Source organism: Paenibacillus nanensis (genome assembly GCF_003583765.1).
Taxonomy (GTDB): Bacteria; Bacillota; Bacilli; order Paenibacillales; family Paenibacillaceae; genus Pristimantibacillus; species Pristimantibacillus nanensis.
In genome coordinates this window covers 57,672-114,972 of the sequence record NZ_QXQA01000003.1, presented here as the reverse complement: position 1 = coordinate 114,972, position 57,301 = coordinate 57,672, and the positions used below count along the sequence as shown (strand labels likewise).

Annotated in this window: 55 protein-coding genes (1 of these 55 running past the window's edge); 11 read left to right on the top strand and 44 right to left on the bottom strand. The window is 53.6% G+C overall.

All coding sequences use genetic code 11. The features are described 5' to 3' along the window. Positions 1 to 947 carry the final stretch of a copper amine oxidase N-terminal domain-containing protein gene (locus D3P08_RS06775; RefSeq protein WP_119598698.1) on the top strand. It extends 1,360 nt beyond the left edge of the window, so the window shows 947 of its 2,307 coding nt (coding positions 1,361-2,307); its start codon lies off the left edge, out of view; it ends in the stop codon at positions 945 to 947. Positions 948 to 1,020: 73 nt separating this feature from the next. Here D3P08_RS06775 and D3P08_RS06770 read toward each other — a convergent pair whose 3' ends face one another. From D3P08_RS06770 to D3P08_RS06720, 6 genes are all read right to left on the bottom strand, one after another. Beyond that, complete coding sequence (locus D3P08_RS06770) at positions 1,021 to 1,890, bottom strand: AraC family transcriptional regulator (protein ID WP_119598697.1); 870 nt, start codon at positions 1,888 to 1,890, stop codon at positions 1,021 to 1,023. A gap of 126 nt (positions 1,891 to 2,016) precedes the next feature. Next, positions 2,017 to 3,003 (bottom strand): iron-hydroxamate ABC transporter substrate-binding protein, encoded by a 987-nt coding sequence (locus D3P08_RS06765; protein WP_119598696.1) that lies wholly within the window; start codon positions 3,001 to 3,003, stop codon positions 2,017 to 2,019. Positions 3,004 to 3,198: 195 nt separating this feature from the next. Beyond that, the gene (locus D3P08_RS27230) at positions 3,199 to 5,478 is read right to left on the bottom strand and encodes an FkbM family methyltransferase (RefSeq protein WP_162848389.1); all 2,280 of its coding nucleotides are present in this window, start codon (positions 5,476 to 5,478) and stop codon (positions 3,199 to 3,201) included. Then, positions 5,465 to 6,547, bottom strand: coding sequence for a glycosyltransferase family 2 protein (locus tag D3P08_RS06755; protein WP_119598695.1), 1,083 nt, complete (start codon positions 6,545 to 6,547; stop codon positions 5,465 to 5,467). The genes D3P08_RS27230 and D3P08_RS06755 overlap by 14 nt, the downstream gene beginning before the upstream one ends. Before the next feature lie 34 nt (positions 6,548 to 6,581). Beyond that, positions 6,582 to 11,777 carry a collagen-like domain-containing protein gene (locus tag D3P08_RS27075; RefSeq protein WP_206098926.1) on the bottom strand — a complete coding sequence of 1,732 codons (5,196 nt, stop codon included), beginning with the start codon at positions 11,775 to 11,777 and terminating at the stop codon, positions 6,582 to 6,584. 391 nt (positions 11,778 to 12,168) lie between these two features. Then, entirely contained in the window at positions 12,169 to 12,768 is a 600-nt protein-coding gene (locus D3P08_RS06720; RefSeq protein WP_162848388.1) for a CPBP family intramembrane glutamic endopeptidase, read from the bottom strand. 352 nt (positions 12,769 to 13,120) lie between these two features. Between D3P08_RS06720 and D3P08_RS06715 the strand changes: the two genes are divergently transcribed. Further along, positions 13,121 to 13,360, top strand: coding sequence for a hypothetical protein (locus tag D3P08_RS06715; protein WP_147381780.1), 240 nt, complete (start codon positions 13,121 to 13,123; stop codon positions 13,358 to 13,360). A gap of 51 nt (positions 13,361 to 13,411) precedes the next feature. Then, positions 13,412 to 13,675: a hypothetical protein gene (locus D3P08_RS06710; RefSeq protein WP_119598690.1), complete on the top strand. Its 264-nt coding sequence runs from the start codon at positions 13,412 to 13,414 to the stop codon at positions 13,673 to 13,675. A gap of 130 nt (positions 13,676 to 13,805) precedes the next feature. Here the strand turns inward: D3P08_RS06710 and D3P08_RS27225 are convergent, their stop codons facing one another. From D3P08_RS27225 to D3P08_RS06690, 5 genes are read right to left on the bottom strand one after another with little or no spacing between them, the layout of a single operon-like run. Beyond that, positions 13,806 to 13,970 (bottom strand): hypothetical protein, encoded by a 165-nt coding sequence (locus D3P08_RS27225; protein WP_162848387.1) that lies wholly within the window; start codon positions 13,968 to 13,970, stop codon positions 13,806 to 13,808. A 3-nt stretch (positions 13,971 to 13,973) separates the two neighbouring features. After that, a complete protein-coding gene (locus D3P08_RS06705; protein ID WP_119598689.1) occupies positions 13,974 to 14,564 on the bottom strand; it encodes a chorismate pyruvate-lyase family protein in 591 nt (196 codons plus the stop codon). After that, a complete protein-coding gene (locus tag D3P08_RS06700; RefSeq protein WP_119598688.1) occupies positions 14,557 to 15,396 on the bottom strand; it encodes a bifunctional 3-deoxy-7-phosphoheptulonate synthase/chorismate mutase in 840 nt (279 codons plus the stop codon). Before D3P08_RS06700 ends, D3P08_RS06705 begins: the two co-directional genes overlap by 8 nt. Next, positions 15,393 to 16,646: a phenylacetate--CoA ligase family protein gene (locus D3P08_RS06695; protein ID WP_119598687.1), complete on the bottom strand. Its 1,254-nt coding sequence runs from the start codon at positions 16,644 to 16,646 to the stop codon at positions 15,393 to 15,395. The genes D3P08_RS06700 and D3P08_RS06695 overlap by 4 nt, the downstream gene beginning before the upstream one ends. Before the next feature lie 26 nt (positions 16,647 to 16,672). Beyond that, complete coding sequence (locus D3P08_RS06690; protein ID WP_119598686.1) at positions 16,673 to 18,016, bottom strand: phenylacetate--CoA ligase family protein; 1,344 nt, start codon at positions 18,014 to 18,016, stop codon at positions 16,673 to 16,675. A gap of 204 nt (positions 18,017 to 18,220) precedes the next feature. Between D3P08_RS06690 and D3P08_RS06685 the strand changes: the two genes are divergently transcribed. From D3P08_RS06685 to D3P08_RS06675, 3 genes are read left to right on the top strand one after another with little or no spacing between them, the layout of a single operon-like run. Then, complete coding sequence (locus tag D3P08_RS06685) at positions 18,221 to 18,733, top strand: hypothetical protein (protein WP_119598685.1); 513 nt, start codon at positions 18,221 to 18,223, stop codon at positions 18,731 to 18,733. A 29-nt stretch (positions 18,734 to 18,762) separates the two neighbouring features. Continuing rightward, on the top strand, positions 18,763 to 19,638 hold the full coding sequence (locus D3P08_RS06680) for a hypothetical protein (protein ID WP_119598684.1): 876 nt from the start codon (positions 18,763 to 18,765) through the stop codon (positions 19,636 to 19,638). Positions 19,639 to 19,688: 50 nt separating this feature from the next. Beyond that, complete coding sequence (locus D3P08_RS06675) at positions 19,689 to 19,910, top strand: hypothetical protein (protein ID WP_119598683.1); 222 nt, start codon at positions 19,689 to 19,691, stop codon at positions 19,908 to 19,910. 92 nt (positions 19,911 to 20,002) lie between these two features. On the opposite strand, the gene D3P08_RS06670 is transcribed toward D3P08_RS06675, so the two are convergent. From D3P08_RS06670 to D3P08_RS06640, 7 genes are all read right to left on the bottom strand, one after another. Continuing rightward, complete coding sequence (locus tag D3P08_RS06670; RefSeq protein ID WP_119598970.1) at positions 20,003 to 21,325, bottom strand: MATE family efflux transporter; 1,323 nt, start codon at positions 21,323 to 21,325, stop codon at positions 20,003 to 20,005. Positions 21,326 to 21,421: 96 nt separating this feature from the next. Then, positions 21,422 to 22,948: an AMP-binding protein gene (locus D3P08_RS06665; protein ID WP_119598682.1), complete on the bottom strand. Its 1,527-nt coding sequence runs from the start codon at positions 22,946 to 22,948 to the stop codon at positions 21,422 to 21,424. Then, positions 22,945 to 23,805 (bottom strand): SDR family NAD(P)-dependent oxidoreductase, encoded by an 861-nt coding sequence (locus tag D3P08_RS06660; RefSeq protein ID WP_119598681.1) that lies wholly within the window; start codon positions 23,803 to 23,805, stop codon positions 22,945 to 22,947. The genes D3P08_RS06665 and D3P08_RS06660 overlap by 4 nt, the downstream gene beginning before the upstream one ends. Before the next feature lie 118 nt (positions 23,806 to 23,923). Beyond that, complete coding sequence (locus tag D3P08_RS06655; RefSeq protein WP_162848386.1) at positions 23,924 to 24,520, bottom strand: Gmad2 immunoglobulin-like domain-containing protein; 597 nt, start codon at positions 24,518 to 24,520, stop codon at positions 23,924 to 23,926. Positions 24,521 to 24,596: 76 nt separating this feature from the next. Continuing rightward, a complete protein-coding gene (locus D3P08_RS06650) occupies positions 24,597 to 25,856 on the bottom strand; it encodes an FAD-binding protein (RefSeq protein WP_119598679.1) in 1,260 nt (419 codons plus the stop codon). 141 nt (positions 25,857 to 25,997) lie between these two features. Beyond that, on the bottom strand, positions 25,998 to 26,681 hold the full coding sequence (locus D3P08_RS06645; protein ID WP_119598678.1) for an LrgB family protein: 684 nt from the start codon (positions 26,679 to 26,681) through the stop codon (positions 25,998 to 26,000). After that, complete coding sequence (locus D3P08_RS06640; protein ID WP_119598677.1) at positions 26,678 to 27,049, bottom strand: CidA/LrgA family holin-like protein; 372 nt, start codon at positions 27,047 to 27,049, stop codon at positions 26,678 to 26,680. The genes D3P08_RS06645 and D3P08_RS06640 overlap by 4 nt, the downstream gene beginning before the upstream one ends. Before the next feature lie 104 nt (positions 27,050 to 27,153). Between D3P08_RS06640 and cidR the strand changes: the two genes are divergently transcribed. Continuing rightward, entirely contained in the window at positions 27,154 to 28,044 is an 891-nt protein-coding gene (gene cidR / locus D3P08_RS06635; protein ID WP_119598676.1) for a cidABC operon transcriptional activator CidR, read from the top strand. A gap of 60 nt (positions 28,045 to 28,104) precedes the next feature. Here the strand turns inward: cidR and D3P08_RS06630 are convergent, their stop codons facing one another. The 7 genes from D3P08_RS06630 to D3P08_RS06600 form a co-directional block, all read right to left on the bottom strand. Further along, a complete protein-coding gene (locus D3P08_RS06630) occupies positions 28,105 to 28,920 on the bottom strand; it encodes an ABC transporter permease (RefSeq protein WP_119598675.1) in 816 nt (271 codons plus the stop codon). Continuing rightward, positions 28,917 to 29,918, bottom strand: coding sequence for an ATP-binding cassette domain-containing protein (locus tag D3P08_RS06625; RefSeq protein WP_119598969.1), 1,002 nt, complete (start codon positions 29,916 to 29,918; stop codon positions 28,917 to 28,919). Before D3P08_RS06625 ends, D3P08_RS06630 begins: the two co-directional genes overlap by 4 nt. 169 nt (positions 29,919 to 30,087) lie before the next feature. Next, positions 30,088 to 30,621 (bottom strand): PadR family transcriptional regulator, encoded by a 534-nt coding sequence (locus D3P08_RS06620; RefSeq protein WP_420819019.1) that lies wholly within the window; start codon positions 30,619 to 30,621, stop codon positions 30,088 to 30,090. Between the two features lie 15 nt (positions 30,622 to 30,636). After that, a complete protein-coding gene (locus D3P08_RS06615) occupies positions 30,637 to 31,794 on the bottom strand; it encodes a YhgE/Pip domain-containing protein (RefSeq protein ID WP_119598674.1) in 1,158 nt (385 codons plus the stop codon). 215 nt (positions 31,795 to 32,009) lie between these two features. Continuing rightward, the gene (gene ahpF / locus D3P08_RS06610) at positions 32,010 to 33,539 is read right to left on the bottom strand and encodes an alkyl hydroperoxide reductase subunit F (protein WP_119598673.1); all 1,530 of its coding nucleotides are present in this window, start codon (positions 33,537 to 33,539) and stop codon (positions 32,010 to 32,012) included. Between the two features lie 14 nt (positions 33,540 to 33,553). Then, positions 33,554 to 34,117 (bottom strand): alkyl hydroperoxide reductase subunit C, encoded by a 564-nt coding sequence (gene ahpC, locus D3P08_RS06605; RefSeq protein WP_119598672.1) that lies wholly within the window; start codon positions 34,115 to 34,117, stop codon positions 33,554 to 33,556. A gap of 293 nt (positions 34,118 to 34,410) precedes the next feature. Next, the gene (locus D3P08_RS06600) at positions 34,411 to 35,583 is read right to left on the bottom strand and encodes an MFS transporter (RefSeq protein ID WP_119598671.1); all 1,173 of its coding nucleotides are present in this window, start codon (positions 35,581 to 35,583) and stop codon (positions 34,411 to 34,413) included. A gap of 125 nt (positions 35,584 to 35,708) precedes the next feature. Between D3P08_RS06600 and D3P08_RS06595 the strand changes: the two genes are divergently transcribed. After that, positions 35,709 to 36,038, top strand: coding sequence for a winged helix-turn-helix transcriptional regulator (locus D3P08_RS06595; RefSeq protein WP_119598670.1), 330 nt, complete (start codon positions 35,709 to 35,711; stop codon positions 36,036 to 36,038). A gap of 53 nt (positions 36,039 to 36,091) precedes the next feature. Here the strand turns inward: D3P08_RS06595 and D3P08_RS06590 are convergent, their stop codons facing one another. The 9 genes from D3P08_RS06590 to D3P08_RS06550 all read right to left on the bottom strand — a co-directional run bounded on the left by D3P08_RS06590 (position 36,092) and on the right by D3P08_RS06550 (position 43,904). Further along, the gene (locus tag D3P08_RS06590; protein WP_119598669.1) at positions 36,092 to 36,457 is read right to left on the bottom strand and encodes a GIY-YIG nuclease family protein; all 366 of its coding nucleotides are present in this window, start codon (positions 36,455 to 36,457) and stop codon (positions 36,092 to 36,094) included. 2 nt (positions 36,458 to 36,459) lie between these two features. Further along, positions 36,460 to 36,939, bottom strand: coding sequence for a DUF6530 family protein (locus tag D3P08_RS06585; protein WP_119598668.1), 480 nt, complete (start codon positions 36,937 to 36,939; stop codon positions 36,460 to 36,462). Between the two features lie 290 nt (positions 36,940 to 37,229). Then, entirely contained in the window at positions 37,230 to 37,838 is a 609-nt protein-coding gene (locus D3P08_RS06580; protein ID WP_119598667.1) for a YcnI family copper-binding membrane protein, read from the bottom strand. A 21-nt stretch (positions 37,839 to 37,859) separates the two neighbouring features. Beyond that, positions 37,860 to 39,371 carry a copper resistance CopC/CopD family protein gene (locus D3P08_RS06575; protein ID WP_162848385.1) on the bottom strand — a complete coding sequence of 504 codons (1,512 nt, stop codon included), beginning with the start codon at positions 39,369 to 39,371 and terminating at the stop codon, positions 37,860 to 37,862. 137 nt (positions 39,372 to 39,508) lie between these two features. Beyond that, positions 39,509 to 40,177, bottom strand: a complete 669-nt coding sequence (locus D3P08_RS06570; protein ID WP_119598665.1) for a response regulator — start codon at positions 40,175 to 40,177, stop codon at positions 39,509 to 39,511. Beyond that, a complete protein-coding gene (locus D3P08_RS06565; RefSeq protein ID WP_119598664.1) occupies positions 40,146 to 40,973 on the bottom strand; it encodes a sensor histidine kinase in 828 nt (275 codons plus the stop codon). The genes D3P08_RS06570 and D3P08_RS06565 overlap by 32 nt, the downstream gene beginning before the upstream one ends. Positions 40,974 to 41,081: 108 nt before the next feature. Next, a complete protein-coding gene (locus D3P08_RS06560) occupies positions 41,082 to 41,414 on the bottom strand; it encodes an L-rhamnose mutarotase (protein WP_119598663.1) in 333 nt (110 codons plus the stop codon). Between the two features lie 66 nt (positions 41,415 to 41,480). Beyond that, complete coding sequence (locus D3P08_RS06555; protein ID WP_119598662.1) at positions 41,481 to 42,581, bottom strand: rhamnogalacturonan acetylesterase; 1,101 nt, start codon at positions 42,579 to 42,581, stop codon at positions 41,481 to 41,483. 39 nt (positions 42,582 to 42,620) lie between these two features. Then, positions 42,621 to 43,904, bottom strand: coding sequence for a Gfo/Idh/MocA family protein (locus tag D3P08_RS06550; RefSeq protein WP_119598661.1), 1,284 nt, complete (start codon positions 43,902 to 43,904; stop codon positions 42,621 to 42,623). A 140-nt stretch (positions 43,905 to 44,044) separates the two neighbouring features. Between D3P08_RS06550 and D3P08_RS06545 the strand changes: the two genes are divergently transcribed. Both D3P08_RS06545 and D3P08_RS06540 read left to right on the top strand, forming a co-directional pair. Further along, positions 44,045 to 44,851 carry a helix-turn-helix domain-containing protein gene (locus D3P08_RS06545; RefSeq protein ID WP_119598660.1) on the top strand — a complete coding sequence of 269 codons (807 nt, stop codon included), beginning with the start codon at positions 44,045 to 44,047 and terminating at the stop codon, positions 44,849 to 44,851. A 106-nt stretch (positions 44,852 to 44,957) separates the two neighbouring features. Next, positions 44,958 to 46,004, top strand: a complete 1,047-nt coding sequence (locus D3P08_RS06540; RefSeq protein ID WP_119598659.1) for a serine hydrolase domain-containing protein — start codon at positions 44,958 to 44,960, stop codon at positions 46,002 to 46,004. A 49-nt stretch (positions 46,005 to 46,053) separates the two neighbouring features. Here D3P08_RS06540 and D3P08_RS06535 read toward each other — a convergent pair whose 3' ends face one another. Beyond that, positions 46,054 to 46,713 (bottom strand): DUF4386 domain-containing protein, encoded by a 660-nt coding sequence (locus tag D3P08_RS06535; protein ID WP_119598658.1) that lies wholly within the window; start codon positions 46,711 to 46,713, stop codon positions 46,054 to 46,056. 93 nt (positions 46,714 to 46,806) lie between these two features. After that, complete coding sequence (locus tag D3P08_RS06530) at positions 46,807 to 49,566, bottom strand: winged helix-turn-helix domain-containing protein (protein ID WP_119598657.1); 2,760 nt, start codon at positions 49,564 to 49,566, stop codon at positions 46,807 to 46,809. Positions 49,567 to 49,753: 187 nt separating this feature from the next. Here D3P08_RS06530 and D3P08_RS06525 point away from each other — a divergent pair, with 187 nt between their 5' ends. Next, on the top strand, positions 49,754 to 50,119 hold the full coding sequence (locus D3P08_RS06525; protein ID WP_119598656.1) for a MerR family transcriptional regulator: 366 nt from the start codon (positions 49,754 to 49,756) through the stop codon (positions 50,117 to 50,119). Here the strand turns inward: D3P08_RS06525 and D3P08_RS06520 are convergent. The 8 genes from D3P08_RS06520 to D3P08_RS06490 all read right to left on the bottom strand — a co-directional run bounded on the left by D3P08_RS06520 (position 50,114) and on the right by D3P08_RS06490 (position 57,109). After that, on the bottom strand, positions 50,114 to 50,428 hold the full coding sequence (locus D3P08_RS06520) for a thioredoxin family protein (RefSeq protein WP_119598655.1): 315 nt from the start codon (positions 50,426 to 50,428) through the stop codon (positions 50,114 to 50,116). The genes D3P08_RS06525 and D3P08_RS06520 overlap by 6 nt on opposite strands. 126 nt (positions 50,429 to 50,554) lie before the next feature. Then, complete coding sequence (locus D3P08_RS06515; protein WP_119598654.1) at positions 50,555 to 50,836, bottom strand: hypothetical protein; 282 nt, start codon at positions 50,834 to 50,836, stop codon at positions 50,555 to 50,557. Then, positions 50,719 to 50,976, bottom strand: coding sequence for a DUF6171 family protein (locus D3P08_RS28055; RefSeq protein ID WP_420819018.1), 258 nt, complete (start codon positions 50,974 to 50,976; stop codon positions 50,719 to 50,721). Before D3P08_RS28055 ends, D3P08_RS06515 begins: the two co-directional genes overlap by 118 nt. Further along, entirely contained in the window at positions 50,976 to 52,493 is a 1,518-nt protein-coding gene (locus D3P08_RS06510) for an arabinan endo-1,5-alpha-L-arabinosidase AbnB (protein ID WP_119598653.1), read from the bottom strand. The genes D3P08_RS28055 and D3P08_RS06510 overlap by 1 nt, the downstream gene beginning before the upstream one ends. Further along, positions 52,493 to 53,986: an alpha-N-arabinofuranosidase gene (locus D3P08_RS06505; RefSeq protein ID WP_119598652.1), complete on the bottom strand. Its 1,494-nt coding sequence runs from the start codon at positions 53,984 to 53,986 to the stop codon at positions 52,493 to 52,495. The genes D3P08_RS06510 and D3P08_RS06505 overlap by 1 nt, the downstream gene beginning before the upstream one ends. 27 nt (positions 53,987 to 54,013) lie before the next feature. Beyond that, positions 54,014 to 54,805, bottom strand: coding sequence for a carbohydrate ABC transporter permease (locus D3P08_RS06500; RefSeq protein ID WP_119598967.1), 792 nt, complete (start codon positions 54,803 to 54,805; stop codon positions 54,014 to 54,016). A 109-nt stretch (positions 54,806 to 54,914) separates the two neighbouring features. Beyond that, positions 54,915 to 55,787 carry a carbohydrate ABC transporter permease gene (locus tag D3P08_RS06495; protein ID WP_119598651.1) on the bottom strand — a complete coding sequence of 291 codons (873 nt, stop codon included), beginning with the start codon at positions 55,785 to 55,787 and terminating at the stop codon, positions 54,915 to 54,917. Between the two features lie 83 nt (positions 55,788 to 55,870). Beyond that, positions 55,871 to 57,109 (bottom strand): extracellular solute-binding protein, encoded by a 1,239-nt coding sequence (locus D3P08_RS06490; RefSeq protein ID WP_119598650.1) that lies wholly within the window; start codon positions 57,107 to 57,109, stop codon positions 55,871 to 55,873. Between the last annotated feature and the right edge of the window lie 192 nt (positions 57,110 to 57,301).

Genomic DNA, 57,301 nt, shown 5'->3' with positions numbered 1-57,301 from the left:
CGGGGAAATTTTTTGTCGCGTCCTCTCAAGTTGACGGCGTCTATACCTCCAAAGATGCCGTAAATTGGACGAAGGTAGAGAGCGTTAGCAAAGACACTTATTGGCTTACTTCCTCGGTTTGGGACGGCAAACGGCTGCTCGGCGCAGTCCGCGTTCACGATTTTTCGGATGGCGTCGGATCAACCAAAATTATGCAAACGACAAACGGCACGACCTGGTCGACGGTGCAGACGATCGAAATCGATCAAGCGTTAATCGCTTGGAACGGGAAGCAATATATCGCGGTCGACCAATACCGTGCCAATGAAGTATATGTATCCAAGGACGGCATGAAGTGGACGAAAAGTAAAACGAACTTAGGAGAAAACGATAATTTTGAATTTATCACTTCGTTCGACGGCTATTTCGTTGCCCTCAATGATTCCATGAAAGAAATAAACGGTGAATATGTAAACTATGATGCTTATTATGTGTCGCAAGACGGCATCGCTTGGCGGGAGGTTCGGATTCCGCAAGCCGACTTGGCCGTAAGCGGTTCGAAAATCATGAAGGACGGCGTCAAAGCGTACGGCAAATACATCTTCGTTGGCTATAACGGTCTGATCATGAGAGCAAGCGAGCTGCAGTTCCAGGACCCGATCCGCATCTTGATTAACGGAGAAGAGCTGAAGCTCTCTTCTGAGCTGGGCAAGCCTTATATCGCAGACGGGACTTCCTATGTTCCATTAAAAGCGATCGGAGAAGCGCTTGGATACGAAGTGACTTGGAACACGGACAAGAAAGAAGTTACGCTCGAACGGGACGGGGAGCTCACCTATTTCTCGAATGGCGTCGTGCTCAAAAACGGCCGTTCCTATGTCAAGCTGAGAGCGCTGACGGAGTTTCTCGGCTATACGGTCGATTTCGTCAAGGCAAACGGCGTATCCACCATCACGATTGATAAGTAGAACCGGTTAAAATAGGAAATAGCATGCGATCCCATTTTCGGAATCGCATGCTATTTTTTTTAGGCATCCTCCGTTATTGCTTCTTCACGACCGGAATCCAAATTTCGCTGCGGTAATGAGGCAGCGTTGTATCCTTCGATTCATTCCACAGCAGCTCCGGCCCCTCTGCCGCTTCATAGGCCGATGATGGAAACCACTCGGCATAAATGCGTCCCCATACGTCTTGCAGCGTCTCCGGGAACGGCCCGACCGCTTCGAACAAGGCCCAAGTGAGAGCCGGCACCTCGAGCGCGTCCATGCCTTCAGGCGTTTCCTTCGTCGTCGCCGCTCCGATGTAATGATCCAATTGGCCTTTTTCCTCCATCCGCCCTTCGGAGAAATTCGCAGATGCGCTGATCATCCCCTGCGGTTCGATATTCGATAATCCTTTCAGCGTCGCGATCCTCTCTTCATTCAAGCTTGCCCACATCTCAGCAATCTCCGGATTGACGCCTTCAAATTGAATGCTCACCCTCTTCATCATGCCGACAATCCGGAACGGTCCCTTCTCTACGATTCGATAGTTCATGCCGATTCCTCCCTTAACCGTTAATTGAAAGGTCATGCGGGGATAGGATATCAGCGTCTGTCCCTTCGACCGCGCTTCCGAAGGCGTAATGCCATGCATGGTCTGGAACGCTCTGGTGAAGGCGTCGGCCGATTGGTAGCCGTATTTGACCGCGACATCAATTACCCTTATGTTATCGCGCTGCAGCTCGAACGCGGCGAGCGTCAACCGTCTGCGCCGGATATATTCCGATAATGGAATGCCGGATAACATGGAAAACATCCGTTTGAAATGGTATTCCGAGCTTAATGCGATCCGGGCCGCCTCTTCTATGGCGATATCATCCGTCAAATGGTTTTCAATATACGCAAGCGCGCGATTCCAATGCTCTAGCATCCTATCGCCACCTCCTTTCAACCTTACGATATCACGGCTCATACGTTGGAATCCGACTTTCGGTGCCCGATTCTGCATGGTAACGAAAAACACGCCAAAGGCGGCGTGTTTTTTTCGAGGTCATTCTTATGGCATTGCCAAAAATTCTTTTTTGAAAATATCGAGCAAATATTCAAGCGTTGTCGGATCGCTGTAGCTGATCGATTCCGTATCCAGCTCGATGACGCGGTTGTTTTTGACGGCAGGAATGTTTTTCCACGTCTCGGATTCCAGGAATGCGTTGTTCGAGCCGTTTACCCGGCTTAACACGATATAATCGCCCGCATAATCCGCGATCACTTCATTCGAAAGCGTGTAATACCCGGGACCAAGCGCGTCCTGCTTCACCTTTTCGTTCATGCCGAGGCCCATGGCTTGATACAGCACCTCTGTGCCGCGGGCCCAGTTATTGCCGAACACATAGAAATCCTTCGTATCGTATTCGAAGACGGATACCGTAGCATTTTCGCCGATTTTCGCTTTGATTTCTTCGCCAGCCGCTTTCGCGCGAGCTGTAAAGTCGTCAATCCAAGCCTGCGCTTCCGCTTCTTTGTTCAGTACTTTACCGATCTCCAGCTGCTGCGCCAAATAATCCAGCTTACCCCAAGTATAAACGATTGTTGGTGCGATTTCCCCTATTTTATCAAGGTTCTGCATATGGGAGCCCGCAATGATCAGATCAGGTTCAAGCTCGATCAGCTTCTCCAAATCCGCTTCCGACACCGTTTCGATTCCCTCTAGCTTTTCTGTAAACAGAGGATTTTTTTTCGTCCACTCATCTACGCCGACTAGCGTGCCGCCAAGGGAAATTACATTCGGCGCGTTCGTCAAAGCGATAATACGCTGCGGATTTGCAGGGATATCAATTGGACCGTTCTCGGACTGATAAGTAATCGTTCCCGAATTGGCTGCGTTACCTGCTCCTCCATCGTTACCGTTCGAATTGCCTGCGTTCGTCGCCTGATTGGACGGGCTGGCGCTAGGCGTTTCGTTCTGCACATTCGCGGCGTTGTTGCCGCAAGCGCTTATCACGAGCACAAGCAGAAGAAGAATAGAAGTAAATGCTTTTTTCATGTTCGTTGCCCCTTTTCGTCTTTCGTAAAAAAATGGTGTTACATATGAAAATGATTATCACTATCATAGCCATTCCTAACTATAATGATTTCATGAAATCTTGTCAATAAGCGATTGGCAAAAATAAAGAGCGTTCCGCAAAAAAATAAGGCCGTCTGCTTCGAGACAGCCCCTCATCCGGGATACGTGATGAAATTAGTCTTCGGACCGACCCCATTCAAGCAGGTCCTCATCCGGTAAGGCGATATAATCCTGCTCGAAATCCGGAGGATCCTCTTCTTCCAGCCGCCTCAGCTCCCCGGTCCACGCTTGAAGCTTGTAAATCATGTAGCCGGGAAGAAGCGCCATCATTTCTTCGAGCGGCCGCGTGCCGTAAGCATGGTATTCGAACGCCACAAGCGGTCTCGACCGGCGTACGGTCTCAGCGGCCCCGCGCAGCACTTCAAATTCGATGCCTTGCGTATCGATCTTGATTGCCCGTACCCGGTTCTTTTGGTCGTCGCTCAACGCTTCGTCCAATGTTAAGGCGGCGACTCGAGCCGCGGTAAACGCGTTGTCAACGGTTGAGACAGACTGCATGGACCCTGAAAGACCGCGGTTATATGCGTTCATCGACTGCAGACGAAAATCGATGTCGCCCGACACATCGGCGACCGCGCACTCATAGGCGGTTAGATTCGTAAATCCGTTCAGCTCCGCGTTTTCTTTCAATTGAAGATGAAGCTCCGGGTGAGGCTCGAAGCTTACGCAATGCACCGATTCTCCTATGCTGGCTATGTATAACGAGTGAAAGCCGATATTGGCCCCAATATCCGCAAACACTCCTCCATTTTTCATACGACGGGCAATCAGGCGGGCTAATCCGGTCTCCCACCCGCCTCGTTCCCGAATGGTCTCTTCAATGAAGCCGGGAAGCCTTAACGACATTCGAAAGCGGGAGCCGTTCGCGCCTTCGAGCTCCACTTCCTCGAAATGATCCGCTTCCGGACCTCGAGCCGTGACCAGCGGCTCCAGAAACGATCTGTTATAAATAACATGAGGATCGTCCGGCTTTAGCGCGCGCGCCGCTTCATTATGGCGGTAGGCCGCCTCCACATCTCCCAGCCGATAGCAGCAAACGCATAACTGCACATGCGGAAGCCAGGTCCAGCAAGCTTCGATGTAAAACGCGCCCTTTTCCGCAGGAGGCTCGAGCTGCGTCGCGAGACGATACCAATAGGCGGCTTTGGCGTAATCCTCCATTCTCATATAGAGATAGCCGAGCCTGCAGCAAAATTCGGCGCGCGGCGCGGCATATTCGAAGGATCGGAATACATAGGACTTCTCCTTCTCCGGCTCTTCCCGGAGCCGCCACAGCTCGGCCGCTTCATCGCACGCCGCAAGCTTTTGTCCAACCGTCGATTTTTCATCCCGCATAATGGCTTCACATAGACGAATGACCAATTGGTCGCTAACAATCTCTTGCTGCATCTTCTCATTCTTAGTTGCTATGTTCGTATCAATCAACCTTCGGTACAGCTCCACGTAACGGCGGGTCATCTCCTCATGGGTAAACATTCTGAGCGCGTAATTCCTCAAGTCGCGGCTTTCCGGAAAAAGTCCTAAAGCCAGCTTCTCCTTCATCTCCTCGACATCTCGGCAAATAAGCTCGGGAAAGCCGCTCATCACCTCCGGAACGGCGCCGTTCGCAAGCGCAAGAACCGGTGTCCCGCTGGCCATCGCCTCTACCATGACAAGCCCGAACGCTTCCTCGCAGCAGGTCGGAAACAGCATGCACCGCGCTTCCTTCAGCAACCGCCTTTTATCCGCTCCTCCCACCTCTCCTGCATATTCCAGCCTCGGATTGCGGCGAAGCGCCGGCTCGATTTCGGAGCGGAAATAATCCATGCTGAATACGGGACCCGCCAGCACAAGTCTCTGTCCTGTTTCTTCCGCGATGCGCAGCGCATGGTGAACTCCCTTATGCGGGCTAATGACTCCCATAAACAGCAAATAATCGGATTTCTCCTCCGAGAAGTCAAAGTCTTCCGGGTCAATGCCGTTGTAAATATAATGCCCCGAGCCCCCCCCTGCCGCACGCCGCGAGCTCTCACTCAAATAGACGGGGTTCGCGACGCCGTTGTTAACGGTCGCATGCAGCGTGCAGACAGTCGGGATCGGGAGCTCTAATCTGCCAATAACGGAGGAATGCGTATGGTCGTGAATAATATCGACGTCTTGTGGCAAAGTGCGGACCACCTTGTCTCGAATCATCCCCGGGTTCCCCCCGCTGTGGGTATATGTCACAAGCTCAGCGGAGGTTACGCTGCCTTCGGGGGCGTAAAGGATGACACGATGCCCAAGTCTGACAAGCTGCTCTGTGAGGGTATGCACGACCCGCTCGATGCCGCCGTAGGCAAGAGGAGGGATCGGGTAATAGTCCGGCGCCACCTGAACGATTGTCAGTCGTTCCAGCGTCCCGTCATAACGCTTCATTGCGAAGCACTCCTTCCAAATAACGCCGGTTGTGCAGCACATGCGGATCATCCGGCCGATAGCGCCCGGCCATCTCATTATGGTAATAGGCTTTGCCAAAGTCCCCTATTCTGCAATAGCAGACGCACAGCTGCAAATGGGGCACCCATGTCCAATACGCGTCCTGCAGGAATCCCCAGCAGTCCTTCGGCTTCTCCAGCCTGGTCGCAAGCCGGTACCAGAAGGACGCTTCCTCCGGCCTGTCTCTTTCCATAAAAAAATGACCGAGCCTGCAGCAGCATTCCGCTCTTGGCTCACCGTAATCAAACGTTTTCCATAGCATCGCAATTTGCTTCTCAGGCTGCCGCATGCGCGAATAAATGTCCGCCAGCTTTAGGCAAGCGGAAATAACGTCCTCCGACCAGCCTTGTCCGGTAGCGAGAAATTGTTCATACTTATCCGCCGCCTTTTCGTCCATCCCATGGTCTAACAGCTCGTTGGCGTAATAATACAGATCGCGGGGGGAGAAGAGCTCTCCCCGCCGCATTCTGTTTTCGAAAATGGTTAAATTTCTTGCCGACTGCACATGCGTTCTGCGATGCGTCACAACGATATCGCTGCTCAGGATCGACCCGCTCACGGCCAAATACTCATGCACGGGCCCATGCCACCGGAAGCCTCTCGCGCGCTTTACCAGCCGGTTGCGGCGAAGGCTCAGCGTCACGTTGCCGAATTCGTCGAACGCGTAATGATAAATCATCGAGACGGCGTCTACGGTATCCTTGATTTCTTTCTTTAACCGGAGCAGCTTCTCCCGGTCCTCATCCAGCAGGACGTCGTCGGCGTCCAGCCATAATATATAATCGGTCTGCGCCTGATCGAAACAAAAGTTGCGTGCTGCCGCAAAGTCGTCGGACCAGCGGTAATCGTAGATCCGGTCCGTATAGTTCGCCGCAATCTCTTTGGTGCCGTCGGTCGAGCCCGTATCGGCAATGACGATTTCGTCGACCGCTTCGCGCACCGAATCGAGGCAGCGGCCTAAGGTCGATTGTTCATTTTTGACAATTAGACATAAACTGATGCTTATCATCTTCATACGCTCCCATCTCGGCCGCTGCCAAAAGCTATGCAAACAATAGCGTGTTCAATGCCCGCGTTTCCACACTTAGGGAAGTAATGCTGTCTGCCGTAATGACCGCTACCCGAATCTGATACGTATGCGAGCCGGCGGGAGGAGCGTCAACAAATGTAGCCGACTCGATATACCGCTGGTTCCCGCTGCCCCCCAAAAAGTTCTGTTCCGTTCGATATTCAGCCAGCAGCGTCGCGGTTCGATAAATTCTAATTCTATAATCCAGACGCGGATTGCCGGCGGCAATGATCGCGTTCGCTTGGAGGGAAGTGTCGATTTTAACCCGGTTACCCGCGGAAGCCGTTACTCCCACGCTCAGTACTGTCGTTTCCGTTCCCGTGAGCGGAATATTTTGCGGAACCGCGGTTTGAGCGAACTGTAAAGAAGGGGCAGGGCCAGTCGCCCCTGTAGGGCCGGTAACTCCCGTCGGGCCGGTCGCGCCTGTGACGCCGATGGGGCCAGTCGGACCTGTCGGTCCCTGCACGCCAGTCGGCCCCTGCACGCCTGTTGCTCCAGCCGGGCCTGTCGGACCGACCGCACCTTGCGGACCCGTTGGGCCGGTTGCTCCCGTCGGGCCTACAGCTCCAGCTGCTCCTGTCGGCCCAGCCGCTCCCGCTGGTCCCGCCGGCCCCGTCGGACCGGTGTCACCCGTCGGGCCCGTCGATCCCTGCGGACCCGCTTGACCTTGAACGCCTTGAGGTCCGGTTGGGCCGGTTACGCCTTGCGGACCTTGCGGGCCAGTCGGGCCGATCGGCCCGGTCGCGCCGGTCGGCCCTTGGGCGCCGGTTGGGCCGGCGGGACCGGTCGGACCTGCCGCGCCCTCCGGGCCTGTAACCCCTTGCTCGCCGGTCGGGCCTTGCGCCCCCGTCACTCCTTGCGGCCCCGTCGGACCTGTCGCGCCTGCCGGTCCGGTCGCGCCGGTTGGACCGGTTGCGCCAGTATCGCCGGCAGGCCCGGTTGGGCCGGCCGGCCCCTGAGGGCCGAGCGGACCGGTAGCGCCCGGTTCGCCTTGCGGACCGGTCGGGCCTTGATCGCCGGCCGGACCTTGCGCCCCTTGAGGCCCGGTCGGGCCGGTTACGCCTTGCGGGCCTTGCGGTCCGGCGGGACCGATACCGCCGGCAGGCCCCGTGGCGCCGGTCGGTCCTTCCGGTCCTTGCGCGCCAGTCGCTCCGATTGGACCTGTCGCTCCTGTGGGACCGGCAACACCTTGCGGACCGACGGGGCCGGTCGGACCGATCGGGCCATCCGCTCCTGCCGCTCCCGTTGCGCCGGTCGGGCCGGCAGGGCCTGTCGGGCCAATCGGGCCATCGGCACCCGTCGCGCCGGCAGCGCCTTGCGGTCCCGCCGGGCCCGTCGGGCCAACTTCTCCCTGAGGTCCGGTTGGGCCCTGCACGCCGGTCGGCCCTTGCGTGCCTTGCGGTCCGGTTGGGCCCGTGGCTCCTGCAGGACCCTGCGGACCAAGCGCTCCTGTTGGGCCAGGCATGCCCGTCGGACCGGTCGGGCCCGTCGCGCCTGCGGCTCCTGTTGGGCCGGTCTCCCCCGTCGGACCGGTTGGGCCGGTCTCGCCGGCAGGACCGGTTGGACCCGTCGGACCCGTCGGTCCTCCAGCTGGACCAGCAGGACCGGTCGGCCCCTCCGGACCGGTAGGTCCTGTCGGACCCGGCGGGCCTCCAGCTGGCCCCGTCGGGCCTTGCGGTCCTGTCGGCCCAGCCTCCCCTTGCGGACCGGTCGGACCAACCGGACCGGTCACGCCGAACCCGGTTGGACCCGTTGGGCCTGTCGGGCCGATCCCTCCTTGCGCGCCCGTCGCGCCGATCGGTCCCGTCGGGCCCGTGACGCCGGCCGGGCCTTGCGGTCCGGTGGGGCCCGCTGCGCCCGTCGCCCCGGCTTCGCCCTGCGGCCCTTGCGGACCGACCGGCCCTGTTGCTCCGAATGGGCCGGTTGGGCCCGTCGCGCCTTGTTCCCCGGTCGGGCCTTGAACGCCCTGGAAGCCGATTGGACCTTGCTCGCCAGCGGGGCCCTGTTGGCCGGTCGGTCCCTGCGTACCGGTCGCCCCTGCTGGACCCGTTGGGCCTGTCGCGCCGGCTTCGCCTTGCGGACCAACTGCTCCCGTCGGTCCGATCTCGCCTTGCGGCCCTTGTTCGCCGAACGGACCGGTCGCGCCTTGAGGTCCGAGCGGTCCAGTAGGGCCGGTTACGCCTTGCGGACCCTGCGGGCCAGTCGGGCCTTGCGAGCCGTCCGGACCGGTCGGACCTTGCGGCCCCGCCGGGCCAGCGGCACCAGTCGGACCAGCCTCTCCTGTCGGGCCTGTCGGACCCTGAGGCCCTTCTGCGCCTGGCGGGCCGGCTGGACCTTGTGCTCCGGCCGGTCCCGTCGCCCCCGCATCACCCTGAGGTCCTTGCGGGCCTGTCGGACCGACAAGCCCCTGAGGGCCAGTCGGGCCAATCGGCCCCGCTTCGCCTGCCTGCCCCGTTGGACCGGCTTCCCCCGGCGGACCTGTTGGACCAGGCACACCTGTCGGACCAGGCGATCCTTGAGGACCGGCCGGACCGGTTGGCCCAACAACTCCTGCCGGCCCCGTCGGTCCTTGGGCGCCAGTCGGACCCGTAGAGCCGGCTTCGCCTTGAATACCTGCCGGACCGGTAGCCCCAATCGCTCCCGTCGGGCCAGTCGCGCCCTGCGGTCCCGTCGCGCCTTGCGGACCGACCGGGCCGGGTTGACCCTGCGCTCCAGTCGGACCGATAACGCCCGTCGGACCTTGTGTTCCGGTTGGCCCCTGGACGCCCGCCGGCCCCGTCGGGCCAACCTCGCCCTGCGGTCCGATCGGCCCGACCGGACCCGTAGCTCCAGCCGGTCCTGCCGGTCCGGCCGCGCCTGTCGGACCTTGAGGCCCCGGAACGCCTGCAGGGCCTTGCGGACCTTCCGATCCTGTCGCGCCCGTCGGGCCGACCGCTCCTTGCACTCCTGTCGCTCCCGGCGGACCAGTCGGTCCCTGTTCTCCCTGCGGACCTGTATCTCCCGTCGGACCGGTTGCCCCTTGGGCGCCTGTCGGTCCTGCCGCTCCCTGCGGTCCAGTCGGACCCGTCGGACCTACCGCTCCCTGCGGACCGGCTGCGCCGGTCGCTCCGGGCGAGCCTGTCGGACCCGTTGGACCCGGCGGACCCTGAATTCCGGCAGGCCCCGTCGGTCCTGTAGGGCCGGTCGGGCCGGTTGGGCCTGTCGGACCCGTCGGTCCCCCCGCTGGTCCAGGCGGTCCCGTTGGACCGGTAGGGCCAGGTGGGCCCCCCGCCGGACCGGTTGGGCCGGTTGCGCCGGTCGGCCCCGTCGCTCCTGTCGGACCTGTCGGACCGGTTGCCCCCTCGCCCGTCGGGCCTGTCGCGCCTGCCGGCCCCGCCGGTCCTTGCACGCCCGTTGCGCCTTGCGAACCTGTTGGACCCGTTGGTCCGACAGGTCCCAGAGGTCCTGTCGGACCAACCTCGCCTGCAGGGCCCGTCGGACCTTGCGATCCGTCTGCTCCTACCGGTCCCGTCGGCCCTTCCGGACCTTGGGGGCCAATAGCACCTGCTGGTCCGGTCGGCCCCTGGGAGCCGGGCTCACCCTGCGGCCCCGTCGGTCCAGTCTCTCCGGTAGCTCCTGTCGGACCGGCTGTTCCGGTTGCTCCCTGCGTTCCCGTCGGTCCCGTCGGACCTGCCGGGCCTTGAGCGCCGATATCGCCTTGAGGCCCCGCTGGACCCGTCGGTCCGATTACCCCCTGCAATCCCGTTGGGCCAGCAGGGCCTGTCGGTCCGGCAGGACCAGTCGGACCAGGCTCGCCCGCCGGACCCGTTGGTCCTGCAGCTCCAGTTGCTCCTGCCGCACCTGCAGGGCCTGTGGCTCCAGTCGGGCCGGCCTCACCTGCAGGGCCTGTGGCTCCAGTCGGGCCGGCCTCACCCGTTGGACCAATCGGTCCGGTTGGTCCTGTCGCTCCTTCGGGGCCGGCTGCCCCTGTCGGTCCGGTTGGCCCCGTTGAACCCGGCGGTCCAGTTGGACCGGTCGCACCGATTCCAGTTGGACCAGTCGCTCCTGCAGGGCCTGTTGGACCTGTCGCTCCAGTCGGACCAACCTCACCCATTGGACCCGGCGGGCCGGTTGGACCTGTCGCTCCTTCGGGGCCAGCTGCCCCTGTCGGTCCGGTTGGACCCGTTGAACCCGGCGGTCCAGTTGGACCGGTCCCACCGATTCCAGTTGGACCAGTCGCTCCTGCAGGGCCTGTTGGACCTGTCGCTCCAGTCGGACCAACCTCACCCGTTGGACCCGGCGGGCCGGTTGGACCTGTCAATCCTGCGGGGCCAGCTGCCCCTGTCGGCCCGGTCGGACCCGTTGGACCCGTTGGACCCGGCGGTCCTCCCGCCGGACCGGTCGGGCCTGTCGGGCCGGTTGGGCCGGTCGCACCGAGTCCCGTCGGACCAATAGCTCCTGCAGGGCCTGTTGGGCCAGTTGCTCCAGTCGGACCAGCTTCACCCGTTGGACCAATCGGTCCGGTTGGACCTGTCAATCCTGCGGGGCCAGTTGCCCCTGTCGGCCCGGTCGGACCCGTTGGACCCGGCGGTCCTCCCGCCGGACCAGTCGGGCCTGTCGGTCCAGTTGGACCGGTCGCACCGATTCCAGTTGGACCAGTCGCTCCTGCAGGGCCTGTTGGACCTGTCGCCCCCGTCGGACCCGTCGCTCCAGCAGGTCCCGTCGCTCCCGTCGGTCCCGTCACTCCAGCTGGTCCCGTCGCTCCCGTCGGACCCGCAACTCCAGCAGGTCCCGTCGCCCCCGTCGGACCCGCAACTCCAGCAGGTCCCGTCGCTCCCGTCGGACCCGTCACACCAGCAGGTCCCGTCGCTCCCGTCGGACCCGCAACTCCAGCTGGTCCCGTCGCTCCAGTAGGTCCCGTCGCTCCAGCAGGTCCCGTCGCCCCCGTCGGACCCGCAACTCCAGCAGGTCCCGTCGCTCCCGTCGGACCCGTCACGCCAGCAGGTCCCATCGCTCCCGTCGGACCCGTCACGCCAGCTGGTCCCGTCGCTCCAGCAGGTCCAGTCGCTCCCGTCGGACCCGTCACTCCAGCTGGTCCCGTCGCTCCAGCAGGTCCAGTCGCTCCCGTCGGACCCGTCACTCCAGCTGGTCCCGTCGCACCTGTCGGACCCGTCACTCCAGCTGGTCCCATCGCTCCCGCCGGCCCCGTCACTCCAGCAGGTCCCGTCGCTCCCGTCGGCCCTATTGGACCAACCGGTCCTTCCGGCCCGCGTTTGCCTCGCTTCCCGTCTTTTCCCCGCGGACCGCGGGGACCCGGCGGACCTGGAGGACCTGGAGGACCTGGAGGACCTGCCGGCCCCCTTTTGCCGCGTATAATTCGGATCCATACTTTACGATTTCGCTCGGATATGCTGACTTTTTTAAGTTTTTTATTATGATCTGGATTTGGTATGGATACGCACCTCCTCCCTTGGCTCTATATTTTGTATGTCAGCGGAATCCGCACCATTCCTCTCTTTTTACACCGCGCTTGACGAAAACAAAAAAAGCGCTTGGCTGCCAAGCGCTGTCCAGTGAACTAATCATACATTCAATAATCCGCCAAATACCATCAGCGCATTAATCGCCGCATGCCACAAGATGACGGGAAGCATGCTCTGCGATTTGATCGTGATCCCGCCAAAGTACAACCCGCCGATTGCGTAGACAAGACAGGCCCACCAAGGGAACCCGACCGAATAATGCAGCAAGCCGAAGCCAAGACTTGTTGCGGCAACGGCCCATATGTCGCCCATTTGTTCGGCATACCGGGTAAGCATAGCCCCTCTCCAAACCATTTCTTCTAATCCATTGGCGAAAGCAAATAGGAAGGCAAGAAGCCATACCTCTTGAAAATGCCCCCATCCCCTCGCGATCACAAAAGGCATAAAGCCAATGGCTACGGCTGTCAATGAAAGGATTAGAAACAACCTTATGTTCACTTCCCGATAACCCGACCATATGAACGGAACGCTTATCCTCTCGTTCCATTGCGGCTTCCGCCAATACCGGATAAATGGAACTCGCTTGCATAGCGCTAGCGCGGCCAGCGGCAGAAGAATGAGCAAGAGCGATAACCGGTTGTACAGAATGCGAAGCTCCTCCCGGCTCCAATCGCCGACCCTATAAGAATTAACAGACAAGTAAAGGAAAACCCCAATCCCCAAGCAGGCTGTTGTGATTAAAAAGGGCCGCATACTTTTATCCAGCCAGAGCAATATAGCGCAGAGCCCCCAGCATCCTAGTCCGGGCATGCTTTCCGTTTGGAGAAAAACGAGAAGCGCTGCCAGCATCGCAAGGGACGCCGTGCGCCGAAAGACACCGTGATGCACCGTTTTGCACCTGCTTTCTTATCCATTCTATTACTCTATTTATATGCATCCTAGAAAATGCTGAGTGGACAATGGTGGAAATGCTATGAACGTTATCCATGTACCTATATGGACGGCGAAACTCGTACATATATTAAATTGTTGGGAGTTTCATAGAAAGGAAGTGAATGAGAAGTTGGAGATGAAGAAGCTAGGTTTTTTTGATAGAGTGCTATTCATTCTTGGGCTTACTTTAGCCGGAGTCGTCGCTTTCATTCTCGTAGCTGGCGTCATTGTCGTTTTATTAAAAATGTTTTTGGATCTGAAGCAAAGCGGCAAGGTTCATGCCGTTACCATGCGGAAAGACGTGACGGACGCCGATCAGACGGGCAGCCCCCAATTGCTTGACCGTTCTGATAGCTAGAATGCGGTCCTCTGTTCGGCTCATTCTGTTTTTCGGGAGGGGGTGAAGCTAGTGGCATTAGGGAATTCCGACGGCACAAAATTGCTTGACGATTTGAGGCGCGAGTTCGTCCGTTTCGCAAGCAGCTACACAGCAGCTGCAAAAAGCGGCGCGAACGAAGCCAGCAAGCAAATCTTTAACACGCTCGGCGATGTAAGCAATCCGGCCGACATACCGTCCGGGAAGCTGTTTGCGGCCGTAAAAACCGGAGTACGGCACGCTAGTGAGCATATGATCAAGTTTGGCATGGAATACTTTAAACAGATGAACAAATAAAGAATCAAGACGAACAAAAAATGGACAGACTCTTCATCACTCAAGGAGTGATGTTTTTTTTGCAAAAAAAAGGCCTCCCATTCTAATCGGGAGGCCTTGGATCCCATCTCATGCAGGTCGGATCCGCGGGCTACTCGGAGGACTCCTCTTCTTCGTTTTCCGGGCGCTCGTTTCTTTTCTTTTGCCGTTCTTTCTCCTTCATCTTCTCCTGCTCTTCCTTTAATCTCTGCTTTTCAAGTCTGGCCTGCTCCATCGCTTTTTCCTTTTCTTCTCTCTTCGCCTGCTTTTCACTCATTCGTCATTCCTCCTCTATCGATTGTTTGTAAACCCGTATTAAACGGTGATTTACCATTTCCGGATTAAAGTATTCCAGCATCTGAATCCCCGGCACATGGCCGAAATTCATCACATACTGCTTGTAAGGAACCGGTCTTCTCAGATCGGGGAATCTGAGCGCGACCGGCTGCTGGAACAGATCGACGGCCTCATCCGCGCTTCTGTATCCCGCATCGATTACCTGCCGATAGGATTCGATTCCAATCGTTCGGATGGCTGCTCCGATGCCTAGTTCCTGGCTGGCAATTTTTTCGAATAAGGCCGGAGGCACATACTCGGAATAGACAAGGGAGATATTGTGAGAAACGATGAATCGGCTTTGCTCACTCATCAACACAGACTCTCTCAAGTATGAAGGAGCGCTGGAAGAGACGCCTGGCATAGCAATCGAGTCTTCTGTCAGTCTCTGCTGACGGATGACGGTCACAACCATCTTTTCGCCCACTATCGCTTCGAGAAGATCGGTAGTGCGGCCATCCGTGACAAGAAGCATATCGAATATCAATCGTTCCAATGCATCCTGCGCTTTCTTCCTGTCGATTCTCTTATTCATGGAACAACCCCGAAGTGCGAAGCCCCTTCCAGAACGCCTGGAACTCGCCGATGTCCATCTGCTGCTTCGCGTCTGAAAGCGCAGCCTGCGGATTCGGATGCACTTCTACCATAATGCCGTCGGCGCCCGCCGCCAGAGCTGCTTTCGCGCAGGCCAGCATAATTTCTTTGCGGCCGGTAGAATGCGTGACGTCAACAAGAACCGGGAGATGCGTCTCAAGCTTTAGAATCGGAACGGCGGAAATATCGAGCGTATTGCGCGTCCATTTCTCATACGTCCGGATGCCCCGCTCTATTAACATCACTTGATCGTTGCCGTGATATAAAATGTACTCTGCCGCTAGAATAAACTCTTCAATTGTAGCGGAGAGGCCGCGCTTAAGAAGCACCGGCTTTTGAGAACGGCCGACGGCTTTCAGCAATTCGAAGTTTTGCATGTTACGGGCTCCGATTTGAAACACATCAATATACGGAGCGGCTAACGCGATGTGCTCCGGCGTCATGATTTCGCAGATCGAGACCATTCCGGCCCGTTCCGCAACCTCCTTCATCAGCTTCAGCCCTTCTTCACCGAGTCCCTGGAAATCGTAGGGAGAGGTTCTAGGCTTGAACGCGCCTCCACGTAAGACGTCCACACCTTCGCTTTTCATCGCGTTCGCGACGGCCGACAGCTGCTCTCGGGATTCAATCGAGCAGGGTCCGGCTATCATGACATGCGTGCCTCCGCCGATCACGGTATTTTTAACGCGAATGACCGTGTCCTCATTCTTAGATTGGCGGCTGGCAAGGAGCTTTCGTTCGCCTGATGTCTCCTTCTTTCCTTCCTGGCTCATATCGGGCCTCCTTTCTGTTCTCGCTTTTGTATATAAACCGGCTTGGTCGATGGGTCGTTATTTACAAGGATGGAGCGGTCAAGCAATTGATTGTCTTTGACTAGCCGGACGGAAACGGGCACGCGCAGCGCTTTGGTCAGGTCCTGGCGGAGTCGTTCTTCCGTCCAGCCGCCGGCATCATGCGAATCCAGGGCAAACAGAAGGCCTTCCTCTTGCTCGTAAACCTTCCACGCATCGGGCACGGGCGATAAGCCATACACGGCCTCTTGGATGTCATAGGCATCCAGCACGGCCCCGCCGATTCGAATCCGGTCCTTGCTCCTGCCGTAATGACGAAGCATTCCTCCGCGCCGGCCGCAAGAGCAAGCCGAAGACTCGATCGAAACGATGTCCTCGTTAAAATAACGCAGAAGCGGTGTCGCTTGATGGGTCAGCGTCGTAATTGCCGCATATCCCCGCTCGCCTTGAGCCGCTGGGCCCGCGCCGTCTTCCCGAAGCGCTTCGACGATAAAATCCTCCTCCACGATATGCATGGAGCCGAACCGGCACATGGTCGCGATATTGGCGGTTTCCGTCGAGCCATACATGTTGAACACTTGAACGCCCCACAGATTCTCAATATGCCGCCTTCGTCCGTCGCTCATTAATTCGCCTGCAACGCAAATGGCTCTCAGCTCGGGAAAATCCGAGTTCGGCGCTATGCCGAGCAGCCGTGCCGTTTCGGCCAGCAGCTCCATTTCGCGAGGTAGACCCGCCATGACGGTGACTCCGAGACGACGCAGCAGATTCAGCACTCTAGGGTTCGGCGTAACGACGGTTCGCCCGCTTGCCGGCACGACTCCGGCACCCGTTTGCCATGCTGCCTGCTGCATTAAGAATGCGGGCAGCGCAAGCGCGTACGGGAATCTCACCAGCACAAGGTCGTCCGATGTTAACGCTACGCCGCATTCTGCAATCTGTCTTCCGCCTCTCCTTAAATCTTCCTGCGTAAACCAGGAGGCGGAAGGCTCCCCTGTTGTACCTGTCGATTCGTGATATTGGGCGACTCGGTTCATCTCGACCGCCAAGTGTCCATAGGTTCCCGCTTTGCGCAAATCCTCCTTCGTCGTGAGCGGCAGCGTCGAAAGCTGGTCCAGTCCCGTTTTATCCAGATTTATACCGCTCAGCTTCTCCCGATAGAGCGGAGAACCCGGAAGCCGCTCTAATAGCTGTTTGAACCGCGCCTCCTCCACGCCTTTATTTATGCTCATATGGCACCTCCCTTCGGCACGGCTTGTTAGCTGATAATCCTCGTTGCTTTACCGAACGTGCGCGGTATAGCGCGGTTTATCTCCACTTCACAATCGACTCCGATGCGCGAGGCCATATGGCTGCGGACCTTTTCCGCGAGCTCCTCATCGCTTAATGCCGTCCGGAACGGTTCGGCCGCGATTTTCAGCGCTCCTTGGTCAAGCTTGAAGGTATACCACATTCCCACGTCCGGTATTTCCATAAGGAAATGCTCCAGCAAGAACGGGGAAAATTCCTGGTCTCCCAGGCGGATAATGTTCTCCATCCTGCCTCTCAAATGGAGAATATCCATCGTTAAGCCGCACTCGCATTCGGATTTCTGCAAATAACCGATATCCCCGGAACGGTACCGGAGCATCGGCATAGCCTCTCGAAGGAGGGTGGTTACGACGATCTCACCCGTTTTACCGTATGGCAGCACTTGCTCCGTAACCGGGTCGATAATTTCGACCTTGACATGTCCCTCCGCCACGTGATACCCCTTATGCTTGCTGCACTCTACGCCTACAACTCCGCATTCGGTCGATCCGTAGAAGAACGAAACCTCGCAGCCCCACCACTCTTCGAGCCGCTGCCGGAACGTATGGGAACAGCCTTCGCCTGTCAGCCAAATCTTTTTCAGCTTCATATCCTCGCCGATGCGGATGCCGTATTTCTCGCTTTCTTCCGCCAACAGAGCCGCATATGAAGGAGTCGTGGCCAGCACCGTCGCCTCGAATTCTTTCATCAGCTCCAGCGATTTATCCACCGGCGCCATGTAGCCGCCTTTGCCAAGCGATAATACGGCTGTGCCGAACGCAAATTGGAATAGCCGCTGGAACCCAAGGCCGGGGAGAGCGAACTCATAAGGCAAAGCGACGGCCGCTACATCCGCGTCGGTTTCCTTGAACAGCTCCAAATATTTAGGAAGCAAATCGTATACGTATTGGTCAGCCAGCGAATAGGAGGTATAGATCGGCTTGCCCGAAGTGCCGCTCGTCAGGTGAACCTGGCCGATTTCTTTCGGCTCCACGCACAATATTTTCTGTTTGTCGCCGCGAATGACGTTCTTGCTGAGAAGCGGGACGTCCGCTAGCTGCTCCAGCGTATTGAGCTTTGGCTCCTGGAACCCGTACTCTTCAAGCCTCGAACGATAATAAGCGTTACGGTTCCAGATATGAGCAAGGGCGGCATTTATCGCTTTCAGTTGGTAATCCTCTATCATCTGCCGCGGCAGCTTCTCGATTGTCTTATTGTCGTCGTCCAGCTGTTTGAAGAACGCTTTAAACTGCTCCAAATGGGATGAATGGTCATCCATCGTGACTGTCATTTTATGAGTTTGCAGCTTCATGCTAATCCTCCAATTCTATTAATGTTGAACCTCTATTAAGAAATGCAGCGGTTGATAGACTTGACTCGGACAATCATACATTTTCAGAAAATGCAAGCATTTGAACCATTCGCGTCTTGAAAGAATTACATATGGTATCAGGAAATAGCGTTCGTAAATCTGAGAGATGCGAAGCTGAACGATCTATTATTGGAGGTTGGTAGAATGGCAGGTGACAGCCCCTACGAAAATCAGCTGCGCGAAGCGAAAAGGCTTCACAGCGAAGGAATTGAAGGCAACAAAAGAGCCGTAGTCGCCGCGTATGAGAAGCTCGCGGAGCTCCGTAAGTCTTATCCGAACCATGCGCTCATCGAAGCGTATTACGGCAGCTCGCTAGCTCTTATGGCGCGGGATGCCTCGAGTCTGCTAGTGAAGGAAGAGAAGGCCCGGGAAGGGCTCGATGCTCTTAATCGTGCCGTCGAGCTTAATCCAAATGACAAGGAAATTCGTTTGCTGCGCGGCAACGTCAGCCTGCGGCTGCCGGACACTTTTTTTCAAACGGCTAGAACGGCAGTTGAGGATTTCAGCTTCCTGCTTGCGCGCCAGCAAGCCGACCCCCGCTATTTAACGCCGAAGCAAACGAAAGACGTCATCAACCATTTAATTACGGCTTATGAAACCATTGGAAGACAAGATAAAGTCAAAGAAATGAAGAAGCTTCTATCTAAAAGGAAATAAACTTCAAAACCGGAAAGGAAGGTGTTATCGTGTTGAATCTTGTGAACGCCAGCGCAAGCTCCGATTCATTCGGCCAAAGGCTGGAGCAAGCCGTTTCCCTTCACATGAAAGGCGTTGACGGCGATGCCGCCGCTGTCCTGCAAGCTATTCAGATGCTGGAAGCATTGCGGGCCGATTATCCGGGAAATCCGCTTGTGGAGGCTTATTACGGAAGCAGCTTGGTTCTAATCGCCAGGGACAAAACGAAACCGCTGGAGCAGCTCAGGTGGTCGAATCAAGGCTTAAAAATATTGGACAGCGCTGTTGCCGCGAGCCCGAACGACCTTACGGTCAGATTGCTGCGCGGAAAAAACGCCTACCAGTTGCCGGAGCATCACTTCCAGCGCACGCAGACGACAATCGAAGATTATACGTACATCGTGGGACAGCACATGCGGGGGAATACGATTTTAACTCAAGAGGAATATTCGCAGCTTCTATACGAGCTGGGAGACGCCTACGCAAGAATCGGCCGGAACCAGGAGGCGGCCTCGATCTGGCAGCGTCTTGAAGCGCCGGCGAACAGCCCCGAAATGCAGCAGCTCGCACGGCAGAGGCTGCAGTCTCTCGAGGGCAAACCGGCGCAAGAAACCATTAACCAGAACAGTCCTTTATCGGCACTGATCGAAATGACCCGCGCGATCGGGGGCGCTCTCGTGAGCTGGTCGGATGACGGGAAGGCGAGAGGCAAAAAGGATAAGATGTCAAAAAAAGAGCAAAAAGAGCGGGAAAAAGAGAGAAAAAAAGAACGGGAAAAAAATAGAAAGAGAGAATTAACCCAGGCCCAAAGGAAGAAGAAAGAAAAGGTAGCAGCTCAAAAGCGAAAAAAAATTAAAGTCAAAACGAAAACGAACGGAAACGAATAGAGGCAGCTTCGCGGTCAAGGACGCCATATTACCGGAGGGAGGTGATATAGATGTCTAACAACTTTGGCAAGCTGTTTAAGAGCGAGGCGAGAGCTCTCGCGGAATCCGTGTTCCGAAACGGTTCTAGCCAGATCGGCGGGCGGCTGCTTGACGCGGTAAGCGACGTTACGCAGCCAAATGATATTGCTATCGGCAATATCGTCGCGGCCCTGAGAAACGGCGCCATCGCAACCGGCCAGCAAGTGCTTATGGAGAGACTTAGAAGACGTTAATGTACCGAAGGTGAATGGAACGCGGGAAGCCCCCGGCCTCTAGCTGGCCGGGGGCTTCTCCGCGCGTAAATTCATGCGAGCTTTCCGTTTCTCTATATCAGCTTATGCCTATACCACTTATCTCCCCTGAACCGCCATGCAAAGATCAATCCCCGCACACCCCACTCAGCGACCATCGCGATCCATATGCCCATAATGCCGTAGCCGAGCGTAATCCCTAATACATAGCCCAGGATGATCCGGAACAGCCACATCGTCAGCAAGGATGCGACCGATGTAAACTTCGAATCTCCCGCCGCCCGCAATGCCGAAGGCATAATGAAGCTGAGCGACCACAGGAATGGCTGCGCGAAAGAGATGAGCAAAATAACCGCGAAAATGTCAGACACAATTTCCGGCGGAGGAGCGTACATTTTTACAAGCATCGGGAAAAGCAGCAAAATAATGCCCGTAATGAAAACAAAAAACAGGGAAGACAGCCAAATAAACGATTTGATAAACTTCCGTGCATCCTCCACGTTTTTACGGCCAATACTTTGGCCGACAACCGTAACGATAGCAACGCTTAACGCAGATCCGCCGATTTGGAACAGCATCGACAGCGATCCGCCGATCGCATTGACGGTTATCGCGTACGTCCCAAGCGGCACGATAAAGGTCTGGGTTAACAGCTTGCCGCCGTTAAAGAACATTTGCTCTGCCGCAAAAGGAAGCCCGATATACATAATTTTTTTGACTAGCGACAGATGGACCCGGAATGCCTCTTTGATACGGAATCGCAGCGATTGGTTATATTTAAGCAAATATACAACCGAAACAGCTGCGCCTAAAACCCTTGCGGCAACGAGCGAGACGGATAGTCCGAGCACGCCCATATCCCATACTGTAATGAACAATATATTTAACAAAAAATACGACAGATTCAAAATAACAGAAAGAACGAGACAAGCCTTCGTCTCGGCTACGCCTCTAAGCACGCCTGTAATCGACTGGTACAGGCCGATGAACGGGTACGAAATGCAGCTGCCGATCAAAAAAATCTTGGCATTGTGCAGCACTTCCGCATCCGCATTGCCGAACAGCAGATCCAGCGCGGAAGTATGAAACAGGATAACGAGCGCTCCTATTGCCGCTGAAGCGGCCGTAACGGCGGAAATGGCCTGAGAAGCCGCCTTCGACACCATTTCCTGGTTGCCGCTTCCCTTATACTGCGCCACTATAACGGTTCCTCCCGTCGCAACGGCGATAAACAGGTTCATAATAAACATATTAATGGAGTCGACCATGCTTACGGCGCTGACGGCCGCAACCCCCGAGGAGCTGACCATCGCCGTATTGAGAATCGACAACAGAACGATAAAGGATGTATCGACAAAGATCGGAATAATAATAGCAAAAATCTGTTTGTAATCCATCGAGCTGCCTGAAAAATACGTATTCAGGACGGAAGCGCTTCTACGCTGTATCCCTGCCCTTATTCCCGCAAGCACCTTGTCATCACTTCTTTTCTTTTAGTAGGTCTTAAGCTGTTTTTTATCGCGTTTGCCTGCATGCGTATATATGATTTGTTCTGTAAATACAACCTCTTTGGGCATTTGAAACCTAGCCGCCCGCGGACGAAGCCACGCCATTAATTCAGCCTCCGAAAGCTCCGCTCCCGGATATAGCTGAACAACGGCCTTCAGCCGCTGGCCGAACATTTCATCCGGAATGCCGACGACGGCAACGTCTTCGATCGCGGGATGCAAGCACAACATGCGCTCAACCTCGATCGGGTACACATTCTCGCCGGCGGATACGATCCGATCATCCGTTCTGCCGCATAAGAAATAATAACCGCGCTCGTTCACGAAGCCTAGATCTCCCGTTTCGATCCACCTGCCCGCGCCTCGTCTCTTCCCGCGCAGGCAAAGCTGTCCGATCTCGCCGGTCCGCGCGATCTTCTTGCCAGCATCCAAGACGCTCAGCGGCACCCCCCTTATTCGGCGGCCGATCGTATTCGGCGAATCCTTCAAATCTTGAGGCGTTGCAATCGCCATCAATCCGCCTTCCGATGTTCCATACAAATTATAAAGAACATCTCCGAGCGCGCTTGACACCTCTTCCACCAGCTTCGGATTCAGCTCGGCGCCGCCTGAAGCGATGCACGCGACCGGCTTCAAGCCTTCCGCGTTAGCCCGCAGCATTTTATGAACCATTAAGGGGACAACCGATACAAACTCCACCTGATGCTGCCGGATAAGACCGCATGCGTTAGCCGCGTCAAACTTCCTTGTCAGTACAACCTTTTGTCCCAGCGCGACGCCCAACAATAAAACCCCGATCCCGTATCCATGATAAATAGGAGTCGCGATATAAGCCGTGCGGTACTCCGCGAGACGCATGCGGGAGAGCATCGCCGCAAACGGCGGCAAATAATGAAACAGGGAAGGCTTATGCGGAACACGCTTCGCCTTGCCCGTGGTGCCGCCGGTGAGCAGCATCAGCCTGCCGGCAGACATGCGCCGACGCTTCGGCCTAAGCGGAATCTGCTCTTGTGCCAAAGTATGAATTGCCGGCAGGCTGTCGTGGTAACTGAATATCGACTCGCGATGAGAAGACGACATTGCGATGAGCGAAGCCGCGTCCTCATCGTGAATGATCACGTCAAACCGATGCTCTTCGGCCAGCTGTCCGAATTGAGCGGCGCTCATCTCGGCATTGAGCAGATAGAGATCGGCCCCTGCAGCGGACACGGCAAAAATCGTCTTCGCCATCGCGGCGTGATTGCGGCACAATATCCCAGCCTTCTTCCCGGGTCCCAGCCCGTAATGCTCGGTCAGAACACAAGACAGCCGCTCGGATTGAGACATCAGCTGCCGGTAAGTTAACGTCTCCTGCTCGTCGGTGATTGCGATCTTGTCTCCGTATGACCTCTCCGCAATCCGAAGCAGCGCCATCAGGTTGATGCCATCCTGCCAGATCGCGGCGATCAGCCGAAAGAATCCTTTAAAGGACAATAGCTTTAATTTGAACATGACATAAATAAGAGCGGTCATTGAAAATCTCGTTCTCCTTTGCGCCGCAGCACGCCCGGCATGTACCGTTCCCACAGTCCCCTGCCCAGCAAAGAGGCGAGTTGTCCAAAAATAAGCCACCACGGCTTCAACGATTGCCGTCTAGTGTACATCGATTTGGCGATCGTCCGCGCCGCATGCTCCGCGCTCATGGCGGGAAGCTTCCGGTAAGCCGCAGTCGGCTCGATCATCGGCGTCCTCACTAACGGCAGATAGACCGACGTAATGGAAACGCCCAACGCTTGCCACTCAGGCGCTGCGGCTCGCAGCCATGTATCGAACGCCGATTTGGAGGCCTGATAGGCTGCCCAATTGGGAAAAGGGATCAACGACGTATTGATGGTCGAGACGTTTATCACATGGCCTTTATTCCGCAGAAGCTGCGGGATGACGGACAGCAGCAGCCGGACTGGGGCGAAATAATTAATCGCCATCGTCCTCGTAAAATCATGGTACCGATCCAGGGAGTCCATGACGGGCCTCCGTATTGACAGCCCGGCGTTGCTTACTACTATATCCAGCCCATCTTGCAATCGGAGAAGGACGCGCAGCAATTCACCGAGCACCTCTTCCTTTCGAAGATCCCCAGCATGGATATCGACCCGGGCCGCCCCCGCTTCCTCGATTTCCCGCTTCATCGCCAGCAGCTTCTCTTCTCTCCGGGCAACAAGAATAAGCCGTACGTCGAACTCGCCTAGCAAATAAGAAAGCCGCTCCCCAATTCCAGAGCTCGCTCCGGTAATAAGAATTGTTTTTCCTTGCAGCATGCGGCCGAGCTTCTCTTTATTCAATCGAACGGCCGGAAACAGTACGCTCTCCAATAACGTATTCGGGGGCAATCGTCATATCCCTTTCCTAGCTTTTCTATCATCATATCATATTTGTCGAGGCGTCCGGTCTTTTATTCCGGCGCTCAAAAAACCGCGCCCAAAGGACGCGGTTTTTAACTGAACCCTTTTAAGGCGAAAAGGTCTCCAATGGAATAATCAGCGTATTGATCTTCGAGCCGTCTTTTGCGCTGTATTCGAACAATTCCAGGATGAGCGTGCCGTTCTCCGGCAATTGTTCCTCCGGAATGACGATTTCCAGCTGGAATGGCGACCACGCAGGCGCTCCCGAATCCAGCGTATGGAAGCTCTCAAGCAAATAATTGTGCCCATCCTCGACGGCATAGGCCATTACCGCTTCGAACACCCGGCCCTCGCCCGTAACAGTGTAGGTCCCGCCCGAGCCGCTGACCTTCACATGGCAGAACGCGCTGTTGCAGTTCGGCGCGCCGTCATGCCGGACCTCCACCTGTCGTTTCACTTCATCCCAGATCACATCGGCGCCCATCATTTCGCCAAAAGCCTTAAGCGGAACGTAGGTCGTCCCTTTGTAGTTCATCACCGGCTGCTCCGAATTGACATATGCAGAGCCGTTGACTACGATCGGATAGGTCGCATCCGTCAACGAATACGTCTGTTTCGTCGTCGCCGCCATTGAAGGCAAAGCTGTCATTAGCAGCGCGCCCATAATGATTCCGATAATAAATCCTTTATAAGCCTTAAACAAGCCTGCACCCCGCTTTCGCATATTTTGGCTGCCATCATCCATGATATAGCATATGCGGCGGGGTGCCTGCTCCTGTCTAATAGATATACTTCTCTAAAAATTCGTTGCCGAACTTTCCATGGGGATCACAACGGCGAATGAGTTCGCGAAACTCCGGCAGCTTCTCATAGCGCGACTGCACGAGTTCCGGCTGCATCGTAAACAGCTTGCCCCAATGCGGACGGGCTTGGAACGGCGCCAGCTTCTCTTCGATTAATGGCAGCACCTTGCGCACCGCTTCCCAATCCGGCTTCCAAGTAAAATGGAAGCCCGCCGAAGCTTGTTTGTAATTGGGACTCATCCAAAAATCATCTGCGGCGATGGTGCGGATCTCCGATATGAGGAGATGCGGCGCAATATGGTCGCGTATGCTGTCAATGGCGAGCAGCGCCTCATACGCGTCCTTCCGCGCCACAAAATATTCGCTTTGCAGCTCTTCGCCGGCGCTCGGCGTAAATTCCATCCGGAAATGCGGCAGGCGGTCGCACCAAGGCCCCGGCACGCCCATCTGCTCGCTGCAGTTCTCCGGGTTTACGCCCGGAACCGGATGAAGCTTGTCCGCTGCCTGTTTTGCTCCGTAGAATTCAGGCTCAGCGAAAATATCGTTTTGTCTCTCGGCTGCTTGTTTCAGCCAAACTTGATTGATCGTTTCATCCTTCCAATCGGTAAATAAGCTGACGCTGTAGGCGCTGGAATAAATATCGTCGAAATGGGCTTGCAGCTTCTCCAGCGGCAAATGTTCGTAAAGCGTCTGGCTAATATGAAAGGTCGGAACAACGTTAAGCGTTAATCGGGTAACAACGCCTAACGCCCCGATGCCGACAACCGCGCCTTCAAAGCTGCCGTCTTGTTGGTCGCGGGAGAAAACAACCGTCTCCCCGTCCGCCTTCACCAGCTCTAATGCGTGCACGGCCGTCGCCAAGTTGCCGTTCCGGTCGCCTGAGCCATGCGTCGCCGTTGCAATCGCGCCCGCAACGCTGATATGCGGTAGCGACGCCAGATTATGCAGCGCGTAGCCTTGCTCATGCAGGAAGCGCCCAAGCTCGCCGTAACGGATTCCGCCTTCGACGGTAACTCTATAGTTGACGCGGTCTAATTCGATCACTCGATTCAACTTTTCAAGCGAAATATGGCATGCATCCGTATCTGCGATCCCGTTGAACGAATGCCTTGAGCCAAGCACCTTCACGCGGCTGCTGCTCGCTACCTTCTCCTTCACTTGCTCAAGCTGCTCCGGTACATATAGCTCCGTTGCGCTGTATCGATAATTGCCGGCCCAGTTCCGATGATTTTCCACTTTGCACAAGCTCCTTTTCCGTGAAATGACTTCAAGGTGTGACTACTACTGAGTATATCACGAGTTGATGCCGCTTCAACCGAAAAACAAAAACGCCGGGCGGACAGCTTTCATCCGTTAATGGCGTCGTTGGCGCGTGATTTAAAAATGGAAGGTCTCTAAAATCCAAGGCGTTATTAAAAATGTCGTGATCGCCGCCAGTATCATCGATATGCTCGACACCGTACCGGAAACGCCGCTGAACTCGAACGCTTTGGACGTCCCCGCGCCGTGGGCGCTTGTGCCTAATAGCACGCCTTTAGCAATATCGTTGCGGATTTTGAGCAGGCGAATGACGCTTGGTCCAATGATGGAGCCGAAAAGCCCCGTCGCCACAACGGCCACCGCCGTTAAAGTCGGAATGCCGCCGATTGACTCGGATACCCCGATCGCGATCGGCGTTGTCGCCGAATGCGGCAGCAAGCTGTTCAGCAGCTGCTCGTTCAGCTGCAGCGCCTTAGCGAGCGCTAAGGAAGAGACTACCGCAATCACTGAGCCGGTAAGAACGCTGACCAAAATTTGAACCGCATGTTTTTTGATCAGGTCGAAATGGCGGGATAACGGAATCGCAAAGGCGATCGTAGCCGGCTGAAGCATGTCGGACAACCAATGCGCGCCTTCATTGTACGCGTCAAAGCTGATCCCCGAAACGATCAGCAGCGCCGCCAGCGCGATTGGCGTGACCAGCAGCGGCGTCAGCAGCATATGCTTTTTAAGCCGATACAGCCGTTTGGCTAACGCGTAGAACACCACCGTCATAATAAAGCCAGCTATCGCTACGATCATACGCGGGACCCTCCCTTCCTTCTCGCGATCCACTGCGCGAGCAATCCGCTCCATACCATAACGATGATCGTGCCGACGCCGATGACAAGCGCAATCCGAAAGCCGTCATCCATAATCAGCTGGCGATAGGAGATAATACCTACGGTCGGAGGGATAAAAAATAAGAGCATGGTGGCGATAAGCCATTCTGAGCCCTCCTCCACGTATTTTCTCGGCAGCACCTTGAACTGAAGCAGCAAAAATAGCGTAATCAGGCCAAGAATGCTGCCCGGTATCGGAAGATGAAGCCAATCCGCGAATCTATTCATAATCCATGAAATGATGAACAAAAATAAAACTTGAACGATAATCTTACATGTCTTGCGCATAGCTGTCACTCCTTCCTTGAAAGTGTACAGCAGCTATTTACATAGGTAAAATACATATATCGAATGGTTTTCATTCCATCTGTCTATACAAAGGAGATGGCCGATTGGATATTCGGCATTTGCAATATTTCATGGAAGTAGCCCGCCGCCAAAGCTTCACGAAAGCGGCGCAGGCGCTCTACGTTACGCAGCCGACCGTCAGCAAAATGATCAAAAATCTCGAGGACGAGCTCGGCTTCGTTTTAATCGAACGCGTCGGCAAGCGGATCGCGCTTACGGATGCGGGTTCGATTCTATATGCGCAAGCGAAACAAATCGTATCTTCCTTCGATCTCGTCACGTCCCGGCTGACCGATTTAATGGAGCTAAAGACCGGACGGATCCGGATTGGCATGCCGCCGATGATTGGGGTCAGTTTTTTCCCGAAGATGATCGGGAAGTTCCGCGAGCAGTATCCGAAAATTTCGATTCAGCTGTTCGAGCACGGCGCCAAAAAAGTGGAAGCCGATGTCGAAACGGGAGAGCTGGATATCGGGGTGGTCCTGCTTCCGACCAAGGAAGAGCTGTTTGAATCGTTCTGCTTCGTCAGACAGCAGCTTATGCTCGTAACGCCTCCCGATCATCGTCTTGCCGATCGCAGCGAAGCAGCCCTTGGGGAACTGAAGGACGAATCGTTTTTATTTTTCCACGAGGATTTCGCTTTGCATGACCGGATCATCGCGGAATGCGAGAGACAAGGATTTGAGCCGGATATCGTATATAAGAGCTCGCAATGGGATTTTATAAGCGAGATGGTGGCGGCCGGTCTAGGGATCGCTCTGCTGCCGGAGGTCATATGCAACGAGCTGGACAAGCAGCGGCTTCGTGTGATTCCTCTGAACAAGCCGGTTATTCCGTGGCATTTGGCCATCATCTGGCGGCGCAACAGCTATTTGTCGTTTGCCGCGCGCGAATGGATCGCCTTCGCCCAAAAAACGTTTCAGCATATCCCGTAAAACAAGAGAAGGCTATCCCGCCGTTTTTAAATTGCTGCAGGATAGCCATTTTCATACACCTTACGTGTTGCGCATATAAGAACGGACAGTAAGCGGCGCAAATATCGCGACGATAACGGCAGCCCCAATAAGGGAGATGAGCAAATCGCTCCCGACTGTCCCGTTATTGGCCAGCTCGCGAACCGCCGATACGAGATGCGAGATCGGGTTTATATTTACGAACCACTGCAGCCACTTCGGCATCGTCTCCACCGGAACAAACGCATTGGAGAGGAAGGTGAGCGGAAAGAGCACCATCATCGATATGCCTTGCACGCTTGCCGCGGTGCGCGCGATGACGCCAAAAAACGCGAATATCCAGCTCACTGCCCAGGAACAGACGATGACGAGCAGCGCTGCGAGCGCCACATATCCTAACCCGCCCTCAGGGTTATAACCCATCACATACCCCATCGATAGCGTAAGCACAGTCGCGATGGCGTACCGTACCGTATCCGCCAGCAGCGCGCCCGCCAAAGGCGCGATTCGGGCAATCGGCAGCGATTTAAACCGGTCGAACACGCCTTTCTCCATATCTTCGCGCAGCTGGACGCCGGTCACGATTGAAGTGCTGATTACCGTTTGAACGAGAATGCCTGGAATAATGACGGGCAAATAATTGGACACATTGCCCGAGATCGCTCCGCCGAATATATACGTAAACATTAACGTGAAAATAATGGGCTGGAACGTGACGTCGAATAATTGCTCGGGTGTCCGTTTTATTTTCTGAAGCCCGCGGTAAGCCATTGTCAGCGAGTTGCGCACCGCTTGACCAAAGCTCGTGTAGTTTTTTAAAGCTCGCCCTTCCGCCCGTTCCATTGTTGCGCGGTTCATACGGCTGCCTCCTCTGCTTGTTTTGCCGCTCCGTTGTTCGCCGGCGCAGCTTTCCCTTCGTTACCGGTTATCGTCAAAAACACTTCGTCCAGCGTCGGCTTCTGCACGCTGATCTCGGCAAGACGGATCCCTCCGCCGCGAAGCGCCGTCAGCAGATCGGTCACAAGATCCGCTTCCGCCATCGGCGCCGTTATGACACCGGCTTCCGCCGATACGCTGGAGCGTACCTTCAGCACTTGCTCCACGATATGCCGTGCGCCTGGAATGTCCGCCGCGTCTTGAACCTTCAGATGCAGCGACGAGTTGCCGACCGATGCCTTCAGTTCATTCACCGTGCCCTCCGCGACGACATGCCCCCGGTCGATCACCGCAATACGGTCGGCAAGCTGATCGGCTTCATCCAAGTACTGCGTCGTCAGCAGCACGGTAGACCCTGTCTTCACCAAGCGTCGAATCGTCTCCCACATTTGCGCCCGCGTGCGGGGATCGAGTCCTGTCGTCGGTTCGTCCAAAAAGATGAGCGGCGGCTGGGCGATGAGACTGGCGGCAAGATCCAATCGGCGGCGCATGCCTCCGGAAAATTGTTTGAGCGGACGTTTAGCCGCTTCCGTCAGCCCGAACTCCTCTAACAGCTCCGCAGCCTTATGCTTCGACTCCGCCCTGCCGAGTCCGAGAAGCCTCGCGAATATGACCAGATTTTCAGTAGCGCTTAACGATTCGTCTACGGATGCATATTGCCCCGTCACGCCAATTAATTGCCGCACAATTTGCGATTCCTTCGTCACATCATATCCGAATATCCGCGCCGAGCCCGCATCCGGCCGGAGCAATGTCGCCAGCATTCGAATCGTTGTCGTCTTGCCCGCTCCGTTCGGACCTAACACGCCGTAAATCGTACCCGCGCGGACGTTCAAATCGACACCGTCGACCGCCGTATTGCCGCCGAAGGTTTTTCGGAGTCCGCGGGCTTCAACTGCCCATTCCGCATGATCGTTCATCTTTCCTTTATATTGCTGCACATCGTTTCCTCCTTTAGCTTTTTACAAGGAGAATGTTACGCTGCGAATTTAAACGTTATTTAAACAAAACATACGCCGCAACGTTTTTGGTCGATCGGACCGGTACATGAAAAAGCCCGACCTGCTAAAAGGCCGGGCTTGCGTGCATTTATTCTTTTCGGATCGCAGCCAATAGCTTTTCGAGCCACTCCTTATCCGTCATGATCGACCGATACGCATGGTCCGAGATCATGCGGGCGCCCAGCAGCTTCGATTCGCTTAGATCGCTAAGGTCGACATCGCTTTTGCCGAATAATTGAAGCTTACGGTTCAGCTTCTCGATATTTTCTTCGATCAAAAAGGCAAGCTTGTTCTTGTCCACTTTATCCAGGAACAAAAGCGAGGAATACAACGATTTAATGTTGGACATTTTCCGAAATGACGCATAAATCTCGTCTTCCAGAAACGCGCGGCCTTCATCCGTAATCCCGTACATCGTTTTCTCCGGCCGGTTCTCGGAATGGACAACCTCCACCTTGCGAATCAGCCCTTTTTTCAGCAGGACTTCAAAATTATAATACAACGTGCCGTCGTTGATCGTAATCGTATTTTCCGGCGCCTTCTGCACCTGCTTTTTAATATCGTATGGGTGGCGGTCTCCTTCACTTAAATTGCCGAGAATGTAAATTTGGAGTGACACCATTTCCCCTCCTCTACCTTAGAAGCTCATCGCCGGTTGAGCCGCTTGCTCCTCGGCGCTTGTTTCCTTAACCCGCTTGAACGCGTAAATAACAGCATTGACGAGCAAAGCGCCCGCTCCAACCAGCACCAGTCCAATCCAATACTTGCCGGACTGGCCACCCCCGAACAACGTGTTATAGTCCAAGTGAATCGTGTAATACATCGGAGAGATATAGCTGATCGCTTTAAAATATCCCGGCATCATCGCCTGCGGCATCATCGCGCCGTTTGCGATCGTCTGGGACAATAGAATCGGCATATTCAGCAGCATACCGGCTTGGCCGGCCAGCATACAGAACATGCTCGTAAACAGGATGGAGACGAACATCTGAAGCGCATGCGTCAGCCATACGGTAACAAACGCTTCACCGCCGTATCCATGGAACATGAAGTAAATGCCAATGCCAGTGAGCGGAGCAATGAGGGACAGGACGATATTTGTTCCCTGCAAGGCCGCAAACGCCTTCCACTTACCCATTATGCCTTTCACCTGATTCAACGCGCTTACACTCATCATCGAGTATATCATAGCGCCAACGTAGGAAGCCATTGCCAAGAACATTGGAGCCATCTGATTATGCATGCCTGCAGGCTGCTCATTCGTCATCACCATGTTCGTCGCAACCTTTGTCATCACGCCGTCCACCATTTGCTGCGCTTGCTCCTCCGGCACCTGCATGCCCTGCAGCATTCCCGCAAAGCTTTGGGATTGAATGTTCGCCGTGAGCTGGCTTGCTATCTGATTGGCTACGCTTTGCATACTGCTGCTTACAGTTGTTGGACCCGACTGGTTAATATAGAAATCCAGCTTTGCCTGTTTGCCTTGTTCAGACAGAACTTGCGTGAAATCGCCCGGAATATGCATCACCAGATGAACATCACGGTCATCCAGCGCGCTTCTCGCTTCATCTAAAGATAAGTCCGTTTTGATATGGAAAGGAAGCTGTTCCTTCAGCTGCGTCACAAATTGTTCGCCGGATTGCGCATCCTCGTTCACAATCGCCACAGTAAGCTCAGGCATATTTTTCGGCATGGCGCTATATCCGGACATAAAAATCGTGATCATCATGACCTGATAAAAAATCATCATAAATACGCCGCTCATAATGAGCTTGTTCTTCAAAAATAGTTTCATCTGTTCCACTCCGCTTCTCTTTATACTTTGCTTTGATTACTTTAATTAGAGTAATACATTTCGGGCTGTTATGTCAAAAGTAAAAATTTGGAGCTTGTACGGAATAAAAAAACGCAACCCTTCTCGGATTGCGGCTATCCCTTTTGTTATCTTGAAATAAAAATAAAAGCCGATTTTCTGCAAATCGCAGAAAATCGGCTTTATATATAATAAATTTAATTGCGAATGAGGTAATCGAATGCGCCAAGCGCTGCATTTGCGCCGGAACCCATCGAAATGATGATTTGCTTATACGGGCTGTTCGTGCAATCGCCGGCCGCGAATACGCCAGGCACGCTAGTTGCGCCATGGTTGTCAACGACGATCTCGCCCATACGAGTGCGCTCGACGGTATCGCCAAGCCAATCCGTATTCGGAACAAGGCCGATTTGGACAAACACGCCTTCCAGCTCCACGTGACTTTCGGCGCCGCTTTCGCGATCGATGTAGGTAATGCCGTTTACTTTATCCGTACCGGTAATTTCTTTCGTCTGAGCGTTTTTCACAACCGTAACGTTAGGAAGGCTGTACAGACGGTCCTGCAGTACGGAATCGGCTTTAAGCTCAGGATTGAATTCGATTACGGTCACGTGACTGACGATGCCCGCAAGATCAATCGCCGCCTCGATGCCGGAGTTGCCTCCGCCGATAACCGCTACGCGCTTGCCGGCAAACAAAGGACCGTCACAGTGCGGGCAATAGGCTACGCCTTTGTTTTTAAACTCCGCTTCGCCCGGTACGCCGACATTGCGCCAGCGCGCGCCGGTGGACAGAATAACGGTCTTGCTCTTCAGAACGGCCCCGTTCTCAAGCTCAACCTCGATGAGATCTTTTTTCGCGAGGCTTTTAGCCTTTTGCAATTTCATCACATCGACATTGTACTCTTTGACATGCTCTTCCAGGCTTGCCGCGAGCTTTGGACCTTCGGTATATTTCACGCTGATGAAGTTCTCGATGCCGACCGTGTCCATCACTTGTCCGCCGAAGCGTTCAGCGACGATGCCTGTGCGAATACCTTTGCGCGCCGCATAGATCGCCGCGCTTGCGCCGGCTGGGCCGCCGCCGATAACCAGCACATCAAACGGCTCCTTGTTTTCGAATTCCGACGCGTCAGGCGCTTCGACGATTTTGGCTAAAATCTCTTCAATCGTCATGCGGCCGCTGCCGAAAAATTCGCCGTTAAGGAATACAGAGGGAACGGCCATCACATCTTTGCTTTCCACTTCTTCCTTAAATACCGCCCCGTCAATCATCGTATGCGAGATACTTGGATTGAGGATGCTCATCAGGTTCAGCGCCTGTACAACGTCAGGGCAATTGTGACAGCTCAGGCTGATGTAGGATTCAAACCGGTATTCCCCTTTAATGCCTTTGATCTGATCAATTACGCTTTGATCAACCTTCGGCGCTCTCCCGCTCACTTGCAGCAAAGCAAGGACAAGAGAAGTAAACTCGTGGCCGAGCGGGATACCGGCGAAAACAACGCCGGTATCCTCTCCAACACGGTTCACGCTAAAGCTTGGCGTTCTCGCCAAATCCGCTTTTTCGACTTTAATTCTGGATGTCATGCTTACCAGTTCATCCATTAATTCCATCATATCCGAAGAAGCGGAATCGGAGCCTGCGCTGACTTTAATCAGCACATCGCCTTCCATGAGCTGAAGGTACTGATTTAATTGTGCCTTTATATCTGCGTCTAGTACCATAAAATAACAGCTCCTTAGATTTTGCCTACGAGATCAAGGCTTGGCTTAAGCGTTTCTCCGCCTTCTTGCCATTTCGCTGGGCAAACTTCGCCCGGATTGTTGCGAACGTATTGCGCAGCTTTGATTTTGTTCACAAGCGAGCTTGCGTCGCGGCCGATACCGCCAGCGTTAATTTCAACCGTTTGGATTACACCGTCCGGGTCGATGATGAATGTTCCGCGGTCAGCAAGGCCGTCTGCTTCGATCAGCACATCGAAGTTGCGGGAGATCGTGTGAGACGGATCGCCGATCATAATGTATTCGATTTTTCCGATTGTTTCGGAGCTGTCATGCCAAGCTTTGTGCGTGAAATGAGTATCCGTCGATACGGAGTACACTTCTACGCCAAGGGATTTCAATGTTGCGTACTGGTCTTGCAGGTCGCCAAGCTCAGTAGGGCACACGAAAGTGAAGTCTGCAGGATAGAAGCAAACAACGCTCCATTTGCCTTTGAAATCAGCCTCTGTAACATCGATAAACTTCCCATTGTGATACGCGGATGCTTTAAACGGTTTTACTTCTGTTCCAATTAGTGACATAGTTTCTTCTCCTCCTGAGTATGTTTATCAATTTATAATAATTATAAACTGATACTATTATTAATAATTAGGCAACAGCTTGTCAAGTCATTCTCCGCTCTTTTTCGCGAAAAATTTACTTTCTTGTCTAAGCCGTTCAACAATCATTCACAAATGACTAGTCTTTCCAAAACCTATGACATTATACGAATTGATAGCCGTATGACCGCTCAATACATGGCTTTGAGCGTTCTCCCTGCCTCCCCTGTTTCAAATGCCGGCCAAGAGATTTCCTGGCCGGACTATTAACCAGCTTAAGCCGCAGATTTCGCAGTCTGAGGTTTACGGCTTGCAGCAAAGCTGATGAAAGCGGCCGTTAACCCAAGTAAAATAAGAAACCCGGCAAGCCAAGGATGGTGGCGAACCGATTCCGTTCCTCCCACGAGGATGCCGCCTGCCCCCGCTCCGCCGGCGAGGCCTAAATGAATGACGGAGGTGTTGATGCTGAGCACGAGATTGGAAGAGCCTTGGGAACGCCCAATTATATAGCTCTGCACGGCGGGACCCGACGCAAACATCGAGAAGAACAGGATACCGATTAATAGAAGAGCTGCCCAGGAATAGCCGGCGGCAAGAGGCAGAAGCACCAGCGACGCGGCTTGTGCGGCAATCGTCGCAGTCAATACCGGCATAGTCCCCCAGCGGTCGACAAAGCTGCCTCCAAGCCGCGATCCGACGGCGCCGACAACGCCATAAACAAGCATGATAACCGCAATATCGGAAGGCCGGTAACCCATTGTTTCCTGCAGGTAAGGCGTTATATAAGTCAGAAAGACAGAGCCGCCGCCTTCTCTGAACAACGTCATCAACAACGCGGCGATGATGACCATGCTTCCCAGCGCTTTAATCTGACGCGATAACGGAACGGAAGCATCGCCTTCTACTTCCGGAAGCAACCGATAGATGATGAAGCCGACGGCAGCGCTTAGCAGTCCGAGCATCGCGAAAATGGCTTGCCAGCCTAACCAATCCGTGACCGCGATACCGATTGGCACGCCAAGGATTAAAGCGGTGCTGAATCCCATTATAATAGTTGCGATCGAGCTTCCCAGCTTTTCCGGCGGGACCAGCTTCGAGACGATCCCAAAGGAGACGACCAGGAATACGCCGGAGCTTGCGCCAAGCAAGACGCGGGCTGCCATTAGGACGATAACTTCCTGGCTTAGGGCGGATGCGGCGCTGCCGACCATATAGATGCCGAGAGCGCCGAGCAGAAGCGCCTTCCTTTTCATTCCGTTCGTCAAGGAGACGACAATCGGAGTCGCAATTGCAAAGGCTAACGAGTAAGCGGAAATCAATTGGCCCGCCATAGCCAGGGAGATATTTACATCTGCAGCGATCCGAGGTAAAATGCCGGAAACAACCAATTCCGACGTTGCGGTAAGAAACACGCCTAATGCCAATACGTAAAGGGTTATTTTATTCATTTGATATCCATCCTTTCGAGCTATTTATACGCATTATAATCACGTTACTTTATTTTTGTAAGCACGCAAATGGAATGGATATAAACCAAACGGATGGACTTACTAACAAAAAGTGAGTGGATGATATGGAAAAAGAAAAAGACGCGGAAGGTTACCCCAGCATTTGTGAGGTCATCGAAATATTAGGGGCCAAATGGTCGTTTCTCATTATCGCCGAGCTGAACAAAGGGCCCAGAAGATTTCAGCAGCTTCAGAGAGATTTATCCGTCGTGCGGACGCAATCGTTAACGAATGCGCTTCGCCAATTAGAAAAGAACGGACTTGTTCATCGCGAGGTTTTTCCGACGGTACCTGTGACCGTCGAATATTCCTTGACGGAGAAAGGAGCCGACTTCCAATCCGCGCTCAAAGAAATGGAGAACTGGGCGAAACGGTGGCGCAGCGTCCAAACTTAACTAACGTGCAACGCGAAAAAATGACAGCCTGCTGCGGCTGTCATTTTTATCTCTTATTCCTGAGAATTCGTGGGCTTATTATATCCTCTGTCGCCATAGGGCTGCAGCTTCTCAAGCCAAGGCTTTTTCATTTGCTTCACTTCCCAGCGCAGGTCAAGAACATCGTCGGTTTTCTTTTTTTCTAACTCCTCATAGTCGAATGCCTCCGGCCCGCACTCATTCCAATCCTTTTGGAGCTGGGTGTTCATGAACCTTCCTAAGGTCAGCTGCGCTTGAATCGCCGTCCACTTGTTTTTCAGATTCGGATAACTGTCAATGAAGATCTTACCGTTCATTTTATTTGTTATTTTGATAACGCCCATATACGTTTTTATTTGCTTAAATTCCTCTAAAAGCTCTTTCCGTTTACTTTTATCCATGGCTAATACCCCATCTCTTTCAGCGCTCTGGCCAACGCGCTCAGCCTTTCGCCGATCAGCTCGCCGTCGTCGCTTAACGCTTGACTGAACAGCTTAATGTCATCGTTGATTTTTTCGTTATCGGTGCAAACCGCTACGGTCATCGCATCCCCTTGCAGGCCAACGCGGTCAATAACCGGATTTTGCGGGTCATACAGATTCTCGTATTTGTAAGCTTCACGAAAATGCTCCAAGGTGCGGCAGATCAAAATCGCCAAATCAAGAACGCGGTGCAAAGGCAGCTCCTCGGATTGCCGCGACCACTTCTCCCCCGTATATCTCCATACTTTGGCGGAAATATCCACCTTTCCTCTATCGTTCCATTGCGCCAGCCCTAAAGAAAGACCTTTCGCATCCGATTGATTCGCCATTCTGCCGTCCACTTGCTCATAATTTTCAGATACGATGACAGGTTTATGTTTTAAAGTCGTTGGTATTTTCAATTTTTCATCCTTCTTTCTGTTTAACAATTTAGTAAATCAGTAATTTAGTAATTTACTAGCTTACTCGTTCAGTATACCCTCATCTTTTTTGTTCGTCAACCAAGCAATGTCTTGGATCTGCATCACCAAAAAGACAACCTTATTCATCCCAAAATAAAGGATAAGCTTTTACAGCTTTACAACGAAGCGGATATGCAGGCTCCCGATTTGAGCAAGCTTCGGAATAGCCGTCCGTTACGGTTCATAACGAAAAGACCGCTGGCTCCGAAGAACCAGCGGCTTGCCGAAAGCTATCTTTTAACAGCAGTACTTTTTTTGAGTAAAGATAGGAGTACGGCCGCTACCCCTAAAACCAAAGCTGCGACCGAGATTGGGAGAGAGAGCGAGGATGACGATGCTGCGGCGCTTTCCCCGCTATCTGCTTCCGTGCCGGCAGCTTTTGCTTTAACGGTCGTTACGGATGCGGGCGTATCCGAACTCTCTGCGCCTACCCATTCCACAACGCTTCCATCCTCATAGGTTTGATATGCTTTCCAGGCAATGAGCTCCGCGTCATCCGCCACTTTGCCGCTCATTTTGAATTCGCCGAATTCCGTACTCGCCAGCCCGCTGCTTGCCGCCGTCCATACGACGCTCGTAATTTTGTCCGTCGCATCTCTTGTTATTTCATATGTCCAATCCGGCTTCGGCTCAAATCGGGAGATCGTGACTTCGTCCGGTATTTTCACTTCAACCTTAACAGTCGGCACTTCCTTTTCCGTCGGGACCCTCACGGTAAAAACTTCATACGCCCCTTGCGACGCTTCTTTCGGCTGTACCGTCACATGCGCGCTGGCGCTGCCGGCAAATAAAACAATAGACCATAAGCATGCCATTGCGATAATTTGGATTTTTTTCATTCCATTCATCCTCTCCATTCGTTAATAAACCATAATTTTATGATGATAGACGGTCTCGTCATCATCCGAATCTAAAACTCTGAGCTCTACCATCCATTTACCCGCAAAAGGAAGATAAGGCCCTTCCGCCGAAAAGCTGTATTGGCCGTTTTCCGTTAAGGACGGTTCAAGCGGGACCTCGATCGGAGCAATTTTTTGATCATCCTCATATTGAAGGTACAAGTTAACCTTCTTAGGAACCGCTGATCCTTCCGTTATCCATAACACGACAGAGAAGCGGTTATTTCCCGGCGTCTTCGGCGAGATCGAGGTTGTCATGTGCATGCTCTCGCCCATCACATGCCAAGATAGCGGTTCATTTGCGGGGCGAGGATTTAAGGATGTAAAAATACTCGCGATGATGACAATGAGAAGCATTAAACTAAAATCCGCCTTCACCATCATGCCAATATGCCGTTTTTTTCGTTTCAGCAGCCATCGAAGAATGGCCCCCGCGATGATGACGATGACAACCAGCACACATTTTACAATGAACAGGGTCCCCCATTCCGTATATTGCAAATATTTGATCGAGGGGAGAAAAATCAACGCGGAGCTTATACCGGTGACGGTTAGCGCAGCGATGCTAAGAAACGCGAATTTCGAAAATTTCGGGAGAAACTCAACCCGATGCTCCGGATGCTTCCGCCAATGGACAACGAGATAAAATAATCCGCCCGACCAAACGGCTGCCGCCAAAAGATGAGCTCCGTCCAAAATAATCGTTCGATATACGGGCTCAAATGCCATGGCATGGCCATTGAAGGTTTTGGCTGCAAGCACTAGAAGAATCCATAAGCCATCCATCCATTTTGTTCGGCCGAGCCATACGAAGCTCAATAAGGATAGGATCAAGCTGCTTAGCCACGAAGCCCCGATGGCGGAACCGAACAAAAGCGTTGTTAGCTTCGCGGGATCCCATTCCTCCATATACTCCGGCAGATGCATGGCTACCATGAACAGAAGAGACAGCATGAACAACCGCTGCAATCGCAATAACCAGCACGAGTATGTCTCCCGTATGGCCTTGTTATCCGTCCGGCCTGCAATTCCCCAAAAAATCCAGCCGACCAGCAGCAGCAGACTTAAAAAATAAACCGTTCTAGAGCTGTAAACCAGCAATTGCCGGCCATCCATGTTACTGCCGCTCCGCTCTTCGATCGAAGGCTGAGCGGACATCAGCTGACCTATCGAAAATATATAGGATTCGGCGATCGGATGGCCGTCTGCTGAAATGACGCTATAAGTGACTGTATAGATTCCGTCCGGCAGCCTCGGCAGAGCAACGCTAATTTCGGATTGGTTCTCACTCAGAGCCGCCGGCTGATTGGTGACAAGCTCCCCGTTCTGGTCGAACACTTGGAGTTCAAAAAGCTTGTTTTCCAGCCGCTCGTTAAAGGTTAAGACCACTTGTCCCGGAGAGCTGTCTAATTGCGCGCCGGGAGCCGGTGAAGCATTTGTAAGCGAGGCGTGAGCCCCCGCGGTTTGCGGCAAGAGCAAGCAGGCCGCCATAATTAAAGCGAATATGCGGTATACATTAACAATCCTTTATCCCCACCTTCAGATCAATTCAGGCGCCTTTCTTTATCAAGATAAATAAAAAAAACAACAATGAGAATGACCCGTTCGGGCTATCTTCCATTGTTGTTTTGAATGTTTTGTGTCAGGCCGTTTCGAATGGCATAGGAGGTTAATTGCACTCTGTTTTCGAGCGAAAGCTTCTCTAATATATTTTTTAAATGATTTTTAACCGTATTTTCGGAGATGACAAGCTGTTCGGCAATTTGCTTGTTGGTTGAGCCTGCCGCCACGCAGCTTATAATTTCTTGCTCGCGCGGGGTCAGCACTTGAAGCGGCGCATATTCCGCATGATGTCCCGCTTTAAACTGCTGAAAGAGCCGGTCTGCCATTTGTCTTGAAATTTCGGAATTTTCATCGAGCAGAGCATGCAAGTACCTGCTCCAATCATCCGGCGCCATGTTTTTCAGCAAATACCCTTGAGCTCCATATTGAAGAGCGGTGAATAAATCGGCTGCATCGTCCGAAACCGTCAATATCACGACTTTAATATGCGGGTTATCGTTTTTTATTTTTCGGGTAGCTTCGAGCCCGTTCATACGAGGCATATTGATATCCATCAACACAACCTCCGGCTCCAACCGGGAGCATAGCTGAACGGCCTCCAAGCCATCTGTCGCTTCGCCTATTATTTCAAACGAAGGATCGTCGGTTAATAAGCTTTGAATCGCTTTTCTCGCAAATGGATGGTCATCGGCTATTAAGACTCGATTTTTTAACATCGCTTTTTCCCTCCGATTGGATGAGCAATTTGGCGCCGCCATGATCCTCGGCTATAAAATCGAAGGTTGCGTGAAGATCATCCGCTCGTTTTTTGATCAACGACAGTCCATATTTGCTTCCGTTCGTATGGCTGTCAATTGGCCCGATCCCGTTATCGCGAACCTCCAGCAGCCAGCTGCTCGCAGAAGCTATAAATCGGATTTCCGCATGACTCGCCTGCGAGTGTTTTCTAATATTCGTAAACGCTTCTTGAATAATGGCGAATAATTGAACCTCTTCGGATGTAGAGAAAAAACCCGCCGGAATCCGAACCGATTTCGAAACCTTAACGCCCGATAACACGCTCCACTCATCAAGCCATTTCGTTAAGCGGTCCGAATAGGAAAGCCCTTCATCGGGGGAGGAGCGCAAATTAAAGATCGCCTGTCTAAGATGGTGATCGATCTCGGAGATGGCGGCTTTCGCTTCATCCACTTTTCCTTGATTCATTTTGACATTTAAGAAAAATAAAATTTGAGCGATATGGTCATGCAGCTCTCGAGCAATCCGCTCGCGTTCTTCATACACGGCTCCTCTTGTTTTCTCTTCGGCGATTTGTTGATTTTTCCGTTCGATGATTCGAAACATCCATAACGAGAATAAATAAGAAATGATAAGCGTAAGAAGCGTGATTAGCAGATTCCCCATACTCATCGTAACCATATCCGGAAATAATTCATGCCGGATATATTCAAATCCGCCGATGATCAGGGTAGGAAGGACAACTGTTAGAAGCCTCAGCGACCGGTATGACATCAAGACCATCCCTTCTATAGACCGGAAGTCTTTACTAGATTAGATGAGTTTCAACAAAAAAACCAGCATTTCTGCTGGTTTGTAAAACATATGCCACAATTGGATCGATTATTTCGTCTCTTCTTCCGCTGCATTCACGTAACGGTAGGCTTCCCGAATCACTTTGGCGTTTTGGCCGTTCTCCCACGGCAGCAGCATGTCGCTCATAAATTCCTGCCATTTCAAGTTGGCCGGGTGTCCGTCCAGGACAGCCATCGCTTTCTCATAATTTTCCACAGCCATATAAGCGAATAACGTACCCTCGTAATAGTAGATGTGGTAACGATGAATGCCGACCTCGCCGAACGCCTTCTCCAGATCCGGATAAACCTGCTCATGGCGTTTGAAGTATTCTTCCTGATCTTTCGGGTCGATACGCAGTAAAAACGATACATGTTCCATCTCATCATTCCCTTTCTCTATTCAATTTTCGCCTTGAAAACTCCTATCCTGCAAAGCTGCAAACCATTATTTCATAAATATAGGAAGAGGCGATAGATTCAGCTCCCGAATCCCCTCTGCGACAAGCTCGGCGATGCGCAGTCCTCCGTTCTCTTGAAAATGCGTGTTGTCTTGAACGCCATTCGAGAGATTGATCCACTCGCCGGGAGCCCCCCAAAGGAAGATCGACTTCGTTGCCTCCGGCCCCAGCTCCTCGAACAGCCGTCTGCTCTTCTCGGCTAAGTCGATTAAGGCAACCCCTTCGTCAGCAGCCAGCTGCCTTACGGCGACCAAATAGTCTTTATGTGTGTCCTGCAGCTTGCCGTCATCGCCGAAGTAACGCCGGTGGACGGACGTCACTAAAACCGGTGTCGCGTTTTTCGTACGCGCCGCGTCGATATATTTTTTCAAATAGTCTTTATACGTCGTCGCCGGGTCGGTAAACCGCTCCTCGTCGGATTTCTGGTCGTTATGCCCGAATTGGATGAATAAAAAATCGCCTTCCTTCATCGCTTCCATGATCGCGTCAAGCCGCCCTTCCGTGATAAAGCTCTTGGAGCTTCGGCCGCCTATGGCATGATTCGCGACGACTACGTCATGCCGGAAGAAATACGAAAGCATCTGTCCCCAGCCGGAAAAAGGAAATCCGCCCTCGTCCGGGTCCGTAACGGTGGAATCTCCCGCCAGAAAGAGGGTAATCTGCTGCTGCGACGGCGCGATCTCCAGCGAGTTCATTCGCGGAGCGATCCCCCCGAAGCTTAGCTTCAGCTTTCCATCCCGTACGTTAACGCCGAACTGCTTCCTCGCATATTGCCCCGTCACCGTTTTGAAATCCCGCAAAACGAGATGCTCTCTGTTCGTTTTTAAAGTCGTATGGGTAGGCGCAATCGCATCTCCGATCACGAGCGTCACCAAATAATTGCCGTTTGGCACATCGACAATAAACTTGGCGTCAAACGGGATACAGAAATCCCCGGTCAGCGGTTCGTCATTTCTTCGTACCGCCGTTACCTGCTCTCCGCCTACAAAACCGTAGCCCCGCGAAGAATCGTAGGCTTCATCGGCGCTCACTTTCGTGTAGCCTTCCTTAGCCGCGCCTTCCGGACCGAAATCAAATCGAAAAGTCATGCTTGTCCCCTAGCTCCCTTCTCTCCGGGCCCGGGCCCATTAAAATTTCACCAATCCGTCTATGTTGACCGGCATACCGGTACGCATGGAGATGTTGCCCGCGATGCCCGTCAGGATCGACATGGCGCCGTCGACATGCGTAGCCGCGCGTTTGAATGGATCATCCGCAGGAACGCCGAATATATCGTTCAGAAGGATCGGGTCGCCGCCGCCATGGCCGCCTACGCCCTCTTCAATCTCCGCGTCATAGGCTTCGCCGAACATCGGGATGACTTTGATGCTCTTCGCCTGCAATGCGCCCTCGTCCTCTTTTTTGCCGCCGGAGTTCACATACGACGCCTCAACGATTTTCATCTCGATGCGCCCTTTAGAGCCGTTAAAGTTGACCTGGAAGCCTTCCCATGGCATATAACAGTTCAGCGAATACGTCATAATCGCCTTGTTTTTGTAGCGGACGAGCACCCCCATCGTGTCCTCGATCGAAATGCCGTCGCCGAATACGCTCTGATCGCGGTAATAGCCGTCCTCGTGCTCCGCGTCCGCATATAATCCTTTCAGATCGGCACTCTTCTCCAGATCGAGCGCGAACGGATCGTTTTGGGCGATATGGCTGCCTCTTGTTCTGCTGTAAAACTCCGTCACGCCGCGCTTCTCCGCGTTTTCTTTGCCGTAAAACATCAGCGAGCCCTGGGCGAACACCGACTGCGGCTGCGTACCGAGCCAGAAGTTAACCAGGTCGAAATGATGCGTCGACTTATGCACAAGCAGGCCGCCGCTGTTGCGCTTGTCCCGGTGCCAGCGGCGGAAATAATCCGCGCCGTGCTGGGTGTTGAGCAGCCATTCGAAGTGAACGGAATGGACGTCGCCGATTGCGCCGTTCATAATAAGCTCGCGAATTTTTGTATTATGCGGCGCGTAGCGGTAGTTGAACGTGACGCGCACCTCTTTGCCCGTGCGTTTCACCGCGTCCAATATGTCCTGGCATTTCTCTTCGTCAACCGTCATCGGCTTCTCTGTTATGACATCGCAGCCAAGCTCCATCGCTTTAATAATATACGTATGATGGGTTCGGTCAACGGTTGTTACGATAATGGTGTCGGGCTTTTCCTTCCGGATCATCTCTTCAAATTCATGCGCTTTATAGGTCGGTACCGCATGATGTCCGTAGTTCTCGCGAAGCAGCTTGTTGGAGTAGTCCATTCTTGTCTGGTTGGTGTCGCAAAACGCCACCAGCTCCGATGTATCCCGGTAATCTCTCGCAAGCGAGCCGTAGAAAAACTGAGCTCTCCCGCCGGTGCCGATCAAGGCGTATCTCTTCTTCATACGTATAGGCCTCCTATGTGTGCTGGATGATAGATTTTATTTTACTGTAAACGAATACATGCGATATAATCGACTATAAATATTGCTCAACTTACGGTAAAAGTCGCAAATCTTGCGCAGGCTGATCGGAGGGCCGGAGCTTGAACATTTTTTATAATGCCGCGGGGACGATTTTGGTCGATCATTTGAAACGAACCGGTTATTTTACGATGGACGAGCAGCATGCGCATGACGAATACGAGCTGTACTATTTAATGAGCGGCCAGCGCGATTACTTTATTCGAGACCGGACCTATCGGGTCGAACGGGGAAACTTTGTTTTTATCGAAAAAGATGAGCTGCATCGAACGATCGATACGGGAGTGCCGAACCACGAAAGAGTCGTCATCAATTTCTCGTCCTCGCTACTTGCGGGATTTCCTTTGCACGGAAGGAGCGGCGTCATTGCTTTGCCGCCGCAGGAGCATTTCAAGGGAGAGACGCTTGTTCGCGAATTGGTCGAGGAGGCGAAAGGGGATGCCGCCGGCCGTGACGTGATGCTCGAGTCGCTGCTGAGACAGCTGATAATGCTGCTGTTTCGCGCCCAATCCGAGCAGCCGGAGCCGCAGACGCAGCCTTCATCCGTCCATCGAACCATTTCGGAGGTTGCCGCTTACGTTGGAGCAAACTATCGGGAACCGCTTCGTTTGAACGAGGTCGCAAAGCGGTTTTACGTCAGTCCTTATTACCTGAGCCGAAAGTTCAAGCAGTGCACGGGTTTCGGCTTCTCGGAATATGTGCAGCTGGTGCGCGTGCGCGAAGCGCAGCGCCTTCTGCGGGAGACGGATCTGAAAATGATCGATGTCGCGGCCCAGATTGGCATTGAGCCCGTCGCGAACTTCTACAAGCTGTTCAAAGCGACGAACGGCTGCTCCCCTCTTCAATACCGCAAGCGCCAGCGGAGCTGATTGCAAATTCGGCTGCGACAGCTGCAGGCATGGAACGCCAAAGACTATCCGCCGTATGTATCGTATCTGTTCCAACCTATGTCTGGCATATAGGAGTGTATTTGATATGATTCAACAACTGGAAGATGTGCTGAAGGAAGAACGATTGCAGCAATGGTTAACGATTCCAGAGCACCGTCTGACTTTTGGCGTGGTCACCCGTTCCGGCCGCTGGATCTGGCCTAGCGCGGCTAATGGAGAGGCTGAATATGCTTCAGATCTCTACGAGATTGGATCCATCACCAAGACGTTTATCGGACTGTTACTGGCGATCGGAGAGGAAAGAGGGATATGGAGTCGTCTCGACCCGTTGGCCGCGCTTGTGCCCGAGCTCGCATCCAGCCCTTTCGCAAAGCAGACGACGCTGCTGCAGCTCGTTACGCATACGGCCAATTTGCCGGCTATTCCTCGCAATTTACGGCGCACGATCCAGGATAAGCTGAACCCTTACGCCCATTATTCGGAGAGCGATTTAATCGAAGCCGTATTGTCGGAGAAGCCCAAGGCGAAAGGACGGCACATGTATTCCAACTACAGCTTCGGGTTGTTAGGCTGGATTCTCTCCAAACAGCTTGGCATGAGCTTGCATGAGGCCATGGGTGAGCTTGTTTTCCGGCCGTTAGGCATGAAGGACACCGGGTTGGCCGGACACTTGAAGGACGATGCGTCTCTGCAGCCGGTCTTCGATGCTAAGGGTAAGCCTACGCCGCATTGGCAATTCCAACAATCGATGGCGGGAGCCGGCGCCATTTGCTCCACGATCTCCGATATGCTTGCTTATGCAGAGGCTAATGCAGGCCTGAGCAGCAGCCCCGTAAGCAGCGCGCTCGAAGAATGCCATAAGGAACATTACAGCATTTTCAAGAAAAGAGGCATTGGAATCGGCTTCGGATGGATGCTTTATCGCGAGAAGAATGGTTCGGCGACCCATTGGCATAATGGAGGAACGTACGGCTCCAGCAGCTTTGCGGCATTCAATCGCGCGAAAGGAATCGGGCTCGTTATTTTGTCCAACCGGGGTGTCGATCTCGCGAGCCAGTTGCCCTTCATCGGAAGCAGAAAACTGAACGTCGACCGATTCGCTCGCATCCTGACGGACAAACTGTTCGGTTAAAACGTAAAAACACGCCTGGAATGGCGTGTTTTTTTTGCATGTTCATGCTTCATTGATTTCTCTTATTCCACCCTTTAAAAATCAGCCATAGCGGCAATATCAGTTCAAATAATCCCCCTGGTATAAACAGAGCCATGCCGGGATCGTATCCGCAGATTGTTAAGCAGCTGCTTGCCAATAGGGCGATGTAGCCTAGAGCGCCGAGCAAAGACAACAATCTCGGAACCAGCTTCGTTCGATATAACAAAATACAGAATAGGATGCTGCCCACACTGAGCGCAAGCATCGCCAGCTGGAAAGCCAAATCTTCTCCTCGTACAAGCGCATCCCCTATCGTTTTATAATATCCGTCCGCATCGCCACCAGCCGCGATAAAGCTTTCGCTTAACCCAAGAAGCGTCAACGGACCGATGATGGCCGCTAGCAGCAGCACCGACTCGATGATTCTCGAGCTCAAGTAGCCAAGCGCAATCGATTCGCTGTTCGATTTTAATATCGGATAAACGAGTACGGCGATCGCGGTCACAGCCGCGGCGTTCAAGATCTCAAGCAGCAAACCGGCCATCACTTGCATCCGGCCCGGGTCGAGCTCAGCGAGAAAAGCCGGCTTGTTTATTACCGCGTCAACAAGCCCGCTTCCCGTCAAATAGGCTATCGTTGAGATTAAAAATAATGCCCCTATCGTTCTAGCTCTCGTTGTGTCCGTCATCCCTTTTTCCCCTCGATCCGTCGAATTTACTTGCAGTATATCGAGTAGGGGAGTCGGATGGTTAGACACTAAAGTGTTGTTTTAAACGAACAGCTACTTAATCCATCCTAATTGCCTGGCGAGCGCGATCGCCTCCGTGCGGCGCTGAACCTGCATTTTTTCGAATATTCTTCGATGATGTCCTTTCACGGTATCCAATGCCACAAATAGCTTGTCGCCGATTTGTTTATTGGATAACCCCTGAGCGGCAAGCTGCAGCACTTCCAATTCGCGAGCAGTCAATGGTTCGGGGCGCTGGCTGGCGCCCTCCTTCATTTTGTCCTGCTCCATTGCCAATAGAAGCTTGTCGAGATAGCCGGGCATTTTCCGGTAAGCCTTAGCTACGGACAGCAGCGACAGGACCGGCGTCTCGGCGTCGATAAAGCTTCGGATGAAGCCGCCTCGCTCAGCGATCTCCAGCGCTTCGATCAGAATCTCCAATGCTCTGCTCCTCTGTCCAAGAGTGCATCGGGCGGCCGCTTCCAGCAGCATGGCTTCGAGCCGCTGGTCCTCCTGCCCATTTGCCGTCACTGGAGAAGAATACGGCGCGATCGCGGCGAGCGCTGCAGCAGCATCTCCGTGTGCTAGATAAGCCCGAGCCAGGCAAAGAGGGAGCTCATGCGTCTTAGCCTCATGCAAAGCGCCGACCGGATCGCCTTGGCGAAGCAGCAGCAGCGCCTGAACGGCCGCAATATCCGGCAGCCGGTTCGTCAAGCTGCGCTCGCGCGCGAATGGCTTAGCTTCCCCCAATAGGGCGGATGCCCCGGCATAATCTCGATAGGCAAGCTTTAATCGGGCGATAAAGATTTCGGAAGCGAGAATAAAATCGCTGTGCTGCAGCCGGCGCGCCAATTGAGCGCCCATCTGCGTAAGCTGCATCGCCTTCTCCAGATCATTCCGCTCATAATGAATGCGGGCCAGGCCCAAATAAGCCTCGCATACCGCTGGCGACGGCTGCTCGCCGGCAAGCTCCAAGGCGCGGCGGTAGTGTGCCTCCGCTTCGTATAAAAGGTTCTCCCCTTCAAACAAGCTCGCTTGACCAAGGACCGCCATTACACCGATAATATTGTTCTCCAGCTTTCGGCTGATCGATAAAACCTCGGCAAATGCCTCTTGCGCCTTCCCTCGCTCTCCGCGATGCTGATACGCTACGCCCATTAACCAAACCGCGGTCATACGAACCGGAAGAAGCTCGGGATTCAGATGCTCAAGCGCCCGCCGGCACAATTCGATCAAGCGGTCGGTCTGCTGCGAGCTCATCGGCGAGGCAGCTGGCATAGCAGGAATCCGCCCCACAATTTCATTCGTCTTATCATCCGTTAAATGCTTGCTCAGTTCAATTGTTTCTAACCGTCTACGCTCCGCGTATGTAGGCGAAGCGGCGACTGTCATGGCGGATACACTGGCGCGAGTCGCGGCGATGAGGCCGATCAGGTTTCGCGTTTTACCGTCCATCTCATAACTCTTCATGGCCTTCTCGGCTGCCTGCAATTTCGATTCGATTTCTTCCGCTCTGCCGGCTAATAAGGATGCCGAAGCAAAAATAACCCACAGCGACGGTCGGGCATCTAATTCAGCAAGGGGAAGAGACTCCAGCCAGCTCAGCACAGGAGCCACTTCGCCGCGTAGATGCAGCGGCATGCCGCCGCCATAAGCCAGCCGCTCGGCAAGATCGGTCGCATTGGCGGCGACCGCGTGGCGGAACGCGTCCATCGGAAAGCCGTTGTCCTCAAACCACCGGCTGGCGCGAAGATGCAACTCGGCGGCATTCACGCGGCCGATGCGTGAAGCAGCATCGTTCCGCAGCAGCCGCCGCAGCGATTCGGCAAAAAGATGGTGGTACCTGTACCAGGTTTGTTCGTCGTCCATCGAAACGATAAATAGATTCGCGCGTTCAAGGGACTGAAGCAGCCGACTGCCGCTTTCGGAGGGCTCCTTCGACAGTACCGCGCTGCAAAGCGGTTCGCACATTCTATCCAAAATCGATGTATAGAGTAAAAATTGACGTGTCGTTTCGGGCTGCTTGTTAAGCACTTCTTCCACCAAAAAATCAAGCAATACCCGTTGATTGCCTGCGAACGCCTTCATGAAAGAATCGGACCCTTGGTATCCCTCGATGGAAACGGCGGCGAATTGTAGCGCGGCGATCCATCCCTCCGTCCTGTTTTCCAAATCCGATATCTCTTGCGAAGTCAATTGCAGCTTCATCGATTCGTTCAGATACGCTGCGGACTCAGAATGATTAAACCGCAAATCCGGTACGCCAAGCTCGGTTACTTCATCCCCCACACGCAGCCTTGTTAACGGGATATCCGGTTCTTCGCGCGAAGCGATGACCAGATGCGCGTTTGGCGGCAAATAGTCTAACAGAAAAGAAACCGCATGATGAACCGCCTTCGAATGGATCAGGTGATAGTCGTCGAGTACGAGCACACACCGTGCAGGGTACTTCGCAAGCTCGTTGATCAGCGCGGTCAATACCGGCTCGGCCGGCGGCGGCTGCGGCGACTGCAGCAATCCCCGGGCGTAGCTCGGAAGCTTCTCGTCGATCGTTTGCAGGGCCGCGCAAATATAAGCCAAAAAACGGTAGATGTCATTATCCCCTTCATCCAGCGACAACCAAGCTGCCGGAAGATTGCTGCACGTTATCCATTCGCTGATTAGCGATGTCTTGCCATAACCGGCGGAAGCCGAAAGAAGAGTCAGCTTTCGGTCCAATCCCTCATTCAGCCTCTGTGTAAGCCGGTTACGCATAACCGCCTTTTGCTTGACTTTAGGGATGAACAGCTTCGTGGTTAGGATGGGCGAAATCATGAATCTCACCTGTTTCTCTCAGTTTGTCCGCTAGCATTATCGCTTGCTAAAACGTTACCTTACAGTCACATGTTAGCACATAATGGATAAATTTGTGAGTCATCGGCATTCAAATCTCACTTGACTCTCACACTCATGTCAGCGTTTATAATGAAAGCAGTACATCTGAACGAAGGAGGCGCTATGCATGAAAATCGGAGAACTTTCCGCCCGTACCGGCGTTAGCATTCGCTCGCTGCGCTACTATGAGGAGCAAGGGCTTCTCGCCCCTGTCCGGCACGAGAACGGCTACCGGGAATATTCGCCGCTTGCGGAAGAGCAGGTTCGCACAATAAAGTTTTATCTAAGTCTTGGCTTAACGACGGAGCAAATTGCCGGATTCCTGCAGTGCGTCCTGATCAATAAAGAAGCGTTCTGTAACGAAGTGCTGCCCATATATGAGCAAAAGCTGGAGGAAATTGACGAGCAGATTCGGCTTCTGCAACATATTAAGACGAATCTGCAGGATCGAATCTGCTCGATTGTAGAAGAACGAAATCAGCTTGGTTTATAGATACCGGCTTACGAGGGACACTAACGAATCCTTCGACTTGAATCCAATGATCCGGTCGACAGCCTGCCCGTGCTTAAACATAATCATCGTCGGAAGGCCCATCACGCCAAAGCTCCCTGCTGTTGCCGGCTCGTCATCCACGTCCATCTTGATGATTTTAAGATCCGGCATTTCCTGGCCGATTTCCTGAAGAACCGGGGCAATCCTTTTGCATGGCGGGCACCAATCCGCGCCGAAGTAAACGAGCGCCGTCTCCGCCGATTCCACCTCTTCTTTGAACCTTGCATCCGTCGTGGTTACGATAGCCATACTTGCCCAACTCCTATCCTTTAGAAAGTCATTTCCTTAAGGATGATGATAGCTCCTCACATTAGTGTCAGGGTCAAGGGGTATTTTTTCATTGACTCTAGAAGCGGCGTCTGCAGCACGTAAAAGTCAGATTACTGCTGCGGAACATGCAGCTGCATATTCTGTAAGCCGTAAAAGTCGGCCTGCCGACAGCTTGCCTGCCCAATGCGGATCCGCAGCTGCCGCTTCATAAACAAATAAACGCCGCCGCACAGCGCGGTGACGTTTATTGGTGATAGAATACGTATAGCTTACTCGGTAAATAAGGACATCGGACAGCGCCACGTTTTCATCCTCGCTGTAATTCGGACGATGCTTCCGCTGGCTATGCACGTGATGCCGTCCTGCAGCTTGTCGCAGCTTCCGCATACGGCCATCCTCTCCTGATAGGTCCTATCAGGCACGCAGCCTTCCGGTTCCCTTTCAAGTATGGCTAAAGCTTTATCAATTTGTTCCTCGGTAATTCGGAATTCATCCCCGCAGCCTCTGCAATAGCGCGTTGAACTCATCAGGCATCACCGCCGCCAAGCGATGCGGGAGGCGCCTGCTTGGACCTTTTTGCGCCCCATAACGAAACTCCTTGCTTAGAGAGGACAGTGAATGTGTCGGTCCACATGCCAGCGGCAGAATCCCACGACCTTAGCCATACTCCGTTATATTCGTCGCCGCCGATCGTCAGACGCAAGCGGTCGCCTTCGCCTGCCGTCCACTCGCCGCTTACTGCTCCGGTTACGCTGCCGTCCGGCTCCAGTCGGACGGCGGCCGACTCTTTTATTTCGAACGAAATATCCTTGCCGTGGTTAACGAGCTCGTAATCGCCGGCCAACTGCTCCACGCCGCCTTTTCCATCCGCCTCTCCGGCGTAGCGGAACGGCGAAACGACCGGCCAGCCTTCTTCATTGAAGTAGAACTGGTGCACACGTACTTCATGATGCTCTCCTTTGCGCGGAAAACGGGTGTGGAATATCAAATAATAGGCTCCGGTATCCTCATCGTAATAAGCCGAATTATGACCTGGCGATACATAGCCGGTCTCCCGTCCTTCCCCGAGCGGATCGCGCCAAAGATGGTTACCCATTAATTTGACGCCGTATGGCTCAATCGACCGGTCATCGAACAGCGGCTTAGTGGCGTCGGCCTTCACAATCGCCATATCGTTGCCTTCCGCGTCCACAAAAGGCCCGTCCGGCGACTTCGAGCGCGCGACACGGATGTTGTAGCCGCCTCTTGCATCGAGTCCGCCAAACGATAAGAACAAATAATAATAATCCGTGTCCGGGCTGTACAGCATGTAAGGCCCTTCGATCCGGCTATGATTGCCGCCGAGAAGCTTCTTGCCGTAGCCCTGTCCCGGCATCGGCTTTCCTGTCTCAGGGTCCATCTCCATGATGAAAATGCCGCCGGAGTAAGAGCCATATACCATCCATAGCTTGCCGTTGTTATCGAAGAAAACATCCGGGTCTACGACGTTAGGATGAACCGTCGCATCGTAGACCGTCCCGTCCTCGCTTGGCTTGTTCCACATGCCGGACTTTAAGATGACGCCTAAATTTTTATAAGGGCCTTCGATTTTTTTGGAAACCGCTACCCCCATCGCAGACAATGGCGAATCGCCGCGGCAAGCGTTGTAATACATATAATACTTGCCGTCTTCCAGTTGAATAACATCTGCCGCCCACAGCGTGTCGGCCTCCGCCCACTCCAACGTCTCGCGAAGCTCTTCCGTTACGTTAGGAATAAGCGGATTGCCATCGGTAACTCCGGACGCGACGAGCTCCCAATTGAGCAGGTCGTCCGATTTCGCGGCAGCTAAATGCGAGCCGAATACATAGTATGCGCCGCCTTTGGCGCGTACGATCGACGGGTCATGCACAGATGCCTCCGTGAACACCGGAGTCCCTCCTTCCGCCCTGCCGCTTTCCCCATTGTTCGCGCCGCTGCAGCCGGCTATTAGAAGCATGGCAGCAGTCAAAGCAGTCGTAGCAGCAACCGCTGCGCGACTGGGAAGGCGATTTAGCCCCGCCATTAGGCTTTCGCCCTCAATCGAACTATCGCCACCGATGCGGCAGGCAGCTGCGCTGACAAGACACCGTCCTCCCATTTCGCTTCTTCGAACGGACGCTGCGTGACCCGCTCCGGCCGATCGAACGTATTATGCGCTTCGAAATGGTCGGCCGCCAAAATAGTGCCGCTTGCGTCGTAGGATGCCGCCGCTCCGCGCAGTTCGATGCTTACGTCGGCTGAGCGCACCGGATCAAGGTTAGCCATGCTGACATTAATGACGCCGTCCTTCACGGATGCCGAAACCGTAATTTGAGGAAGCGTCTTCCCGCCGCTTTCATATTCGCCGAAGGAGCCGTGAATCGCGAGCGCCTCGGCATCTTGATGCACCTTGAACATCTCGAGCACATGGTACGTCGGCGTGAGCAGCATCCGCTCTCCTTCGGTCAATATAACCGCCTGAAGCACATTGACCATTTGCGCAAGGTTTGCCATATGTACGCGGGCGCAGTGCTTATGGAACACATGAAGGTGAATGGCCGCGACAAGCGCGTCGCGCATCGTGTTCTGCTGGTACAGGAAGCCCGGGTTCGTGCCTGGCTCCGGCAAGAACCAGGTGCCCCATTCATCGACGATCAGTCCGACTCGGCGAGCCGGATCGTATTGATCCATAATCGTGCTGTGGCGCGTAATCAGTTCATCCATATGGAGCGCTTTGGCCATCGTTTCATGCCAATCTTGCTCGTCAAAGCCCAGCGCCGGCTTCTTGTTCTCCCAGCTTCCCGGAATCGTGTAGTTATGAAGGCTGAGGCCGTCCATCAAGCTGCCCGCTTTTCGCATCAACACTTCCGTCCACCGGTAGTCGTCGACATTCGCGCCGCCGGCTATCTTGTAGATGCGGTTATCGCCGTATTGCCGTACGTAGGTTTGGTAACGCCGATAGAGATCGGCATAGTACTCCGGATGCATACTGCCGCCGCAGCCCCAGTTTTCATTGCCCACGCCAAAATATTTCAGCTTCCAAGGCTTCTCGCGCCCGTTCTCCTTCCGAAGGTTCGCAAGCGGCGACTCGCCGTCAAATGTCATATACTCGACCCACTCGGACATCTCCTGGACGGTTCCGCTGCCGACATTGCCGCAAATGTACGGCTCGGTCTCAAGCAGCTCGCACAGCCTAAAAAATTCATGCGTGCCGAAATGGTTATTTTCAACGACGCCGCCCCAATGGGTGTTAATCATCCGTTTGCGCGATTCACGCGGGCCTATGCCGTCCTTCCAATGGTACTCATCCGCGAAGCAGCCGCCCGGCCAGCGAAGGTTCGGAATGTTCAGCTTGCGCAGCGCTTCAAGCACGTCGTTGCGGATACCGTCCGTATTCGGGATCGGCGAATCCTCGCCTACCCAAAGCCCCTCATAGATGCAGCGGCCCAAATGCTCCGCGAAATGCCCGTAAATATGGCGGCTGATCGTGCCTACCTTCCAGTCTGCGTGTACGACAACTTTATGAGAATTGGTCATGGTCATCTCCTCTTTCTATCTTCCGTATTAGCCTTTTATGCCAGAGTTCAAATTAATCGATTGGATAAAGTATTTTTGAGCAAAAGAGAACAGCAGCAGCGTCGGAATAATGGCGAGTATAGCCGAGCCCATTAATTGCCCGATCATTCGGTAGTTGCCGTAAATATCCTGCAGAAGCAGCAATCCTGCCGTTATCGGCATTTTCTCAACGTCCGTATACACGATAACCGGCCACAAGAAGTCGTTCCACGAGCCGATGAACGAGAACAAACCGCATACAATCAGGACCGGCTTCATAAGCGGCAAAATAATCGAAAAATAAATTTTGAAATCGCCGGCGCCGTCTACACGGGCCGATTCATCGAATTCGTGCGGCACGCCGAGCATGAATTGCCTGACAAGGAAAATATTGCCCATCCCTGCAAGACCGGGAATAATCATTGCCCAGGATGTATTGACCCATCCGAGCGTATCGATAATTTTGTAAGACGGAATCAAGTTCACGACGCCTGGAAAAAAAGAAATGCCAAGCAGCGTAAAGAACAATAGGTTTCTGCCTTTAAATTTCATACGGGAATAGCCGTAGCCCGTCAGAGAGATGACCACAATGACAAGGAATGTGTGCGCGGTCGCAATGAAGACGGAGTTTATCAGCCATCGCATAATCGGCGCGGTCGATGTGTTGGTTAGAATCGTAATATAGTTTTCAATGACCCACGTCTCGGGAATAAGCCTGAAGCCGGTGGAGACGACCTCGGTCTGTGAGCGGAAAGAGGTCGAAATCCCGAAGATGACGGGTATAACCCAGATCACGCACATCAGAACCAAAAACGTGTAGGCAACATATTTCGAAATACTAAAGCTTTTTACCACTGTAATGGCACCTGCCTTCCGTAAGCATATAAGCCGTCATGCATCTTCATCCGATCTACCTCGCGTTCCGGCTCATGACATAATACTGCAAGGCCGAGATGATCAAAATGACAACGCCCAGCAACACCGCCATGGCCGAGGCCATCCCGGCAATCGATTCCCCGTGGCCGAATGCCAAGGAACGTATATACATCATCAGAACATGCGTGCTCTGCTGCGGACCGCCGTCGGTCATCATGAGCGGTTGTCCGAACACGTTGAAGGCGCCTGCTGTCGTCATAACGAAGGTGTAGATCAATGGGAAGTTAATGGAAGGCAGAGTAATGCTGAAAAATTTGCGGAACGGACCGGCGCCGTCTATATCCGCTGCTTCATACAGATCTTGAGCTACCCCTGCAAGCGAAGCGCGGTAAATGATCAGGTTGCCTCCAAGGCCGCCCCATACCGTAATGACGATAATAATGATCCACGCATACGGCTGCGTCGTCGCCCAAGCCACCGCGGAATTAAAAATATTGCCTGTAATCCCAAGCTGTTTGTTGAAAATAAGAAGCCAGATCAGTGCAGCTGCGGAGATCGAGATGAGACCTGGAACGTATAGAATCGCCTGCATGACCCCTTTTCCCTTCACCCGCTTGTGATGGAGCGCAACGGCCGCGAGCAGCGGGATCACAATCAAGAGCGGAACGCTAAACAAGACGAATAGCAGCGTGTTTTTCAAACCATTCCAGAATTGCACATGAAATGTGGATTCCGTATTAAACAATATGGTCTTGTAATTGTTCAGACCGACCCAGTTCGGCTCATTCATAAGGTTCCACTGGGTGAAGGAAGCGTATATCCCGTAAATCGTCGGAAGCAATATGAACACGATGAACAAGATGAGATGAGGCCCTACGAAAAAATAGGGCAGAATCGCTTTTTTCATACGGAACTCCTTCCTTGAAGAAGATGAGAAAGTAATGTGTCATGGAGACACATTACTTTCAGCAGATGACCGGTTACCCGCGTTTATTGCGCCCCGCTGTTTTCAGCAATTTTGTCTTCGACGAACTTCTGCATCGTTGCAAGCGTCTCGTCCATGTCCACGTTGCCGCGTACGATGTCGTTCGAGTAAACGTCAACCGCTTCAGCGATGTACGGATAGTGCTCGTACGTATAGATGTACAGCGATTTCGTTTGCTCCTCGCTGGATGTGAAGAACGATTGCATGTAGTTTTTGTATTCAGGCGATTCGATGACATGCTTACTCGCAACGATCTGGCCCGCCTTCGCCCATTCCATGGAATTCTCGCGAAGGAACTCAAGGAATACGCCGATGCCCGCTTCCTTTTCATCAGTGCGCTTGTCGTTCTTTAACATAGCGAACAAGTGCGAAGACGAACGGTTCGTGAATTTGTCAGGCGATACGGAGAAAATGTTGGTTACGCCGAAATTCAAGCCTTCTACAGCGGCATGAGCAGTCGAAGTCCAAGTTCCGTCGGTGGAGAATATAACGTTGCCGGCTTGGAACATCAGGAAGCCGTCCTCGCCGAATGGCGTCATAAGACCTGCGTCGTTAAGCTTTTTCACTTCTGTGTACGCCTTGCGGAACACTTCCGTATCAACCGCCGGCTTGCCGTCAACTTGAATGTCACCGTTCAAGTTTTGAATTTGTCCCATCATTCCCCATCCAAGCAGGGCGTCGTTCACGACATATTGTCCTTCTTCCATCTTGCCTTGCAGCTCCAGCATTTCTTCAACCGTTACGTTGTTGTCATCCAGCCAGTGCTCCACACCGTACTTGGCAAGCAGATCTTTGTTGTAGTACATCGTGTGGCTGTGGATGTCGAGCGGCACTGTATACTGAACGCCGTCGATGTTGCCCGTATTCCAAGCTTGCGGAATGTAATTTTCTTCTTTAAGTTCCGGCTGCTGCGCCATAATGGCCGTCATCGGCTCCAGATTGTTCTGCTTTACGAAGCCCGGGACGCGGTCGGCATGGATAATGGCCAGATCAGGAACGTCTTTGCCCGTGCTCAGTACGGTCGAGATCTTCGTGTACATGTCAGCCGTGATCACGTGCTTCACTTTAAACTCCGGATTTGTCGCGTTGAAATCTTTAACGAGCTGGTCCATATAAGCGCCGTCTTCACCGGTCAGCGGCGTCCAGAACGTAATCGTCTTTTTGCTGCTGCCGCCGCTGCAAGCGGATAGAACCGTCATCAACGTTACACAAAGAATTAAGGCTTGGATAACATGCTTTTTCATTTGTACTTGTCCTCCCTTTTTTTAACTGCGGTTTTCATTTTTACTCTGCTGACGTTCATACGGGTTGATTTCTACCCGCTTAAGCGTTTTCATTTAAGCGTTTACATTTTCACCTTTAGCTGCACGCACCTCCCGTTCTTTCGTTGACCTGCTGCTGAGTCGATCCCCTTATCAGCTTTTTTAGTTCGTCAA

Bases quoted from the DNA above. Each gene is read 5' to 3' on its own strand.
- D3P08_RS06770 (WP_119598697.1), bottom strand. From the start codon at position 1,890: ATGCTAGAGCATTGGAATCGCGCGCTTGCGTATATTGAAAACCATTTG.
- D3P08_RS06765 (WP_119598696.1), bottom strand. From the start codon at position 3,003: ATGAAAAAAGCATTTACTTCTATTCTTCTTCTGCTTGTGCTCGTGATA.
- D3P08_RS27230 (WP_162848389.1), bottom strand. From the start codon at position 5,478: ATGAAGCGTTATGACGGGACGCTGGAACGACTGACAATCGTTCAGGTG.
- D3P08_RS06755 (WP_119598695.1), bottom strand. From the start codon at position 6,547: ATGATAAGCATCAGTTTATGTCTAATTGTCAAAAATGAACAATCGACC.
- D3P08_RS27075 (WP_206098926.1), bottom strand. From the start codon at position 11,777: ATGGGACCAGCTGGAGTGACGGGTCCGACAGGTGCGACGGGACCAGCT.
- D3P08_RS27225 (WP_162848387.1), bottom strand. From the start codon at position 13,970: ATGAGTGAAAAGCAGGCGAAGAGAGAAGAAAAGGAAAAAGCGATGGAG.
- D3P08_RS06705 (WP_119598689.1), bottom strand. From the start codon at position 14,564: ATGAATAAGAGAATCGACAGGAAGAAAGCGCAGGATGCATTGGAACGA.
- D3P08_RS06700 (WP_119598688.1), bottom strand. From the start codon at position 15,396: ATGAGCCAGGAAGGAAAGAAGGAGACATCAGGCGAACGAAAGCTCCTT.
- D3P08_RS06695 (WP_119598687.1), bottom strand. From the start codon at position 16,646: ATGAGCATAAATAAAGGCGTGGAGGAGGCGCGGTTCAAACAGCTATTA.
- D3P08_RS06690 (WP_119598686.1), bottom strand. From the start codon at position 18,016: ATGAAGCTGCAAACTCATAAAATGACAGTCACGATGGATGACCATTCA.
- D3P08_RS06685 (WP_119598685.1), top strand. From the start codon at position 18,221: ATGGCAGGTGACAGCCCCTACGAAAATCAGCTGCGCGAAGCGAAAAGG.
- D3P08_RS06675 (WP_119598683.1), top strand. From the start codon at position 19,689: ATGTCTAACAACTTTGGCAAGCTGTTTAAGAGCGAGGCGAGAGCTCTC.
- D3P08_RS06670 (WP_119598970.1), bottom strand. From the start codon at position 21,325: ATGGATTACAAACAGATTTTTGCTATTATTATTCCGATCTTTGTCGAT.
- D3P08_RS06665 (WP_119598682.1), bottom strand. From the start codon at position 22,948: ATGACCGCTCTTATTTATGTCATGTTCAAATTAAAGCTATTGTCCTTT.
- D3P08_RS06645 (WP_119598678.1), bottom strand. From the start codon at position 26,681: ATGATCGTAGCGATAGCTGGCTTTATTATGACGGTGGTGTTCTACGCG.
- D3P08_RS06640 (WP_119598677.1), bottom strand. From the start codon at position 27,049: ATGCGCAAGACATGTAAGATTATCGTTCAAGTTTTATTTTTGTTCATC.
- D3P08_RS06630 (WP_119598675.1), bottom strand. From the start codon at position 28,920: ATGAACCGCGCAACAATGGAACGGGCGGAAGGGCGAGCTTTAAAAAAC.
- D3P08_RS06625 (WP_119598969.1), bottom strand. From the start codon at position 29,918: ATGAACGATCATGCGGAATGGGCAGTTGAAGCCCGCGGACTCCGAAAA.
- D3P08_RS06620 (WP_420819019.1), bottom strand. From the start codon at position 30,621: ATGGTGTCACTCCAAATTTACATTCTCGGCAATTTAAGTGAAGGAGAC.
- D3P08_RS06615 (WP_119598674.1), bottom strand. From the start codon at position 31,794: ATGAAACTATTTTTGAAGAACAAGCTCATTATGAGCGGCGTATTTATG.
- ahpF (WP_119598673.1), bottom strand. From the start codon at position 33,539: ATGGTACTAGACGCAGATATAAAGGCACAATTAAATCAGTACCTTCAG.
- ahpC (WP_119598672.1), bottom strand. From the start codon at position 34,117: ATGTCACTAATTGGAACAGAAGTAAAACCGTTTAAAGCATCCGCGTAT.
- D3P08_RS06600 (WP_119598671.1), bottom strand. From the start codon at position 35,583: ATGAATAAAATAACCCTTTACGTATTGGCATTAGGCGTGTTTCTTACC.
- D3P08_RS06595 (WP_119598670.1), top strand. From the start codon at position 35,709: ATGGAAAAAGAAAAAGACGCGGAAGGTTACCCCAGCATTTGTGAGGTC.
- D3P08_RS06590 (WP_119598669.1), bottom strand. From the start codon at position 36,457: ATGGATAAAAGTAAACGGAAAGAGCTTTTAGAGGAATTTAAGCAAATA.
- D3P08_RS06580 (WP_119598667.1), bottom strand. From the start codon at position 37,838: ATGAAAAAAATCCAAATTATCGCAATGGCATGCTTATGGTCTATTGTT.
- D3P08_RS06570 (WP_119598665.1), bottom strand. From the start codon at position 40,177: ATGTTAAAAAATCGAGTCTTAATAGCCGATGACCATCCATTTGCGAGA.
- D3P08_RS06565 (WP_119598664.1), bottom strand. From the start codon at position 40,973: ATGTCATACCGGTCGCTGAGGCTTCTAACAGTTGTCCTTCCTACCCTG.
- D3P08_RS06560 (WP_119598663.1), bottom strand. From the start codon at position 41,414: ATGGAACATGTATCGTTTTTACTGCGTATCGACCCGAAAGATCAGGAA.
- D3P08_RS06555 (WP_119598662.1), bottom strand. From the start codon at position 42,581: ATGACTTTTCGATTTGATTTCGGTCCGGAAGGCGCGGCTAAGGAAGGC.
- D3P08_RS06550 (WP_119598661.1), bottom strand. From the start codon at position 43,904: ATGAAGAAGAGATACGCCTTGATCGGCACCGGCGGGAGAGCTCAGTTT.
- D3P08_RS06540 (WP_119598659.1), top strand. From the start codon at position 44,958: ATGATTCAACAACTGGAAGATGTGCTGAAGGAAGAACGATTGCAGCAA.
- D3P08_RS06535 (WP_119598658.1), bottom strand. From the start codon at position 46,713: ATGACGGACACAACGAGAGCTAGAACGATAGGGGCATTATTTTTAATC.
- D3P08_RS06530 (WP_119598657.1), bottom strand. From the start codon at position 49,566: ATGATTTCGCCCATCCTAACCACGAAGCTGTTCATCCCTAAAGTCAAG.
- D3P08_RS06525 (WP_119598656.1), top strand. From the start codon at position 49,754: ATGAAAATCGGAGAACTTTCCGCCCGTACCGGCGTTAGCATTCGCTCG.
- D3P08_RS06520 (WP_119598655.1), bottom strand. From the start codon at position 50,428: ATGGCTATCGTAACCACGACGGATGCAAGGTTCAAAGAAGAGGTGGAA.
- D3P08_RS06515 (WP_119598654.1), bottom strand. From the start codon at position 50,836: ATGCGGAAGCTGCGACAAGCTGCAGGACGGCATCACGTGCATAGCCAG.
- D3P08_RS28055 (WP_420819018.1), bottom strand. From the start codon at position 50,976: ATGAGTTCAACGCGCTATTGCAGAGGCTGCGGGGATGAATTCCGAATT.
- D3P08_RS06510 (WP_119598653.1), bottom strand. From the start codon at position 52,493: ATGGCGGGGCTAAATCGCCTTCCCAGTCGCGCAGCGGTTGCTGCTACG.
- D3P08_RS06505 (WP_119598652.1), bottom strand. From the start codon at position 53,986: ATGACCAATTCTCATAAAGTTGTCGTACACGCAGACTGGAAGGTAGGC.
- D3P08_RS06500 (WP_119598967.1), bottom strand. From the start codon at position 54,805: ATGTGCGTGATCTGGGTTATACCCGTCATCTTCGGGATTTCGACCTCT.
- D3P08_RS06495 (WP_119598651.1), bottom strand. From the start codon at position 55,787: ATGAAAAAAGCGATTCTGCCCTATTTTTTCGTAGGGCCTCATCTCATC.
- D3P08_RS06490 (WP_119598650.1), bottom strand. From the start codon at position 57,109: ATGAAAAAGCATGTTATCCAAGCCTTAATTCTTTGTGTAACGTTGATG.